Raw genomic sequence first — 57,671 nt, 5'->3', positions numbered from 1 at the left:
ACGCATACGGTCTATATTCTGATACCTGGGCAGCGGCAGCAGAAGCTATTATAAACCTAGCAATATCATTTGTTTTTGGAAAAATTTACGGAATAGCTGGGATAATGCTTGGTACTTTGATTAGTATGTTTCTTATTGTAGTGTTATGGAAGCCTTATTTTTTGTATAAATATGGTTTTAAGAAAAGTGTGTTTCAATATTGGAAAGGCTTACTACCAATAATTTTGGTTTTTAGTGTTTCAGCATTTTCAGTTAATTATCTTTCTAGATTTTTATATCTTGATTTAGAAAATTTAACCTTAATCAGATGGATAATTTATGCTATTCAGATAACATTAGCGGTAACACTCATTTACGGTACTTTACTCTTTTTGTTTATCCCTGGATTTAAGGTTTTCTGTCTACGAATGAAAACTTTAGTCTTAAATAAATTTATTAAATAGCACAACAATATGATACAATCTAAAATAGATTATAAATATTACTTAAAAAGAGATCGTTTAGCACTTAGAGTCAAAACAGATACGTTAATAGCTAAGATTATTAACATATTATTTCCAAATCAAATATGGAAATTTCAGCGAACGATGCGGAAATTAGAGTATCATCATAACTGTAAAAATAAAGGTTTAAATAAATTCCATTATCTATTCCTAAAGTATAAATTTAGAAAGATATCTTTAAAACTTGGTTTCTCTATTCCTATTAATGTTTTCGGACCAGGCTTATCTATTGTGCACTATGGTACAATTGTTATTAATCGAAATACCAATGTAGGCGCCAATTGCAGAATGCATGCTTGTGTAAATATTGGCGCTTCTGGTGGGCAGTCCGAAGCACCACAGCTGGGCGACAATGTATATATTGCCCCTGGAGCAAAGATTTATGGTAACATATCCATACCAAACAATACCGCTATTGGTGCCAATGCCGTTGTAAATAAGTCCTTTATAAAGGATAGTACCATTATTGCAGGAGTTCCAGCAAAAGTGATTGGTGAAGTTGACATAAAAACAATAATTAAGCATATTTAGAATTGATTATAAAAAATATACTGATTTAACAGTCTCTTAGTAAAAACAATAAAACATGAGTAATTTAGATAGTAAAAGTATGAGAAATAGAATTTCTGATTTATACAGAAAATCTGATATAGGCTATACAGTACTAAGACCCTTTTATAAAATATATGAATATGGATTAAAAGCTATACCAGACAAAATATTTATAGAATGGGATTTTAAAAAATATATGGGCTATCCACTTAACCTAGATAATCCGCAAACATTAAATGAAAAAATAAACTGGTTAAAGCTATATGATAGAACCAACTTGCATACTACTGTTGCCGATAAATATAAAGTTAGAGCTTATGTAGCTGATAAAATTGGAGAACAGTACTTGATTCCTCTTCTCTATCATACAAAGAACACTGATAATATAAGACCTGAAAATTTACCGGATACTGAGTTTATTATAAAAGCAAATCATGATAGTTCTGGTGGTGTTATAGTAAAAGACAAAACCAATATTGATTGGAAAACAATTCGAAAACAATTTAAACGACTTTTAAAAGAAAATTTTTATTATGCTACAAGAGAATGGCAGTACAAAAACATTGAACCACGAATTATAGTAGAAAAACTATTAACTACGGAAGATAACAATATTCCTAATGACTATAAACTTCATTGCTTCAACGGAAAATTAGCATTTGTACATATTGATATTAATCGTTATGGTGATCGTAGAAGAAATTTGTATGATGCTAATTGGGATTTTATACCTTGTGTATGGAGATATCAAAACGGAACAATGGAAAAAAAACCTGCTCTATTCGAAAAAATGAAAAGTTTAGCTGAAATTTTAGCTAAGGATTTTGCTTATGCTAGGATTGATTTTTATTTAGTAAAAGGACAAATTTATTTTGGAGAAATCACATTTCATCATCACTCTGGATTTCAGAGATTTAATACACATGAGTGGGACTATAAATTTGGTCAGCAATTAAAATTAGATATAAAAAATGGATAATAAAATAAAAGTATTTTTTATAATACCTACATTATTTGCTGGAGGTGCAGAAAGAGTCATGTCTTTCGTTGCTCAAAATTTAGATAGAAATAAGTTTGATGTTACCTTAATAATTCTTGGTTTTAAAAAAGATAGTAAATATGAGATTTCCGGAATTTCAGTTGAGTACTTGAATAAAGATAGAGTATTAAACGCTATACCAAACTTAATTAGAATAATTAGAAAACAAAAACCTAAAATTGTTGTTAGTGCTATTTCTCATCTCAACTTAACGATGGGATTTATTTCTAAGTTTTTTCCTAAAATTAAGTTCATTGGGAGGCATACTATAGTTACCAAAGCTGCAAAAAAATTCAAAACAAATAAGAAAAACTCAGTGAGTCAAAAACTCATGGGCAAACTTGATTTTGGCTATAAATATTTAGATATTATCCTATGCCAATCTAAGGATATGTACTATGACATGATTAGTAGTTTTAATATACCTGAGCATAAGTTAAGAACTATTAATAACCCTATTACTGATGATTTCACATTAAAATCAATTAATAATAACAAAAAAAAAGTAGTAAAATTTATCACAGTTTCTAGGCTAAAAAAACTAAAAGGACATGAAAGAATACTTAACGCCATTTCAAAATTAAACTACCCATTTCAATACACTATAATTGGGGATGGTCCAGAGAAAGAAAACCTCTTTCAATTAATAAAAAATTTAGGCATTAAAGATAAAGTTGAGCATATTCCCTTCACAAACGAAGTTCCCAAACACCTCTCAAATTCAGATTATTATCTTATGGGTTCCTATGCAGAAGGATTTCCAAATTGTCTAGTAGAGAGTTGTTCTGTTGGTACGCCTGTAGTTGCTTTTAAAGCACCTGGAGGTTTAAATGAAATTATAGAAGATGGAGTTAATGGATTTTTAGTAGGTACTGAGTCTGAATTTGTTAAAAAGCTACATGAGTCCCATGATTGGCAACCAAAGAAAATTAGTGATTCTGTTTACAAAAAACTCAATAAAGAAAAAATTATAGGTGAGTATGAACAATTATTTACAGACATTTTAAATTAGCTTATAGATAGATAGCTATTAAACATAAAATTAAAGCCTATTTAAGCTATTAAACATCAAAAACGTTCAAAAAATCGAAGAAATGTATGTTTAACAGAAGTACCTATTATATTTGACTGCGAAGTAAATAAAAATATTACTTTTTTTTATTCAAAAAATAGACCTGACTATTCTCGAATAATTATTTGTAATAGAATGAATAAATTCATGTCCCCAAACTCGAAACAAAATATTAGCATACTCTGTATCTCATTAGGAAGTGGTGGTGCCGAAAAGGTAATCAGTCTACTTCTTAAAAAATTAAAACACGACTATAACGTAACCTTAGTTATGTTTTATGATGTAGTTCATTTTACTATTCCAGAAGAAATTAATGTAGTGGTCTTATCTGACAAAGGACCAGACAGACCATTTCATCTAAAAATTTTAGATGCTTATAAATTTATAATAAAATATTATCGTTTTATAAAATCAACTAATACTACTATTTCTATTTCTTTCTTAGCGTTTCCCAACCTAATTAATGGAATTATTTCAACCTTTAGTAAAAAGGTAAAAACTATTATTAGTGAAAGAGGGTTTCCTTCAGATAACGTATCCAGTAAGCTTTCACTATATATTTCCAAATTATTTTACCCTATATTTTATAATAGATGTGATGAATTATTTTCTAATTCAGTACATATCAATCGGGATTTAAAAGATAATTTCAGTGTAAAAATCCCAATGGAGGTAATTTATAATCCTATCGAAATCCCTAAAAAAACAATTGATTCGAGCACTTTAAATGCAACAAATAACACTTTAAAAGTTATTACTGCAGGCACTTTAAACAAACGGAAAAATCAAATTATGGTTATAAGGGCTATAAAGGAATCTGCTTTAAAATATGACTTTTCAATTCTTGGAGGTGGTGATTTACATGATTATTTACAAAGTGAAATTAATAAACTCCAACTAGAAGATAGCATAGTACTTAAAGGCAAAGTAAAAAACGTCAATGATTATTTATTAGACAGTGAATGTTTTGTACTTTCCTCTTTTACAGAAGGTTTTCCAAATGCATTAATTGAAGCTATGGCCATTGGTTTACCTAGCATATCTTCAAATTGCTTATCTGGCCCTTTAGAATTATTAAATGAAAACGAAGAAGTAATAATTAAAGAAGGAGATTTTTTTATTGGAAAATATGGCTTACTAGTAAATAATGATGACTATATAGGGTTGAGTAAAGCTCTCGATTATTTTCATAAAAATCCTGATGAAAGAGAAAAATTTAGCATGCTCAGTCTACAACGTTCTAAAGACTATCAACTAGAAAGTATTTACAAGAAATTTAACCACTTTATACAGAATTAATATGTGTGGAATCAACGGTATCATAACCAAAACTAACAGAAATAAAGACGAAGTAACGTCTATCCTTAATACTATGAATAATTTAATTATTCACAGAGGTCCAGATGAAGATGGCTTGTTTTCTGAAGCAAATGACCAATTTACGGTTGGTATGGGTATGCGTCGGTTATCCATAATAGATTTATCTTCTGGTAAGCAACCTATCTTTTCAGACGATCAGCAAATCGTAATTGTATTTAATGGAGAAATTTATAACTACAAAGTTCTTAAAGCTAAATTAGAAGCCGAAGGTGTCAGCTTTAAAACAACGAGTGATACAGAAGTGATATTAAAAGCTTATGAAAAATATGGGGTAGAATCGTTTCAATGGCTAGATGGTATGTATGGGTTTAGTATTTATGACAAAAACATTAATAAGCTATTCATTGCACGTGATTTCTTCGGTGAGAAACCGTTGTATTACACACACACAGACAAAGAATTTATTTGGGCATCAGAATTAAAATCCATTATAAATACTATTGATTTCACACCTAATATTTCAAAAAAAGGCTTGAATCTTTATTTTAGATTAACTTATATTCCTGCACCACATACTATTTACGAAAATATCTATAAGTTGGAAGCTAATCATTTCATGGCATATGATTTAGCTTCACACGACACAACCATTCATAAAATTAACGCTGAACCAAAACCAAAAACTATTAATATTTCTTTTAATGATGCTAAAGCAAAAACAAAAGATTTAGTTTACAATAGTGTCGATAGTCGCTCTATTGCAGATGTTGGCTTAGGTACCTTTTTATCTGGGGGTGTAGATTCTTCTATTATTTCTCTCTGTTTAGCCCAGTCTACGGACAAAAAAATAGACACCTTTTCTATTGGTTTTAAAAAAGCATCTTATGATGAGACAGACAAGTCTAGAGTGGTTGCAGAAATGCTAAACAGTAATCATCATGAATTCATTATCGATGAAGATGACCTTAAAAATAACATTCATGATATTTTAGTCAATTTTGATGAACCTTTTTCAGATACTGCTGCCTTACCCACACACCTACTCTCAGAAAAAACAAGAGAACACGTTACGGTGGCATTAACAGGCGATGGTGGCGATGAAGTATTTGGGGGCTACAATAAATACTACATTGGTAAAATGAATAAAAAGTATTCTAGTATTATACCAAAAGGGCTTCATAAAACTATTTCAGGACTCAGTAATAAATATCTTGTTGAAAAAGATGATTCTAGAGGTAAAAAATTTAAAATAAACAAACTATTGAATGCCATTGATTACGACGGTAATTTCTATTGGGATATTATTTCACTCGCAAATACTAGTCGTCAATTAGCTGAAATTATGGCACCCGATTATTTTGATGCTGATATTTTTCAGGAATACAAAGAGGTTTTAGGCAAACAAAAAATAGAAACTCTTACCGATTTTAGATTGGTAGATAAAGTGTTGAGTTTAGAAGGCGGTATGCTCGCCAAAGTAGATCGAACAAGCATGATGACGTCTTTAGAATGTAGAGCACCTTTCTTAAATAGAGAACTTTGGGAATTTACCAATACCTTACCAGAAAGCTATTTAATGAAAGGCTGGAATAAAAAACATATTTTGAAAGAAGCGTTTAGAGATCAATTCCCTGATGAATTTTTAGAAAAAGGCAAAAGTGGGTTTGGTAGCCCAACAGGCGATTGGTTAAGACAAAGTCTTAGAAAGGAATTAGAAAGTTATATAGAACCCGAATTACTAAAATCGCAAGGTATTTTTAATGCGGAAGTGATTACGAAATTAGTAAAAGACCATCTAGAAAGTAAAAAAGACAGTACCTTTAGAGTCTGGTCGTATTACTGTTTTCAAAAGTGGTACAAATTTAATTTCCTTAAACAAAACTAATCTAAGATGGCTAAAAAAAAAATATTACTTATTGCCTCTTATGATGGCTCACTTATTAGGTTTAGAGGCGATTTTATAAAGTATTTAATAAAAAGTGGTTTTGATGTTTTTGCAACAGCACCTAGTTTTACTGAAAAAAACAGCGAGTTAATTAAAGCTATGGGAGCAACTCCTATTGAGTTTAATTTACAACGCACAGGATTAAATCCACTTAAGGATATTAAATCCATACAGGAATTAAAATCTATAATGAAGTCTAATAAAATAGATTTAGTATTTCCATATACCGTAAAACCTGTTATTTATGGCTCAATGGCTGCTAACAGTTGTAAAATACCTGTAATTTCATTAATCACTGGTTTAGGTTATGCATTTACAGGTCTGACTGCAAAAGCGCGACTATTGCAACGTTTTAATGAAACACTCTACAAACTATCGATAAGAAAAAACAAAGTTATTGTCTTTCAAAATAAAGATGATTATCAATTGTTTTTAGATCGAAAAGTCATTTCAAAACAACAAAAAGTTGACTTTGTAAGTGGCTCCGGAATCAACCTTACCCAGTTTTCATTCAAAGAAAAAAAGGCTTCTGATAAAGTCAGTTTTCTATTGGTCGCGCGTTTAATAAAAGAAAAAGGCATTGCGTTATATATGGATGCGGCCAAAATATTAAAGGCTAAATATCCTAATGCCGAGTTTCACCTTATAGGTGCTCCCGAAACATCACCTTCTGCTATCAGTGAAGACGAGCTTAATCTGCTACATAAAGAAGGGGTTATTATATTTCATGGTAAACAATCTAATATCGAAGACCATTTACATCAAAGAGATATTTTTGTGCTTCCAAGTTACTACAGAGAAGGTTTACCAAGAACCACATTAGAAGCCTGTGCTTGTGGAAATCCTATTATTACAACCGATTCTGTTGGCTGTAGAGAATCTGTAAAAGAAGGCGTCAATGGCTTTTTAATTGAACCTCAAAACCTAGAGGCATTAGTGAAACCTATGGAATACTTTATTACCCATCCTGAAAAAATTAAAGAAATGGGAATTAAGAGTAGAGCCTATGCTGAAGAACGCTTTGATGTTAATATCATTAATAATGACCTTACCAACTTAATTAAAAAAGAACTCCAATAATTACCATACAATTATTTTAATGAAGCTTATTGTTTACATTATTAAAAAACTTCCTATTCTTATTATTGGCCTTTTAATCCTTGGCGTGCTGAGTTCATTTATAGATTTTGGTATCGTATCGGTATTTTTTAGCCTTACCATGCCACTGATTTTTATCCTCAATGTTTTTGTTGCCATTTACGGAATCTTTAGAAAAAAGTATAGCTATTTAATTGGAGTCATAATCTTTTTTATATTTCACAGTTTCTTTTTCCAATTTTCTAGTGTTTCTGAAGTTGAAACTAAAGATTCAATCAGTCTTTTAAGTTATAACGTCAGATCGTTTACACATCGCATAAGGTCTAAAAATCCTGACGATAATGCTTATACCGAAATCGTTAAATTTGTTGAATCAGTAGATCCAGACATTTTAATTCTTCAAGAATCTGCAAGAAAGAGTCAAAAAATTGAAGGCTATCCTTATAACTTTTGGAGCTATAGACCCAACACAGAAAAATCGCTATTGAATATCTTTTCTAAATATCCAATCGTTAACAAAGGGTTTATAGATTTCTCTAACACAATGAATGGCGTTATTTATGCTGATATAAAAATTAATCAAGATACAATAAGAGTGTATAACACACACTTACAATCTTATGTTATTTCTCCTTATATTATAGCCAACAGGTTTGGTAATTTTAACTATTGGGATAACTTAAATAACACTATTTCAAAGCAAGTTAAACAAGCCAAATTAATTAAAGAACATGCAAAAAATTTCGGTGGAAATATAATAATTAGTGGCGATTTTAACGCCACCCCATACAGCCAATCTTATAGAGCTTTGAAGAAAGGTTTTAAAGATTCTTATGTGAGTAAAGGCAATGGTATTGGTAAAACTTATTCTCATAGAAGGTACCCATTACGATTAGATTATTTTCTTAGTAATGAACAGATTGAAGTAGTTAATCATGAAAATTTTAATTTAAATTTGTCTGATCATGAACCAATACGCGTTGAGTTTAAAATTAAACAAAACGATTGAAAACGAATTTATTAGCACAATTAAGTAAGTCCTAATTACACTATTTTTGAATAAAAACAGTTTATTTGCATTATTTATAATTGAGAACAGTTAGAAAATGAAAAAAATATACCCTTTAATAATTAAACGCTTTTTTGATTTTTTTGCAGCATTATTCGGCCTTTTAATTGTTGCGCCTCTATTGTTAACATTAATTATCGTTTTAGCAATTGCTAATAATGGGAAACCGTTTTTCTATCAGACAAGAGCAGGAAAAAATGGAAAACTATTTACTATTATTAAGTTAAAAACCATGAATGATAAAACTGATAAAGATGGTCATCTTTTACCAGTGGTATATCGAATTACTAAGGTGGGTAATTTTTGTAGAAAATTCTCTTTAGATGAAATTCCTCAACTAATAAATATTCTAAAGGGAGACATGAGCTTAGTTGGACCACGTCCACTTTTACCAAAATACTTACCGCTTTACAACAAAGAACAAAATAGAAGACATGAGGTGACTCCAGGGATTACAGGTTGGGCTCAAGTTAATGGAAGAAATGCAATTAGTTGGGAAGAAAAATTTGAATTAGATGTGCATTATGTAGATAATCAGGCTTTCTTATTAGATTTAAAAATCATACTAATGACGATAGAAAAAGTGATTAATAGAAAAGATGTAAATAGCTCTGAAAGCGATGATATGCCCATATTCACAGGCACAAAAGAATAATCAACAAGCCTACATTTACAGAATTACTACACCCTTAAAATTGATAATATAGTCTTCTGGTGAATTTTGAGTGGTCATAAAGTTATGAGATTCAAAATGAATATTTTTTCCATTATCAATTAACGCAACAGTTTTCCAACCTAAAGCATTTGGTGCTATAAAATCTTTCTTCAAGTTATCAGCAAAATAATAGTATTCAGAACCAGATAGTGCATTTTCAATGGCTTTAAAGTTAGCTATATTGGGTTTCTCAGAACCAATTTCTTCAGATATAATTACTTTATCAATATAACTTAAGATTCCTAAACTCTTTAGCTTGGCGCGCTGTGTTAATGATCGGCCATCTGTAATAATAGCTATTTTACCATTTTTAGACTTAATGGCTTCAAAAACATCTAAAACACCTTCAAATAACTGAAGGTCTGGTTGGTGATGTCTATACATATCAACCAGTAATTTAATATCAGTTTTATAAGATTCTGCTAAAAATTCAAAAACATTAATTTTACTTCTATATAAGGAAAACATTTTTGAATATAATGGCTTCCAGTTTTCAGGTTCTAAATGTTTTGAAATCGATTTATAAGCCGATTTTAAATAATCTAATTCGTTATATAATGTATCATCTAAATCAAAAACGATAACGGTTTCTGTATTAACCTTTATATCCATGTACTAAAACTTCATCATCATAACGAATCATTAATAAATCATCTTCCCAAACATCAAATTGCTCTTCTATAGTTTGTCCTAAAATGTATTCTTCAATAATCCATTTAGAAAAATTTGCTCCAGATAAATATGTCAAGGGGTAACCGCCTCCAAATCGAGGATTAATCTCTATGGCGTATATCTTCTGATTATTCGTTTTATGCAAAAAGAACTGCGCTGTGAGACAACCAATAGCACCTTCAATATTTTTTAAATTCTCTTTTATATAAGGGACTAAAACATTATTGACTGTTAATGCTTTATAAACTTCACCATCTCTAATTTCTATACGTTTTCTTGGTACAACACATTTTAACTTATGATTTTTACTATAGTATAAATCGCAGGTGAATTCATCATAATCATCATGATCTAAATATTCTAAAAACATAAATTTATCATTACTAAAATGATAATCCGTTAAATCATCTTTAGACTTAATTACAAACGTGTCTACACTCCTACTGCCATCTGTAGGTTTAATAAAAAGCGGCAATTCATAATTATCCTTATCATATTCTTTAGCTACATTAACTTGGTGAGCTTCAAAAAATTGATGTATCACTCTTTTATCTCTACACTTAGAAACAAAATCTACAGATGAAATTACAACCATTATACCTGCTTGTTCAAACTGTGCTTTATGCTTTGCAAGATCAAGTAATTCTGTATCTATTGTTGGAATTATTAAACCAATGTTATGTGTTTTACATAAACCAATTAAAACACCAATATAATTAGGTTCACTAAGAAAAGGAACTTTAAAAAACCCATCAGCAACATGACAGGCAGCTGAAACTAATGGATCAGCATCTGTAGCAAACACTTTACTTTCAGGGTGTGTTTTTTTTAATTCACTTTGGAATGACCTAACAAGAGAAACCCGACGTCCTGCAGATGTAATTAATATATTCATGCGTTTAGATTTTAATTATATCTAAAGGATAAATATAATATACATAAAGAATCAATACTATTAGTTACGGTATAAAGTCAAAAACTTAGGTATAATAAAAACTAATTTATAAGCTGAAAATCTAATCTGGCGATGCAAGAAATAATTGAAATTATACTTCAAACTTTTTTAACTCTTGATAATTCCTATTTAGACGCTTTAAAAGAATGCCATAAATAAGCTTGTAAAACAGCCAAAACACCAATAAAAATACACCTCCTAACAGAATGGTGAATAAATAGAGTATGAGCATCTCTTTAGAGTTAAAAGCCTCTACCTGATCGTGAAAGACATTATTATTATTAAATTCTAAATACAGAGATACAGGAATTGATATAAAAATCATTATTAAATTAAAGGCAACATAATACTTGACCACTTTACGTGTTCTTAAAATACTTTCCATTAATTTTTTTGCATTATCGGTCGTAGAAATCGCTTTATGTGATTTATAAAGTAAATACACAAAGCCAAAAATTACAATTATACTAAGTGCCGTTAACCCAACAAATATAGGGCTATGGTAACTTTGATCCATGCGTTCTTTATAGCCTGAAGAAAGGAAAAATGGAATTACATTAACTAATATCCAAAACACCAATTCAGCAATACTTATATAAAATAATGTCTTTACAATTGAAGACGACTTTTTATGTAACATAGGTTGAATATCAGAATCTGAATAGTTTTTATATTCAGTTTTATCTTTTTTCCAATCCTTTTTTAATAATTCTAATTCATCCATAATCTTACGGATTTAGTATGGTTCTTAATTTCTTTTTCACGCGATTCATTTTTACTCTTGCATTAACTTCCGTTATACCTAATGTCGCGCTAATTTCCCTGTAATCTTTATCTTCTAAATACAAGAAAACTAGGGCCTTTTCAATATCATTTAACTGATGTACTGCTTGATACAAAAGTTTTAATTGCTGCTCTTCCGTATCATCATATTCTTCTGCTTTAATTTTAAACTCTACAGCATCAAACTCTTGTGTACTTATACGTCTTTTCGATTTTCGGTACAACGTAATTGCCGTGTTCAATCCTACTCTATACATCCACGTACTAAACTTAGCTTCACCTCTAAATTTTGGGTAAGCACGCCATAACTGTATGGTAATTTCTTGAAACAAATCGTTATGAGCATCCGCATTGTTAGTGTATAATCTACACACCTTATGCACAATGTTTTGATGCTTTTGCAACTGTTCTACAAAACTATGTTCTAGTTCTTTATTCAATTAAATATTATTGGTTGGTTACCTAATTAGTAGTTGGAATTTATCTTTTGTTACAAATTTATTCAACTATTCTTTCAAATTAAGGTTTAAGTCTTCATAATTTGTACTTTTGTGGTGTAATTTCAACCATTATTTAATGAATATCCCAAAGTCTAATCTACCCAGAGTCGTTATCATAGGAGGTGGATTTGCTGGAGTAAATCTGGTAAAATCATTAGCGAACAAAAATGTTCAAGTTGTATTAATCGACAAACGTAATTACCATACATTTCAACCGTTGCTATACCAAGTATCTAGTTCGGGTTTAGAGCCAGATTCAATTGCTTATCCTTTACGGAAAATTATAAAAAAACATCGAACTAGCTTTTTTCGTCTGGCAAAAGTAGAGCAGATTCTACCAGAAAATAATGAAATCATCACTTCTATTGGACATCTAACTTACGATTACCTTATAATTGCGACGGGTACAAAAACTAACTATTTTGGTAACAAAGCGATTGAGTCTCATAGTATGCCTATGAAGACTGTTCCTCAAGCGCTCGATATAAGAAGCCTTATCTTAGAAAATTTTGAAAAAGCTGCTATTGCAGATTCTAATGAAGAACGCGAAGCCTATCTTAACTTTGTTATTGTTGGTGCCGGACCAACTGGAGCTGAGCTTGCCGGTGCTATTGCCGAATTAAAAAACAATATATTACCAAGGGATTATCACGACTTAAATCCCGATGATATGCATATTCATTTATTAGAAGGTGCTGATCGTGTTTTACCACCAATGAGTAAAAATGCCTCAGCAAAAGCAGCTAAATTTTTAAGTAAATTAGGTGTAAAAGTACATTGTAAAACTTTTGTAAAACATTATGATGGTAAAACAGTCACCACTAATTCTAAGCTTACCATGCAATCTGAAACCTTAATTTGGGCAGCCGGAGTTACTGGAGCACCAATACAAGGTTTAAAAGCTGAAGCGTTACTAGAAAGACTGAATCGTTATAGCGTTAATCAATTCAACCAAGTTGAAGATTACACCAACATTTTTGCCGTTGGAGATATTGCGTTAATGTCAACTAAAGCTTATCCAAAAGGACACCCGCAAGTCGCTCAGCCAGCCATTCAACAAGGAAAATTATTAGGTAAAAACATCTTACGATTAATAGACAACAAACCTTTAAAACCATTTAAATATAGAGATAAAGGCTCTATGGCTACTATTGGTAGAAATAAAGCCGTTGTAGATTTAAAACATTATAAGTTTGGAGGTTTTTTTGCTTGGTTTATTTGGATGTTTGTCCACTTAATGTCTTTAGTCGGTTTTAGAAACCGTGTAATTGTACTCTTTAATTGGACTTATAATTACATCAATTTTGATAAAGCCGCGCGACTTATCATCAGACCTTATAAAAAACGACTCTAACTAATATTTGGTAATCTAGAAAAGCAATTATTTAAAAATGGTTTGGGCAGAACGTTTATTATACGTCATAATATTTTGAATTGTCATTACTAAAAAACTAGATACCCAAAGATAGTATCCAATACCATAACCAGTTATATTTCCGTATATATTGTTTGTTCCCATCACAACTTTATCAATTAATAAAAACGAAAGACCTAATATTAAAGCTGACAAACTGAAATATAATGAGGTTTTCTTATGTCTAAATAGCCAAGAAAATATTATTAAAATATTGGCGAGCCAAGATATTCCTGAATCAAAAACAGCATAGAAGCCAAAAATTAATACTAAATAACCATAATGCTCTTCTTCCTGATTTAAAATGTATGCATTTTGTGTTAAAGAAATGATATAGAGGACAACACTAGCATAATACAATAGATTTTTGTTTTTTATTTTCATCGTTCAAAAGGTAAGCTATATGTTATTATAAATGCAATGTTGATGTCAGTTATTCGTATGCACTTTCAATATGTAATTTACAGGTAAGACTAGAGACATTTGATTAAATTTCTACATTAATTATTTAGCTAGCCACGTATTTATTTACCAACAACCAAATATATTCAATTCGTCGTTGATAATTAACAGTTCAGAAAAGTAGAATTCTTATTCACTAACATATAGTTCAAGTTTGTACTATCAAAACATCCTGAGTTTAATTCAGGATTTACAATTAATCAAACTATGAACAAACTATTGACCCTTTTTATTTTACTGACCATTTCATTCGGAAACGCCCAAACCATTATTTCAGGAAATATAACGGACTATAAAAGTCAACCCATATTAGGTGCTAATGTTTATTTAAATGGCACTTATGATGGTGCCACAACTGATGACCTTGGGAATTTCTCATTTTCAACAGACGAAAAAGACATACAAACTTTAATCATCTCTTTCCTATCCTTTGAAACTAAAAGTATTACCGACCAAGTTTCTAATCTCAATAAACTTCAAATTAAACTAAGAGAAGATGTAGAGACTTTAGATGCTGTAAATATTAGCGCTGGAACTTTTGAAGCTAGCGACAACAGTAAAGTTTCCGTATTAAAACCCTTAGACGTGGTTACCACCGCAAGTGCCATGGGTGATTTTCTAGGTGCGCTACAAACCTTACCAGGAACTGCTAATGTTTCAGAAGATGGACGGCTATTTGTTAGAGGTGGCAACGCAGACGAAACTCAAATTTTTATCGATGGTATTCGGGTTTTTACACCCTACTCACCAACTGCTAATAATGTACCAACACGAGGGCGTTATTCACCTTTTCTGTTCGACGGTATAACGTTTTCTACAGGTGGTTATGCTTCAGAATATGGGCAAGCTTTATCTAGTGTCTTGCTTTTAAATACCATTAACGAACCGGATCAAAACAAAACAGACATTGGTATTATGAGCGTTGGAGCTACCTTAGGTAATACCCAAAAATGGGAAAATTCGTCATTGAGTTTTAATGTGAACTATACGAATCTTTCTCCTTACATGGGTATTTTTAAAGACCGAAACGAGTGGAAAACACCTTACCAAGGTGCACAAGGCGAAACCGTTTTTAGACAACAATTAAATAATGGCATATTAAAGTTTTATGCGGCTTTTGATGCTGCTAAACTTGAACTTAATCAAGATGATATCAACTATGAAGATGGTATAGATTTTAAATTGAATAACAATAATTTCTATCTCAATACATCTTACAAAGGGGTTATAGGACATAATTGGACTCTAAACTCCGGATTAAGCTACACGTATGCTAAAAATAAAATAGGTGTCAATCGCAGTGATATAAACAATACAGAAAACTCGGCTCATGTTAAATTAAAACTAAAAAAACGCTTTAGCAGCAGATTTAAATTAAGTTTTGGCGTCGAGCAATTTTCAACCAATTTTAATGAGAATTATAAAGAAGCATCTATTGACGAAACGTATGGATTCAACAATAATATAACAGCTGGTTTTACTGAAGCTGATATTATTTTCTCAAAAAAATTAGCATTAAAGCTTGGGTTAAGAGCTGATTACAGTTCAATTTTTAATTCCACAGATTTAGCACCTAGAGCGGCTTTAGCGTATAAAGCATCTAAAAATGGACAATTCTCGTTAGCTTATGGTAACTTTTATCAAAACCCAAATAGTGACGTATTAAAATTTGAAGACGACTTAACAGCACAAAAGACAAGCCATTACATTCTAAATTATCAATATGTAAACAAAGGGAGAATCTTTAGAGCTGAAGCGTACCGAAAAGATTACGATAACTTGGTAAAATTCGATACCGAATTAGAACTCTATGACAGTAATTATAATTCTTCAGGAAGTGGCTACGCTCAAGGTGTCGATTTATTTTGGAGAGATAATACAAGTATTAAAATGATTGATTATTGGGTAAGCTATTCCTATTTAGATACGGAGCGCAATTATAAAAATTTTGAAACAGCTGCGCAACCAAATTACGCCACCAAACATAATTTGTCTATTGTTGGAAAATATTGGATTGATCGCTGGAAAAGTCAGGTTGGTATGTCTTACGCATTTGCTTCTGGTCGTCCCTACACCAACCCAAATACGAATAATTTTCTAAGTGAACGCACCAAATCGTTTCATAGTTTAAGTTTAAATTGGTCTTATTTAATCGACCAACAAAAGATCTTATATTTCGCTGTAAATAATGTTTTAGGATTTAAAAATATTAATGGTTATCAATACGCAGATACGCCAAATTTAGATGGTCAATTTAATAGAAGAGCGCTAACACCAGCAGCTGATCAGTTCTTTTTTGTAGGCTTTTTCTTGACAATTAGTGACAATGGCAATGATAATCAACTAGATAACCTATAGCCCCTAAGTCACTGGTTTTTAGACAAACATGACTTATATCATAATCTACAAAGGTAATATTGAGTAAATTTATACTATAAAATTAAACGTCATGGAACTCAAAAAAAATCCAAAAGCCAATGTAGGTCGAAACAGCAATTTATACTTTGCTGTTGGCTTAAATGTAATGTTACTCCTTACGTATTTAGGGCTAGAACATAAGACTTACAATAAAGAAGGAACAAAGATAGATATCTTAATGGTAGATGACTTTATAGAGGAAGATATTCCTATCACTACTATTGATATGCCACCACCTCCTCCACCTCCTGCACAAAAACAAATAGTTGCTGAAGTAATTAAAATTGTTGAAGATGTTGAAGATGTTGAAGAAACGTTAATTGAAAGCACAGAAGTAGGGCAAGATGATATTATTGACGATCGTGAAATTGGTGTAGAAGATGTAGTTGTTGAAGAAGTAGAAGAAGATTTAGAAGTCCCTTTTGCGGTGATAGAAAAAGTACCACAATTTCCAGGTTGTACTGGTAGTAATGATGAATTAAGAGCTTGTTTTGAACGAAAAATTCAAGAACACCTTAAAAAGCACTTTAGATATCCTTCAGCAGCAGCAGAACTTGATATTCAAGGTAAAGTGTTTGTCTTCTTTTTAATCGATAAGCACGGAAAGGTAACTAAAGTACAAAGTAGAGGTCCGGATAAACTTTTAGAAACCGAAGCTGAACGTATTGTAAACTTATTACCAACTATGGTTCCTGGTAAACAAAGAGATAAAAGTGTTAGTGTGCCTTATAGTATTCCTATAAACTTTCAATTACGCCAAAATTAAATCAATTAACTACCCCTTATTACTAACTAATTTTTGAATACAAAATCCCTGAAAAGGGATTTTGTTTTTTTATAAACTAGGCTTTTTTAAATTATACCAATTGCACAATTCCCCTTTATATTCAAAAGTTTCTATAAACGGCATGCCAATCTTATTTAAAATACTGTTAGAAGCAATATGATTGACATCAGCAGCCGCTCCTATTTCCTGTAATTTTAAGATAGAAAAACCGTAATTCAAAGAAGCAATTGCAGCTTCAGTGGCGTAACCTTTTCCCCAGAATTGTTCTTTAAGTCGGTACCCCAAATCGTAATAACTAAATTCTTTGCGTAAATTTTCTTCATATTTAAGGCCAGACCAACCTATAAACCCATTAGTTACTTTATCTATCAGCACTAAACGCCCCAAACCGTAAGTTTTATATTGTTGCAAAATACTAGCAACCATAGCTTCAGATTCTATTAGGGTTTTTACAGGTTTATTTTCAAGAAAAATATGGACTTTGGGATTTGAGTCTAACTCAAAAAAATCTTGGACATCAGTTTCTAAAACAGGTCTTAAGAAAAGACGTTCGGTTTCTATAATTTTAAAATTCATTCAAGACTATTTAAATTATGATGCTAAAGTTATTCAAATAACTGAAACTAAATTTATCTGAGAAACTTTTAAGCTGATATTATAATTAGAGTAAATAATTCAATAACTTTAAAGCTTAGATTTCAAACCACAATTTATGGAACAAATTATTACATTCGGAGAAGTTTTAATGCGTATTTCGCCAAGAGGAAACAAGAAATTTATGCAATCTAATATTGCTGAATTCTACTTTGGCGGTACAGAATTAAACGTTGGTATTTCTATTGCTAATTTTGGTGGAAAAGTGAAGCACATAAGTGTTGTTTCAGACGATTTTATTGGCGAAACAGCTTTGGCTTACATTAGAAAGTTTGGATTAAGCACCTCTTCAATTGTATATTCTAAACGTCCATTAGGTGTTTACTTTTTAGAAGTCGGCGCCGTTATGCGACCTAGTAAAATTTCCTATAACAGATCTCACTCCTCTTTTTCTGAAGTTGTACCTTCTATGGTCGATTGGGAAAAGGCATTTAGAAAAGGGAATTGGTTTCATTGGACAGGTATTACACCTGGGTTAACGCAAGGTGCTTTCGATACCTTAAAAGAAGGGCTTATTTTAGCTAGAGAGAAAGGCATCACAGTATCTGCAGATCCGACTTACAGAAGTGGCTTATGGAAATATGGCAAAGACGCTAAATCCTCTTTAATTGAATTATTAGAATATTCTAATATTTTTATTGGCGGAATCAATGAAATAAATGAGGTGTTAGGAACTAATTACAGCTATTCTAATGACGATTTTCTAAAAGCAAGCCAACAACTCATGGAAACATTTCCTTCTATTGAAAAGGTATTTGATAAAATTAGAACGGCTTTAAATGCTTCATGGCATAAAATTAGAGCTAGAATGTGGAACGGTGTAGAATTTAAAGAAACTGAAGATTTAGATATTACGCACATCGTTGACAGGATTGGTACAGGAGATGCTTTTGCAGCTGGTTTAATACACGGATTACAACAATACGATGATTTTAAGGCAATGCAGTTTGCAAGTGCTGCCTGTGCTTTAAAACACACATACGAAGGTGATGTAAATTATACCAATGTTAGTGAGGTCGTTGCTATACTCGATGGAAATACTTCAGGACGTTTTGTTCGCTAGAACTTTCTTTAAAAACACAAACATTGAAAGCTTAATACTACTTTTACAAGTTACTAAGATGATGCTTTGCTCTAGTAAACTATATTATTAAAATCTTCTAAAGATTTGCAACATTATTATGTGTTGAATAATAAGGTGTTGTATTAAATAAATCTGAAGACAATGAATAGAAAAAATCAGGATTTAGCACTTGACGTTCCATAAATTTTGATGTATTGTAAACTTCCCAAACTGTTAATTCATTTAGTTTACCAGAAGCGCTATTAAGCTCTTGCTTATGTTTTAAAATCATACGTTCTACAGTTTTTTCATTTACCAAACGCATGGTTTTACTTGAGCCAATCTCATTATTCACTTTAATTACTACCCAAAAGAATTTAAGTTTTTCACTATCACTAGATTCTGTTTTCGATTTTGCTCCTGTTAAAAGAAATGCGATACTATTATGGGGTTTTCGTTTAATCACATTTAAACTTTCGTCCAACATCATACCATTACCTTCAATAACCTCAATATTTTGGCTAGCAGTAGCGGTGTTTGCGACTCCATTATCACGGGTTAATCGCAATAATCCCATAACAATAACTTTGTCTGCTAGTTTAGCTTCAATAACAAGTTTACCTTCTGGTATATCACCTAATGAAATTTGAGCATTATAGCCATCAACTGTTATTATTTTATCATAATCTTCATTAAAGATATCAACTTGAATAATTTTAGTTTTACTTTCTAAAATTAAGCTATCTTTAGTTGAATTTAAACGATGTAATAACTCCTTAGCTTTAGGATTGGTATTTTTTAGTAAAAATATATCTTGACCATAAGTATTAATAGCCGAAAGTAGAACGAGTAACGTGCAGATGATTTTTATCATAACATTCACTTTTTAGATTCGAGGGTGGTTATATCAAATTTAAAAGCTTTATTTCAAATAGTTAAAAATCCAAGATGTGTTGCATTTTTATCAGACTATAAACCCTTGTATACGACATAAGGCAAAAAAACAGGATTTAATTATTACTATTTTTAGCCCTGTAAAATTGTATAATATGTAAATTTGCCTATGAAAAAAATACTATTTGGTGTTATAATCACAATGATTGTGTTATTTACCTTTAAATATTGCGAAGACAAAAAGGGAGATAAGATCATAATTAAGGAACATAGTGCCTTAATTCAAGAACAAATAAATAACGTTGGAAAACTGGTTGTAACCGAAGGTCATTTTTCAGAAGTATTTAGTTACAAAAACTCTAAAGCTATTTTTGGAGATTTAGTATCTGCCGAAAAAAAGGCCCTTGTAATTGTCAATGCAGATGTAACTGTTGCTTATGATTTAAGTAAAATTGAATACAATATAGACGAAACCACAAAAACACTTCAAATAGTCAGTATTCCGAAAGAAGAAATCAAAATTAGTCCAGATTTTGAATATTACGATGTACAGGCCGATTTCCTAAATCAATTTGAAGCCAAAGATTATAATAATATTAAAAATACGGTTAGAAAATCACTGTTGAAAAAAATTGAAGCTTCCGATTTAAAATCTAATGCTAAAAATCGATTGATTAGTGAACTTTCTAAATTCTTTATTCTTACTAATTCTTTAGGTTGGACCTTAAAGTATAATGAAAACCCTATTGAAGATTTTAGTGAACTTATAGATCTTGAAAGGGTATTGCAATAATAACTATTATCCTAATTTTCGCATTAAACTTCCCATTCCGCCACCATTAACGGCATCGATACCGTGAGACTTTAGCATGCTAGTTGCACTTGCAGAACGCATACCACTAGCACAGTACGCTATAACAGGTTGGTTTAATTTTTTAATCTCGTTTAGCCTACTTTTTAATTCTTGAAGTGGAATATGTTTCGCTTTTTCAATATGACCACCTTGATATTCTCCGTGTGATCTAACATCCAATATAACAGCATTTTTCTCAATATATTCAGCCACATTATTTTTTGACTTTCCGAATAAAGCATTTAATAATCCCATAGTAATTTATTTTAAGCAAAATTCCGAAAAGCATTTAAAACCAAACGTAACCAAAGTTACATTTCAATAAATACAATGAAATTAGCCTGATATTTAGCGCCATTTAATACTACAACCCAAACTTGGTTTCTGATTGGGATTAACCGTTTCATTATCAATTAAAGCATTCAAAGCTTCTCTAATATCTTTACCTGTAACAGGTATGTCATTTCCTGGTCTAGAATCATCTAATTGTCCGGTATAAACAAGTTTTAAATCTTCGTTAAACAAGAAAAAATCTGGTGTACAAGCTGCATTATATGCTTTAGCAACATCTTGCGTTTGATCATATAAATAGGGAAAAATATAGTCGTTATCTAAAGCATTTTGCTGCATGAATTTAGGACCATCTTGTGGAAAATTTTCAGTATCATTACTTGATATAGCTATGCATTTAATACCTTTCGCTACGTAATCTTTTGCCAGTTGAGCCAATTCTGAATTAACATGCATTACAAATGGACAATGATTACAGATAAACATTATTAAAGTCGCTGTAGTTCCTTTAAGTTTATCTAACGATTTCATTTTATTATCAGTTGTATCTACCAGTTTAAAGTCAGGAGCTTTTGTGCCTAAAGGCAACATATTTGATTTGGTACGCGCCATTGTTTTTATTTTTTATAATTTTAGATTTTAGTAATCCTAAAAAAGCAATTACTATTAATATGGAAAAGATAATAACTTATAAAGACTTTACAAAGGTAGATATGCGTATAGGTACAATTATTGACGTTAAAGATTTCCCAAAAGCACATCGCCCTGCTTACCAACTGAGTATAGATTTTGGAGAATTGGGGATAAGAAAGTCTTCCGCTCAAATCACAACATTATACAAGAAAGAAGCACTTCTACACCGTCAAATTGTTGCAGTAATCAACTTCCCTAAAAAGCAAATTGCAAACTTTATGAGTGCTTGTCTAGTTGTTGGAGCAGTAAAAGCAAATGATGTTTATTTATTACATCCTGAAACCAAGGTTAAAAACGGAGTAAAGGTTTCTTAGAATACAATTCATACTTTATTATAAAACTACATATCACGTAGCTCTCTGTTTAGGCGCTCTTTTTCTTCGAGAACATCTTGTGGTATTACTTTTAAAAAAGAAGGGTGTTGCTCAATAGCATATTCGATTTTTTCAACAATACTATCTATAGATTCGTTATCGTAATCAATCTCTAACGGCTCCTTAATTTCAAAAGTTTGAAAAATATTTTTCTTTTTAATTCGCAGCCCTTTCTTATCAAAAGAACGTCTAAAACCATCAATGACAATAGGTACTACAACAGGTTTATGTCTTTTAATAATATGAGCTGTTCCTTTTCTAATAGGTTTAAAAGGCGTTGTCGTCCCTTGTGGAAATGTAATTACCCAACCATCATTTAAAGCTGTTTTTATCATGGTAATATCACTCATCTTCACTTGCCTATTGACGTCTTTACCCTGAGAACGCCAAGTACGCTCAATACTAATAGAACCCGTGTAAGCAAATATTTTTGGCAATAAACCAGCTTTCATAGTTTCCTTTGCTGCAACGTAATACATGTTCAGTTTCGGATTCCATAAATACCCCACATTTTTAATATTGTCTAATCGGCCACTTAGACTTGCATTAAAAACATGAAACATTGAAATAACATCAGCAAAATAGGTTTGGTGATTAGATATAAAAAGAACATTGGTATCAGGAAGGTCTTTTATAATTTCAGAACCTTCAATCTGAAGGTCGTTAAATCCTCTAAAGCGTCTATGCGTAAATAAACCTAGAAGTCTAATAAGCCATTTTTTAACCCAAAGTATATGTCCGAAAGGATTTCTTTTGAATAATCCCATAATGTTGTTTACAATTTATATAATTTACAAATGTAAACATAATGTTAATTTATAAGACCTCTTTTAACAAGTCTTTAATTTCACCGAGCATCATGGCTGTTGCTCCCCATACAATATAATTATTAAAATTAAAAGCGGGAACCTCTACTTCAACTCCAAAAGACGTTGGTACACTTGTCATTAATATATTACTGTCATTTAGAAAATCACTTAGCTTCACCTCTATTATGGCCTCTACTTCTTCGTCTTGTTTGGTAAAAATTAAATACTCTTTTGAAATACCTATAAAAGGATGTACCATAAAATTACTTGGTGGAATATATATAGGCGACATGGTTTTTAAAACCTCAATATGAGCTCTAGATACACCTATTTCCTCTTCGGTCTCTCTTATTGCCGTTTGCATTAAGTCATTATTATCCTCGTCTTCATACTTTCCTCCAGGAAACCCAACTTGTGCAGAATGTACACCTCTATAAGTTTTACGAAGAATAAGCACTAAATTAGTTTCATCGTTTGTATCGGGATAAAATAAGGCCATTACTCCTGCTTTTCTAGCTGTTTTAGACTTTGCTTTGTTTTTTTCTGCCAACTCCAAACGATAAGGTGGAGACATTTTAGCATGAGAATCTTCGCCAAAAAGCGCTAGATCTTTTATTTTTACTACAGATTCTAAAAACGTACTAAATAGCATTTATGAGATTTCAATTATGTTTTCCTATGATTATAGGGCTTGGATTATTACTTCTGAATTGTGAAGATAAGCAAAGTTCAAAAAAAACAGATACAACAGTTGTAAAAGATTCTACAACTTTAGAAACTAAAATCCAGCCTAAAAAAGAACCCAAATCAGAATTCCCAATACTCACTGATGATAATGCTATGGAATTCTTTTTAGAATACGAAAAGGAGAATAAAGAAAATAAAGTACGTATTACAACCGATTTCGGTACTATTGATATTCTTTTATATGATAAAACCAAATTCCACAGAGCTAATTTCGTTTACCTAACAAAACGCAATTATTTTGATGGTACACAATTTTACAGAGTCGTTAAAAACTTTGTGATACAAGGCGGAAGTAGTGATGGGACAAATATCTACGAACGCCGTAAAAAGATAGGACATTACCTGCTTCCACCAGATACAAAACGCGGTTACACACATAAACGTGGTGTGATTTCTATGCCAAGTAGTGAGATTGAAAATGCCTATAAACTGGCGTCTCCGTTTCAATTTTTTATTGTCCAAAAACCCGATGGTGCATATCATCTCGATGGTGAATATACTGCATTTGGTGAGGTAATTTCAGGAATGGACGTCGTAGATAAAATCGCCAATGTAAAAACAGATGATGGCGACTGGCCTACAAAGAATGTTTATATTAAGAAAGTGGAATTGATTGAGTGATTTTATTTTCTGTAAACATTAGAGAAAATCAATAAAATAGTTTCTGTCTATTTTTACTCGCAGAGTCACCGAGGCTTAAAAACATTTAAAATCATAGTAGTTTAGAACAGTCAAACGACCACTATCAACAAATTCCTCTATGCATCTCCACAAAAACGCCGTTAACCGCAGTGTAAAACCACACAATCCGTATTATTTTACAACATTAATCAAACACTAATCCTTAATAATTATAGAAAACTTAAGGTCATCAACTATAAATTCAGTAACTTGTTTCCTTGGATTAACACCAAATATTTTACACCTACTAAAACTAATACATTATGATATCTACCCCCCTTAAAACCACACTTATTTGTGGGATTGCTTTATTAATAAGCTGTAAAGAAGACACCAACAAACCTATTGACAAAGATATGAGCGATAACGTACTCACCCAAGAATGGACAGGACCTTATCAAGGTGTTCCTGCTTTCGATAAAATTTCTGTTGAAACCATCAAACCAGCGGTTGAAGAAGCCATGGCAATTAATCTAGCTGAAATTGATACCATCGCTAATAACCCTGAAGCTCCAACCTTTGAGAATACTATTGTTGCTATGGAAAAAGCAGGTAAAACACTTAATCGTGTTTTTACCTATTACGGCGTTATGGGTTCTAATGTATCGTCTCCAGAATTTAGAGCGGTTCAAGTAGAATTAGCACCAAAACTTTCCGATTTTAGGTCAAAAATTTCTCAAAACGAAAAGTTATTCCAACGCATAAAAACCGTTTACGAAGCCTCACAAGAAACACCATTAGAATCACAAGAACAACGCGTAGTAGACTTAACCTATAAGCGGTTTGAAATGAATGGCGCCAATCTAAATACAGAAGACAAAAAACGCTATGCAGAAATAAATAAAGAACTATCAACGCTTTACACTGATTTCGCAAACAACGTACTTCACGACGAAGAAAATTATATTACCTACTTAACCGAAGAACAATTAGGTGGTTTATCAAACGGATTTATAAAATCTGCAGCAAAAATAGCGGTAGATAATGGTGAGGATGGCAAATATGCTATTACTAATACACGTTCTTCTATGGATCCTTTTTTAACGTATTCAACCGAGCGTGAATTACGTCATAAAGTTTGGAAAAACTACTATTCTAGAGGCGATAATGGCGATGAATATGATAATAACGCCATTATAGCTGAAATTTTAAGGTTACGTAAAGAGCGTGTTGGTTTAATGGGTTATGACAATTTTGCTGAATGGCGTTTACAAGACCGTATGGCAAAAACACCCGAGAATGCTATGGATTTAATGATGGCCGTTTGGCCAGCTGCGACTGCAAGAGTAAAAGAAGAAGTCGCTGATATGCAAACTGTAGCTGATGAACTTGGCGATAATATTACGATTGAACCTTGGGATTATAGATATTACGCCGAAAAAGTACGTAAAAAGAAATACGATTTAGACAGTGATGAAGTCAAACAATATTTACAATTAGATAAGTTAACGGAAGCGATGTTTTTTACCGCTGGCGAATTATTCAATTACAAATTCACACCTGTCGAAGAAGGTTCTGTACCTGTGTTTCATGAGGATGTTAAAGTCTGGGAAGTTACCGATAAAGACTCCGGGAAACATATTGGTTTATGGTATTTAGATCCTTACGCTCGCCAAGGTAAACGCTCTGGTGCTTGGGCAACGACCTATAGAAGTTCTGATTCTTTTGAAGGCGAAAAAAATGTTTTAGCCTCTAACAATTCTAACTTTGTAAAACCTGCGCCAGGTGAAGCTGTTCTCGTATCTTGGGATGATGCGACGACGTTTTTTCACGAATTTGGCCATGCTTTACACTTCTTCTCTGCTGATGTAAAATACCCAACGTTGAATGGTGGTGTTAGAGATTATACCGAATTTCAGTCACAATTATTAGAACGTTGGTTATCTACGGATAAAGTCATCAATCAGTTTTTAGTACATTATAAGACTGGAGAGCCTATTCCAGAAACACTTGTTGAAAAAATTAAAAATGCCTCTACTTTTAATCAAGGTTTTGGTACTACTGAATATTTAGCATCTGCTTTAATAGATATGAAATTACATTTAGCAGACCCAACTAACATCGATATCGATAAGTTTGAACGTGAAACGTTAGACGAATTAGGAATGCCAAAAGAATTACCTATGCGCCATAGAACACCGCACTTCGGACATGTCTTTTCTGGTGAAGGCTACGCTACAGCTTACTACGGATATATGTGGGCTGATGTTTTAACTAGTGATGCTTCTGAAGCTTTTAAAGAAGCGGAAGGTGGTTTTTACGATAAAAAAGTCGCAGATAAATTAGTAAAATATTTATTTGCACCACGTAATGCTATGGATCCAGCAGAAGCTTACAGAAAGTTTAGAGGACGCGATGCTAAAATTGAAGCCTTAATGAAAGATCGTGGATTTCCGGTTCCAAAAAATTAAGCTTTCTCAAAAATAGACAAACACCAATTTTATTTAACACCAATCGCTCTAAAACAATAGGGATTGATTGGTGTTTTTATTTTGTAGCACTTATTAATTCTTATCCAAAAATAAACACTGCCAACCCCATTAAGTTTAATTCGTTCCAATAATTGAAATTTACCTAGTATTTAAAAAAAACGGTCTAAATAAAAGCCAATTTCATACCCTATAAAACCTACAAAATAATTAAATTTGTAAAAGCTTTAAATACATTACTACAAATGGAATATAGAATAGAAAAAGACACAATGGGTGAGGTAAAAGTACCTGCCGACAAACTTTGGGGCGCACAAACAGAACGCTCTCGTAATAACTTTAAAATTGGAGCGTCTGCCTCGATGCCTCTAGAGATTGTTTATGGTTTTGCATACCTTAAAAAGGCTGCTGCATTTACAAATTGTGATTTAGACGTTTTATCTAAAGAAAAGCGCGATTTAATTGCAAAGGCTTGTGACGAAATCTTAGAAGGTAAACACGATGATCAGTTTCCATTAGTAATTTGGCAAACAGGTTCGGGGACACAAAGTAACATGAATGCCAATGAGGTAATTGCTAACAGAGCGCATCAAATTGCAGGTAAAACTATTGGTGAAGGCGAAAAAACAGTTCAGCCTAACGATGACGTAAATAAGTCTCAATCATCAAATGATACCTTTCCAACAGGTATGCATATTGCTGCTTATAAAAAAATAGTGGAAACAACGATTCCTGGGGTTATTCAATTACGAAACACCTTACATAAAAAATCACAAGAATTTAAGTCTGTTGTAAAAATCGGACGTACCCATTTAATGGATGCCACACCGTTAACTTTAGGTCAAGAATTTTCAGGCTATGTATCGCAATTAGATCATGGTTTAAAAGCATTAGAACATACCTTAGCACATTTAAGTGAATTAGCTTTAGGTGGAACTGCTGTAGGAACCGGACTTAACACACCACAAGGTTACGATGTTTTAGTTGCTAAATATATTGCTGAATTTACAGGTTTACCATTTGTAACTGCTGAAAACAAATATGAAGCTTTAGCGGCCCACGATGCTATTGTTGAAAGTCATGGTGCCTTAAAACAATTAGCTGTTTCGTTAAACAAAATAGCAAATGATATAAGAATGATGGCTTCTGGTCCGCGTTCAGGAATTGGAGAAATTATTATTCCGGCAAACGAACCAGGAAGTTCTATAATGCCAGGTAAAGTAAATCCTACCCAATGTGAAGCCTTAACTATGGTTTGTGCACAAGTTATAGGTAATGATGTTGCTATTTCAGTAGGTGGTACACAAGGTCATTACGAACTTAATGTATTTAAACCAGTGATGGCAGCTAACTTTTTACATTCTGCACAATTAATTGGAGATGCATGTGTAAGTTTTGAAGAGCATTGTGCAAATGGCATTGAACCTAACCACCAAGTTATTAAGGAATTGTTGAACAACTCATTAATGTTAGTCACGGCTTTAAACACTAAAATTGGTTATTATAAAGCCGCTGAAATTGCAAATACAGCACATAAAAACGGAACGACTTTAAAAGAAGAAGCTGTTAATCTTGGTTATGTTTCTGCAGAAGACTATGACGAATGGGTAAAACCAGAAAATATGGTGGGAAGTTTAAAATAACGACTAAGCGTTTAGAATACTCGCTGAAGTGCGTTAAATTGAATTTAATCACTATATTCGTAGCTCAGAAAACATAAAAAACATGAAACAAAAATTACTTTTGAGCTTCGTTATGCTCAGTTATTTCGCTGTGGCGCAAACCTCATTTTTACCAAAAGTTAGTATTAACACTAGTACAGGTGATGCACCTTATACCATGACATCGGGTTTAATTGATGCTGATGAATTTCCAGATATCATCATAGGAACATATGCTGGAAATACAATTGAATGGTATAAAAACAATGGTGATAATACATTTACTTTGCAACCTTTAATTGCCAACACTTTAGAAGGTATCGGTTTTATGAAACTTGCCGATTTAAATGGTGATGGTTTTTTAGATCTTATTGTATCTGCTTACACTAATGATAGTTTAGCATGGTATCCAAATGATGGTGAAGGAAATTTTGCAACTGAAACTATAATTTCTAGTACTGTTGCTGGTGCATCCGGAATCGCCATAGGTGATATTAATAATGATACCTATTTAGATATTGCTGTTACGGCTTATGATAACAATGAAGTGCTTTGGTTCTCAAATGATGGTACAGGAGTTTTTACTTTAGAAGCCAATAAAATTGATGATACTTTAGCGGCACCTGGTGCTATGGATATGAAAGACATCGATGCTGATGGTGATTTAGATGTTGTTGTAGCAACAGCCTACTACGGTAGTGATGTTGTTGAAATCTTTAGAAATAATTTAACTGAAGATGGCACCGTTTCTTTTACTAAAGATGCTGTGACTGTAGCCACTGGAAAAACAGGAATGTTCCATGTAAGTTTTGAAGATATTGATGGTGATGCTAATTTAGATATTTTAGCAACTGAAGTTTCTTATGGTGGCGGACCAACAGGACATTTATTTTGGTACGAAGCAACTGATTCAGGTTATACTGAAACTGTTTTTTCAACGTCCATAAACAATCCTGCAATGGCAGTATTGAGCGACTTAGATAATGATGGCCTTGATGATATTCTATTAGGTAATGGCGCTTCAGGTTCTGGTAATGATTTGGTATGGTTTAAAAATAATGGTTTAGATGGTTTTGATGAAGAAGTGGTTATTGATGCTACCCAAAGTCAAGCATTCGTATTTGCTGTAGAAGATTATGATGCCGATGGTGATTTAGATATTGCAACTTGTGCTTATAATCAAGATGCATTAAACTATTTTGAAAATCAAAAAATTGTGCTTAGTACGCCAAGTTCTCAACTTCAAAATATCGCTATTTTTCCAAATCCAACAACAGACTATTTAGCTTTTGAAGGTTTTAATACCAACATTAACGTTTCTGTTTTAGACCTTTTAGGCAAACAAGTTTTAGCTAAAAATATAGTTATTGGAGAAACCTTAAATGTTTCAGAGTTAGCTAATGGCGTTTATACCATAAAAATCGACAATAACATTACAGCAAAATTTATAAAAGAATAAAAACGAAAAAGTATATAAATTTAACACATTATGGATTTAAAAACGCTAGTAATTTTCTATTAGCGTTTTTTTAGTTCAGTCAAAAAAACCTACATAAAACACCAATCCTTATGTCCGTACTAATAAAAAATATTAAACAACTTGTTCAAGTTCATGAGCATAATATTACTATTGTAAAAGGAAGTGACATGAAAAATCTTCCTGTTTTAGAAAATGCCTATCTCTATATCGTTCACGATACTATTATTGAATATGGTCCTATGGAAGATTGTGAAGGTTTTGATGCTGAAACAATTATTGATGCTACAGGTAAAATAGTCTTACCATCGTGGTGCGATTCTCATACACATGTGGTATATGCTGGCGATAGAACCTCTGAGTTTGTCGATAGAATAAACGGACTATCATATGCCGAAATAGCAAGTAAGGGAGGAGGAATTTTAAACTCCGCTAAATTACTTCAAGATACAAGTGAAAAAGAAATATATGAACAATCTCTTCAGCGATTAAACGAACTTATCGCTATGGGAACTGGTGCTTTAGAAATAAAAACGGGCTACGGCTTAACATTAGAAGCTGAGTTAAAAATGCTTCGTGTTATAAAGCAACTAAAACAAGAAAGCTTGGCTAATATAGTGCCTACACTTTTAGCTGCACACGCCATCCCTGAAGAATTCAAGTCTAAAAAACAAGACTATATTAATTTTATTACAGAAGAGTTGATTCCGCAAGCTGCTGAATTACACATCGCACATTATGTAGATGCATTCTGCGAGCAAGGTTACTTTGATATAAAAGATACAGAAGCTATTTTAAAAGCTGGAGCAGCTCATAATTTACAACCAAAAATTCACGTCAACCAATTTAATATTTTAGGAGGTATTGCTTTAGGCGTTAAGTATAATGCACTTTCAGTCGATCATTTAGAAGAAATTAACGATGAAGATATTGAAGCTTTAAAAGATAGTGAAACCATGCCAGTAGCTTTACCTGGTTGCTCTTATTTTATAAGTATACCTTATACACAAGCAAGAAAAATAATTGACGCAGGTTTACCACTAGCTATTGCATCGGATTACAATCCTGGAACTGCGCCTAGTGGAAATATGAATTTTATAGTTAGTGCTGCCTGTGTTAAACTAAAAATGACTCCAGAAGAAGCCATTAATGCAGCCACAATTAATGGTGCTTATGCTATGGGAATTAGCAGTATGTATGGTAGTATTACCAGAGGAAAAAAGGCTAATATTATCATTACTAAACCTATGAATCATTATAGTGAAATTCCTTACGCCTTTGCACATAATCCTATAGAGCAAGTACTTATTAACGGACAACTCTTAAATAAGTAAATAAATACTTATTTATTAGCCATAAAAAAAATCCAGAAGTCTAAAAACTTCTGGATTTTTTTATAAGATATAAATTATAATGGCTTACTTCAATTCAAATTCTGAAGACGAAATTAAAGCTTTGTCATTAAAAACATTAATTTGATAACGTCCTGATTCAAACTTAGAATCTTCAGGTGGCGCAACATATTCACAAATATTTAAATTTCTATTCTCATAATTAAATCTACTGATAAGACTGTAGTTTAAGATTTGATCTTCAAATTCAATTTGATCATTAGCACCTAATACATTATTTAAAGGATCTATAACCTGAACATATAATTCTTTATCTCCTGCTTCTGTAAGCATATTTTTAGCGACTGTAAAACAAACCTTAATTTTATCACTTCGTCTTGCTCTTTCCATCGGTACTTGTTTACCACTACTACGTTCTAGCACACCCATACCTACTAAACCAACAGTTTGTAAAGCGGCTGCATCTTTGACAACAGTAGACAACTCTGTATTTTGCACTAAAAGTGAATCGGTAAACATAGTTCGCTCTGCTAATTGTACATTTGTACTATCTAAAGACGTTGCCAAATATTGATTTTCAACTTTTAATCGGTCATTTTCAGTTAATAAAACATCCATTTCCTCTTGTAAAGCCATATATTTCTTTTTGTAACTCCACAAACTACTTACACTGTTTTGAGAAACTTTAAGAGAATCCATTAAACCTTGAATACGCGCTCTAGCGGCAATAACATCTTGGTTTTTAGATTCAGTTTCAGCAATCGCCTTATCATAATCTTTAGCCATATTGCTAAGATCATTCATTACTTGTTGCTTTTCGCTAACTAGTAATTTTTCATTTTCATTCTTTTCATTGTAAAGTTTAGACGTGTAGAATGCAGTACCTAAGAACAATACCGCTAATATTGCTAAGCCAACTTTTAACCCTGTGTTTGATTTTGGTGAACCTTCCATAAATAATTTGGTTTTAATTATTGTTTATTGTTGTTTTTTAATATCGAATTTAAGCCAAAGTAATTAAATAAAAATGTATTTTTAATCTAATATATAACAAATTATTATCCAAATGCAGCATCTCATTTTATTTTCAGAAAAAGAAAAACAACAACTTTTAAAGAAACGAAAAGGGGAAACAAAATTTGGCGAACATATTCAGTTCATACCTAAGCTCACTAGTATATACGATGCTATCGTTGATTTAGATGTTGACTATGTTGTGTTTGGTATTAAAGAAGATATTGGGGTTTACGGAAACTTCGGACAAACAGGAACTTACAGAGCTTGGGAAGCGACCTTAAATATTTTATTAAACATTCAGAATAACACATTTACGAATGCAAAACGTGTTTTAATTTTAGGTCACCTCGACTATTCAAAACAACGTGAAACCCTACTAGCACTAAATACTTCAAAAAAGAAGGAACGAACAAAGGTTCGGAATTTTGTTGAAATCATAGATAAGGATGTTACCAATGTTGTTGGTTCTATCGTTAAAGCTGGAAAAATACCAATCATTATTGGTGGTGGACATAATAATGCCTACGGAAATATTAAAGGGTCTGCATTGGCCAACAACGGAAGAATGAATGTTGTTAACTTTGATGCACATTCTGATTTTAGAGCTGAAGAAGGCAGACACAGTGGCAACGGTTTTAGCTATGCTTATGCTGAAGGGTTCTTGAAAAATTATTTTATTTTCGGTCTGCACGAAAACTATACATCAGACACCTTACTTCAAACTCTAAAAAAGGTAAAATCTATTAAATATAATACCTACGAAGCTATTGATGTAAGAAATGAACTTGATTTTAAATCTGAAATGGCTTATGCGTTAGACCATGTTGCTTCAAAGAAATTTGGGATTGAAATAGATTGTGATGCAATTAAAAACATACCAAGCAGTGCCAAGACCCCGAGTGGTTTTAGTGTAAAAAAAGCACGGCAATTTGTAAATTATTTTGGTCAGCATGAAAATGCATCTTATTTACATATCTGTGAAGCTGCACCTACAAAAAAAACAGCGACAAAAGTAGGAAAGCTAATTACGTATTTAATTACCGATTTTATGAGAGCTCATAAAAATTAAAAGCATTTCTATTAAGCTAGTGTATACGTAAGCTCCTACTCCAACTGATCTAAATCATTGCAATTCTGATTATACTCTAAGCATAGTATTTGTAAGGTTTCTAAAATTAAAACATTCAATTCTTTGTCTTCAGGAAGAATGGCCTGCGCTAATTTAAATTCTGAAGAGGCTGCAGAAATTCGTCCGTTGCTTAATCGCCATTTTCCAGATTTTAATAAGAAGTCAAATGCCTCTTTATCTCTTTTGATAGCCCAAGCCAATTCTTGCTCGTGTCGTAACCTAGCATCCGCTATCCAATGCGGCACTGATAACACAACAATTAAAACCATAATAAAGAACAAAATAATACCAAAATTATAGCTCCCTTTAGTTTTAGAATGTTGAAGTTTAAATTTTCGACTATAGGTTGGAACATCAGTAAATGAGCCTTTGCGTTGCATAGAAAATGGTTGACGCGGTCGCATCGTATAAATCCATTTTTGCAAACCAAACCCCATGTAACCCATAATATCACTTTTACATTATAAGTCGATAAGTAGTTGATTTTGTTACAAATAAACTCATCAGGATAAATAAAAAAAGACCTGTCAGGTTTATAAACTTGACAGGTCTGTATTTATTCTAAAGTAATCAAAACTCTATTGGGCACTAACTGCCTTTAAAGAATCTAACTGACGTTGTAATTCATTAATTATAGCTGAATTATCTTCTACTTTTGGAATACGATTTATAGAGTCCATCTGCTGTTCTATAACATCCTTATCTTTTGGTTGTTCGTTGTAAAAATACCCAATACCCTCACTTGCTCGCCAAGCCTCATTAAGTTGATTATAGACTTCTTCATCCCAAGTGCTTGGATGTTTTACATCAATCCAAATCACATCTTTATATTCGCTGTCTATTAACACTAAATCTGGTGTTGCTGAACCATCAAATTGTTGTGCATTAGTAGAACTGATAGAAGAAACGGTTCCTAAGAAAAACATACGCTTTCTACCAGCAATATCTTTTATATAAGGTCTAAATTCTACTGGTGTACTCGCACTCCAATCGTATTCTTTTCGAGATTCCTTAACTTTTAAAGGCATGGCTGAAACACCTGCATAGCCTTCTTTTTTAGTCGCGTGGTCATAATAATACAAATTATCAGTACCATCAGCTGGCACAAACACACTATAGCTTAAGCTGGTACGCTCATCCCCTACCGGTTCCAAACCAAACCAATGGTATAAACCACTATAAGCATCGGTATTAGAGCCTGAAAAATCAAAATCCGTGACATAAGGTTGTTGATTTTGGTCTTTTGGCATCACAGGAATTTTCACGGCTGTTTCCATATTCCATGGTAAAGGGTCACTAAAACCACCTAAAAACTTCAGTGATTCCGCTTGCAGTTGCGATACTTTTTCTGATAAAGTATTCTGCTTGGTTAAAAATGGATAATTCTTAATTTTATCCGGACTCACAAAGGTGCCTTTACCAATCATAATACGCTCTACATAATCGTTAAAATTATGCGCGCCATTATCAATAATCATCACCCCCCCAAAGGTTGGGTATGGAAACAAAAATCCTTTCCATTTTATTAAGCTCACTACTTCTACCCATTCATCGTTATCATTTTTCATATAGAACGTGTCACTTGGTTCGTAATTGAATAACATCCAAGGATTAAAACGCTGTACTACGGCGTTATAAGTATTTCTACTAAATAATAAGGTTTCACCTATAGAAAATGTAACATCAATTCGATTTTCGTTTGAAAATCTAGGAAAAGGCGTTGTACTACTCACCGAAAATACTTCTTCGGTATTATCGTTCATGCGCTGCATCATGTAGTTTTCACTCGGTTGAATTGCCATTGTCCATTTATTTTGGTCATCAACTCTTACCAAATGTGGCAAAGACACATCTTTAGTTTCGCCTACACTTTCTCTTCCCATAGAATGTACATTTCGAAGCGGTTGAATACGTTCGTTTTGCGTGAATGGTAATTCGTGAATTTCAACCTTGTTTAAATTATTGAACACATTATAAGTCTTCATATAATCGTACATTTTATAATGCCATCCTGCGACATATAACAATCCGAAAAACACAATAAGTAAAGCTAAAATTCCTAAGCGACTACCAACATGTGCAGACTTCCTGAATTTACGCAACCCTAAAAACAGCATGAGGAAACTGATTAATATAATGAAGATATACTTTCGTATAAACAATAAAACAGGTTGGTAATCGTCTCTAAAAAAGAACAATAACACAAGTATTAGTAATGTTACAAAAATGGTAATCCGTTTTTGTTTGCCGCCTTTATTCCAGTAGTTTTTTATCATGGTAATTCTTCCTTTAAAAACAGGAATCTCCTCGTTTAAATTAATAGTTATAATTATTTAAGATTCAAATTGTAAAATGAGATGCTTCATCTGCGCTCAGATTGACATTTTGAGCTACATAAGTCCTTTATCTTTTAAGCGCTCTCTTGCACTTTTTTCGTTCATTTTAACTTCTGGTTCTTTTTCAATTTCCTTTTTAGCTTCTTCAACGGCTTTATTATCCTTGTTTTTTAAATCTTCTAAAAAATCTTTTCCTTTTTCTACAGCGTCTTCAAACCGATCTTCCAAGGATTCACTTTGTGCTTCAATAACATCAGACGACGTAATTATAAAGCCCGCAATATAAGTCCCTAAAAGTGTTCCAACAGCAAAAGAAGCAAAAGCTGAAACTCCGTTATAACTACTAAAAACACTGATTGGTGTTAGAAACTCTACAATTAATGCGGAAACCAAAACCAAGCTTACTACAAATATAATTCGTGGTAAAAGGGATTGTTTATAGACAAATCCTTTGGGGTTATCCGCTCCCATTTGAAGTTCTTTGCTGTTCACTATTTTATTTAAAAAACGATACGCTCCATTTCCATTGGACTCTCTCCAGTAGAGAAAAATTCCAAATAAAATAGCTGCGATGAAGATTACTAGTTCTATGCCCATGGTTATAAAGTTGGAAGTTGGAAGCTTGAAGCATGAAGTTTGACTCTCCTTGCTTTAAAATTTCTCCTACTTAATTAATATTTTTATTTATTTAATTTTATTTCTAAAAGCAATTGTCATGTTCATTAAGTCGAAACAAACTTTATAATATTTTTCAAAATTGATATCATCAATATATTTTCTCCTTTTGGCTTTGTGTAAACAAGTTACAACTTCAGCAATAGAACGAATGGCATAGCCTAGAAATTTTCTAAACTCTGGTCCGGATTGCAAAATTGAACCTTCAGAAATATTCAATGCAACAGAATCCGAAGCCCTTCTTACTTGTGAAGATAAATTATAAATTTCTTTTTTAGGAAAAATATCTGCCAATTTATCCATATCCTCACCTAAATCCATTCCTTTTTGCCATATAATTAAACCTTCAAACTTAAATTTCATAAGTATATCTTTTAATTTAAAAATTATACAACATTCTTCATGTTTCATGCTTCATGCTTCATGCTTCGTGCTTCGTGCTTAATACCCTTATATATTATTACCAATCCTATCAATCACCCAATCCTTAAAGGAATCATCCCAAGTTTCATAATGTTTATAAAACTGCTCTTTATCGTACCAATACAAGAACAAAACATCTTTTGGTGCAATGTTAATCAGTAATTTATGAATTAAATCGCGATGCTCTGAAGACAGTGATGAATGCGGTAAGTGCAAAGCAAAATACAATGATTGATTCACGATATCTTCAAGCTTATAAGCATTACTACGTTCTAATTTTTCAAGATATAACTCAACACTCATCACTTGTTTTCTTGCTTCAATATCTATCTTATTCAGATAACTTCGAAACAACACCTTATCATTCAATATATCTTTTATGGGGTGTGCGGTATCCTTTAAAAATTGAGCGAGTTCATATTTTTTAATACGGTCGTAATTTGGTGTTTTTACAACGTGTTCTAAGTCACATTCAATGATAATATAGTCTTTCAGCTTATCGATTAATTCGGGTTGTGAGATATGATAAATCAACACATCATGAACCGTATCTTTAATGGCTTCTTTGTAAGTATCCTTACTTTTAAAAATCACCATCGGTTTTATAAAATCTCGAAGTAAGTATACACCACCAAACGCTCTTGTATAAAATGAATTGGTAGAAAAATGTAAAGCATGTAAACTTAAATCTCTATCGCGTAAATCGCCATGATTCTTAGCGGAATCTAATAATTGCTGATGAAGATTTTCGTCTATAAAATTGTTATCTCTTTTAAATTTTTCAACGAGATGCAATTGCTCTTTTTGAATCTGTTCTAAGTTATCAATCAACCTAAAATTGATAGTAATATCATCGTATTTTAAGATATCTAAAGGCTCATAAAAAACATCAATATTTTGGTCGAATCCGATACAAATTGCCGAATCTCTTGTAATATCATTAATTTTTGGACCATGTATTTTAAACACCTGATGCATCATATCTTTATCAAACGAATGATAAGGCAAGTAAACCGGTTTACCTTTTTGTAATGGCGAAATTATAATGCCATGTGGGTTGGCCTCACCGTGATTAAGGTATGCCGTATCATTTTTTTCTTTAGCAATTTCAGGACTCCATCCCATACCATCAATAAAAAATGAGGTGAGTTTTGTTTCGGTAAAACCTAAAGTTTTTAAGCATTCATTATAACGCTCTACTAGTTTTCCGCTTATGGGAATAAGTTCACTTCGGTATAAATTGGCTTGTTTTAGTTTTTGCATATTCATTTCCCATGAAAGTGGGAATCTCATCGTTTACTCTGAATTTCGCTGAGTTCCACAGCAATTAGCAGCGTTTATTATTGTATTATTTTTAAAATTTCATCAGACTCCTGTTTTCGCAGGAGTTAATAGATTATGAATCTGAGCATACTGTATTAACATTATCGTTTTTGCGTCAATAATTTCATGGTTTGCAATCATCTCTATGGCATCAGAAAACGATAGCTCCAAAACCTCTAATTCTTCATTCTCACTATCTAAGCCACCACCTTCGTTAACTTTCATGGCATCATTATATGCTGCAACGAATAAAAACATTTTTTCAGTTAAAGCGCCTGGTGAGGTATAGGCGGTTAACACTTCTTGTGCATCAGTAATTTTATAACCGACCTCCTCTTCTGTTTCTCTAATTATTGTCTCTAAAGCATCATCATTATTGTCTATAGCACCTGCACAAACTTCAATAGACATCCCTTCTTCTTTATTAGCTTCATAAATTGGCATCCTAAATTGCTTCGTTAAAATCACGCTACCTTTTTCAGGATTATACAATAAAATAGCCGCGCCATTGCCACGATTATAACTTTCTCTTGATACTGATTTCCATTCGCCATTTTTAAATTGATAATCGTAATCAATTCGGACTAATGTTGCCCACTCTTTTGAGAGCGTGGTTTTGGTTATGTTTTTTAGTTTATTCATGTTTAACAAATCATTCTACTTTATATCATTACGAAACTAACTTTTTTATTCGCTAGGGCAATCTGTTCGCTAGGTTACCCTATAATAAGACTCCTTTTCGGTTATTCCTCACTCTGACAGAAAGACAAAGACTTTTAATTTTTACATTACTTTCCAAACTGCGCTCTAGCTTCTGTTTCAATATTCAATTGATTCACTCTTGCATCCACTTTACGTTTAAAATCGGTATCTGCAATGTTTGCCACGTTATCTAAATACCGAATTACTTCTTGTCGTCTTATATCTGAAAAGTTTAAACCTTTCATATTCGATTTCATTAACTCTTGAAGCATATTAAATTTGGTGTCATAATCCTTTTTAAAATAGGTTTCTGGGTTTTCAAACCAATCTTTCTCTAAATCGAAATCGGTTAAACGTAATGAAATAGCTGATTGAATATTCCGAACATCTCTAGACGAGAAAAACGGAAATATCTTTTGAATCTCTTTATATAAAGCCGCATAAAACATGTGGTCATTGTTTTGATGCAACTTTTCAACTTTATCAAACGTATCATGCACGCGTTCTTCAGTTGGATTTTCAACCAAATTTAAGATTTCGCCCATACTATTGGCTAAACTCTGATCGGACAAATATTTATAAGCCTCAGGATCGTTCATGTTTACAAAATCTGGCATCGTATCTTGTAACTTCTTCCACCAGATATAATCTTGGTCTACAAAATCGTGTTCGGTACGTGCACCATCAATTTTAAATCGACCCTGAACACGAGAAATTACAGCTTTATCTAACATTTCTGGTAAATTGGTAAATAAACCAATGGAACTATTACCATAATTCACTGCATAAGCACCTTCGGTATATCTTAAAAAGACACCAATCACTTCTTTTACACCTGCAGAAACACCTTGCGCTGTACGTTCTTGTAGGTTATTTTCGGCATCATCAATTGGCGCAAAAATCAATTTTGTAGGGTCTTGCATAGGTTTCATCCACTCCACCATTTTTTCTGCAGAACCTCCTTGAAAGGTACTAATCAACGTGTCTGGCATGGGGTGAAACAAAAATGGAATATCTAAATGATCGGCATGTTCTTTTAATCGTGTTGCAATAGCAGCGATGAGCATACTTTTTCCTGTTCCCGGAATACCGTACCCCATAAACACGGGCATAAAACCACCTAATTCTTGAAATGGGTTCTTTTTAGCTTCAAAATCATAGCTCAACATACGTTCTGTTAAACGTCGTGCAAAATGCTTAGCATCTCGGTTACCTACAATTTGTTCAAATTGAATTTTATTAAACTCAATACTCTTTGCTGTCCCTTGAAATACATTATCCCAACCCGAAACAGCAAAATCTGAGTTTTCTAGTTTATACGTTCGGTCTAAAATGGTTTCTGTATATTCTAAAGTGCTTTTTCGAAGTTGAATTTCATCGATTAAAGCTTCAAAATAGACTACTGTAAAATCGATAACATCTTTATCTGACGAAATAATTTCAGGATGCCCTAAATATTTATCGTAATAAAATAACTGACACGAAATTCCCTTTAAAGGCGTCATAAAAGACACTTCAGGAATACCTGCAAACTTCTGTTTCATCACTGATAAATCATCAGATGCATGGGGTTTTAAATCGTGTAGAATCTTATAGGCGGAAGCAAATAACATAAAAGCGGTTGCTGTATGCATTTTACTTTCGTACTCGCGTTTTCCAGACCGATCTAATGCTGATTTATTTTCATTCAAACTCGATAAGCCTGAAGCATCATAATAAGAATCCTTAATCCAGACTCCTAAAGTTAAGCCTTCTTGTACCGCATACAAGGCTTGATTTAAAGCAATAGGAAGCGCTACAGATTCGGGTAACAAACGCTTTTTTAAGGCTAAAATAGTTTTAGACACCGAAATAACATTAACGTTGCTGCCATTGTTGGCTCGAGATAAATACAAGAGTATAGATTCGTCTTTAGCATCGTCATCTTTATGCTTTGCACGCTGTCCTTGCTCCCACTGTATAGACTTGAGATAAGATGTTGCTTCATCGCGAAGCATATCTAATTCATTTTGTTTTATAGGGAAGGTTGAATTGTGTTCCATAGTCTTAAGTTTCAATTTCAACTGTAGTAAATCGTTGCTCTTATAGCCTTGTTTACAGTTCTGAAATCACCTTTAATATTGTTATCTTCTGTTTTTTTTTCGCAATACTGAAAACTATATTGCCATTAAAAACCATTGTGTTTATAATTGAGAAATTTGAATCGGCGGCATGGCCAACTTATTCATAATTTCTGGTGTTTTATTATATAGTAATTGAATAATGCGGTGTGGTGCAAAAACATAACGTTGTTTAAAAACAGGGTCCCAACGTTGAAAGGTTTGTTTACTAAAAAAACCACCTTCTCTAAATTCGCTTCCCGATTTTACTTCATCTAATTTAAAAGAGAATGCGTAAGATTCTAAAGGCACTTCTTTATTTGCTATTCCTTTTAAAATAGCATGCGTCACTTTGTTTTCGTCTTTAGCAAATACGTTGTGTAATGGTCCTAAATCAACACGTTTAATTGTCTTTGGAAACACTTTTGGCAAACGCTTATCGATAGCATAAGCCATCGTATCTAAATTCATATCACGATCGGCTGCATTTTTAAGCACCTTATAAATCTCATCTTTATAGTCCTGAACGTCTTTACCATCATAATTGAAATACATATAGCAAATATATGGTCGGTTATGGGAGACATCGTAAAAACTCCAACTCACCAAATAATCTTCTTCAAAACCTTGTGGCGCTTCTATAATTTTACCTTGTACAAAGCGATTAAAAATATATTCTTTTTTGGCTGATGTATAGTAAACAATAGATGCTGCTTGAAAAAGTTTACGTTTAGAAACTGGTTCTTTCTTTCGCATCAACGTATCAAGAAATTCTTCTTTTAGAACCGTTGTACTGGTCAGTTTTCCTAAATAATCTTCTCGTAAACCTAAATCGTTAAATAAATATCTAAATTCTAAATAATTAGGAAAACCAGAATCTGTAAGGTCTACTTTCATATTTTCTTCTTCATCATACATGTATTTTACACGCATGGCTTCAATAGAATACAATAATAAATCGCAGTATTGCTTAAAAAGTAGGACTTCTTGTTGATTTAAGATTTGTTTTTCTTGTACGGCAACAATCAGTTCTTTTAATGTGAAATCTATCATTTTATGATAGAACACATACTGTTCTTTGGAATCTAATATAGCGGAATCTAAAGGGGTAACTATCATTATTTATAGTCGTTGAATGGTTGTTGTTGGTTGATGGTGTTAAGAAAACAACCAACACTATTAGCCTAAAAGATCATCCTCCGTTGCTTCTGGTTTTGGTGCACCTGCTGGCTCTCCACCTCCATCACCAGAAGGTGCTTCTGCATCTGCTTTGTAATATTCATCAAAAATCTCCTTCATATCAATGCCATAACGGTCAGCAAAGTTTTTCTGAAGTTCTTCATCCTTAGACCGAATTTCTTTTAAAGCTTCAGCATAACTACCATAAACACCTTGCATTACTTTTTCGTGTACAGGTATATTATCCATCATTTCTTGACGTGCTTTAGCACTTGCTGTATGCATAGCAGCTAAAGTTTCTCCAATATGCTCATCAGTTTTAACACCCAAATGTTCTAAAATAGCTGCAAATTCTTGGTCTGTACGTGCTTTTAATGCCACCACATAACCATCGTAATATTTAAGACGCTCATCGGTATCTGATTTTAATTTTGCTCGATGGGTTTGTAAATTACTACGCAACGAAGTTAAAACCTTAATGGTAAGATTATGTTTGTGCACAAAACTATCTTTTGAAGCTGCTAAAGTTGTATAAGCATTTTTTAGGCCTTCTAACTCCTCTACTTGCTGTTCTAATTGTGTTACTTTTTCTAAAGCTTCAGAATATTCAGTTGATTGTTTGTCTGCAACATCTTGTAAAGCTTGGCGTGCTTGTTTTAATAAAGCGTATTGTTCCTCAAGCTTAGCTTCTACTTCTTGTTTCTTTTGAAGTGCTTTAGTGTGGTTGTCACTCGCTTCAACTATTGCCGTTTTAAGACTTTCTTCAACCTCTTTAATTTCAATTTCACGATCCTTTAAACGCTTAACTGCAGCCTGACTCTTAAAGGATAATTCATTGAGTAAGGTTTGTATGTCTGCCGTTTCAATACGTTGTTGAAATAAGGCTTTTGCTTTATTATCTGAAGCATCGCGTTCTTTTTGCGCATTTTGAAGTTCTTGCTCAGCTTCTTTTATCTTACTTTTTCTTCCCCAAAGATTGTTCCACCACGTATCGGGTTTGTTTTTAGCATCTTCAAGTTCAACTTTAGCACGCTCTAATCGTTTTACCGCATCGTCTATAATTTTTTGCTCTGATGCGTTTAAAGCCGAAAAACCCTCGAACATTATACCAACTTCGTCTTGGTAATCTGTTAAGTCTTTAATAGCATCTAATAGCGTCGTTCTGTCTTTTTCTGCCATATCTACAACATTATCTAATGTTGCATTTAGAATTTTCTGACGACTCTCAGGATCATCCTCTTGGGCCAATTTAGACTTCATTTGGTCTATGGCTTTTCCCCAATTGACATCAACTTTTTCAGTTTTCTCATTGGAACTTGTTTCTAATAAATCAAAATCATCAGACATAATTGTGCATTTGTTTTTTGGTTGAACGAATTTCTGAATAGCAATTTCGGTTTTTTTTACGACTATAAAAACTTTACTTACTAAAATATCAGTAGCTACTTAAATGAAATAGTTACACTTTTTTAATCTATTTTTTTATCAAATTAACATTTTATAAAGTTGAAAATTAAAAACAGAATACGATTTCAAAGCTTTTTAATGTTAAATATAAAGCTAAGTAGTGTTAAATAATTAATCTTTTTCTAAAGCTACAAATGCTGAATTCACCCCCGAAAACACTACTATTCGTCTGATTAATTTAACGTTTAATCGATAAAAATTACATTTAAAACTGATAAATAATTTACTATTAGCTATTTAACATTAAGTTATTTTTCTATATTAGCAGTCTAGAACCCAATTCTAAATTCATAACTTATGCTTAACAACATAATTCAATCTAAGGCTCTAATTGTGACTACTACTCAACTTACGATGATTTTAATTGCTGTGGCATCTGTTTTTCTTGTTTTTATACTCATTGCTATTATTAAAATGTATCGATTAAAAGCTGAAAACAAAAAATTAATGCAAACCAATGCTTATAAAGATTATGAGGAGTCCATAAATATAGAAGATATGCCTGGTGGGCATCTTTATGGCGACAATTAATAAATGGTTATGAGTTATTTATTATTAATTCCTTTTTTTATTTTTTTTTTCAATATTTATACTATTTAGTAAAGTTGATTTATACGCACACCAGCATGACGCTTCTAAAAATAGAGAAATAGAAAGTTTTAAATCTAATTTTGAAGACTTACAAAACTTAAATATTGAAAACAATTATTGTACAAATAATAATCACATCTATAGTGATCAATAAAAAAAGCCAGCAAATTGCTGGCTTTTTATCGTTTTAAATTGAGTTGATGTTATCGCACTAATTTTTTATACTTAATTCGTTTAGGCATTAAGTCACCACCTAAACGCTTCTTCTTATTCTCTTCATATTCACTAAAGCCACCTTCAAAGAAATAGACTTGCGAATCGCCTTCAAAAGCTAAAATATGTGTACATATACGATCTAAAAACCATCTATCGTGACTAATAACAACAGCACACCCTGCGAAGTTTTCTAAGCCTTCTTCTAAAGCTCTTAATGTATTAACATCCAGGTCGTTTGTTGGCTCATCTAAAAGTAATACATTACCTTCTTCTTTAAGCGTCATTGCTAAGTGTAAACGGTTACGCTCACCACCAGAAAGCAGTTTTACTTTTTTATTTTGTTCGCTTCCAGAGAAGTTAAATCGACTTAGATAAGCTCGTGAATTTACTTGTCGTCCGCCCATCATTACTAACTCTTGCTCATCACTAAAGTTTTGCCAAATTGATTTTTCAGGGTCAATATTAGCGTGTTTCTGATCCACATAGGCAATCTTAGCTGTTTCACCAACTTTAAACTCACCTTTATCAGGATTCTCCTCACCCATTACCATTCTAAAAATAGTGGTTTTACCAGCACCATTTGGTCCAATAACACCTACAATTCCAGCTTGTGGTAGATTAAAGTTTAAATCATCATATAACAATTTATCACCATAAGCTTTTGCAACACCAGAAGCTTCAATAACATTGGTTCCTAATCTTGGACCGTTTGGAATATAGATTTCTAACTTTTCGTCAAGTTGCTTTTGATCCTGACTCATTAATTTATCATAATTCTTTAGACGCGCTTTCTGTTTGGTCTGTCTTCCTTTTGCTCCTTGACGTACCCAGTCGAGCTCACGTTCTAAAGTTTTTTGACGTTTAGAAGCCGATTTGCTTTCTTGTGCCAATCGTTTAGATTTTTGATCTAACCAAGATGAATAATTTCCTTTCCAAGGAATGCCTTCACCTCTATCGAGCTCTAAAATCCAACCTGCTACATTATCTAAAAAATATCTATCGTGCGTTACTGCAATTACAGTTCCTTTGTATTGCGCTAAATGATGCTCTAACCAATGTACAGATTCGGCATCTAAGTGGTTAGTTGGCTCATCTAATAATAACACATCTGGCTCTTGTAATAACAAACGACATAATGCTACACGACGCCGTTCTCCACCAGACAATACTCCGATTTTTTTGTCGCCATCTGGAGTACGTAGGGCATCCATAGCAATTTCTAATTTGGTGTCTAATTCCCATGCATTAGAAGCATCTATCTGATCTTGAAGCTCAGCTTGACGGTTCATTAGCTTCTCCATCTTATCAGGATCGCTATACACTTCCTCTAAACCAAATTGATCATTAATACTGTTGTATTCATCAAGAATGGCAACGGTTTCAGCGGCACCTTCGCGCACAATCTCCATGACTGTTTTTTCATCATCTAATTGTGGCTCTTGCTCTAAATAACCAACCGAGTAACCTGGTTGAAAAACAACATCACCTTGATAATTTTTATCAACACCTGCTATAATTTTTAATAATGTAGATTTTCCAGAACCATTAAGACCAAGAATTCCAATCTTAGCACCATAAAAGAAACTTAAATATATATTTTTTAAAACAGGTGTATTAGCTGCCGGGAAAGTCTTGGTTAGACCAGACATTGCGAAAATTACTTTTTTATCGTCAGACATATTTTATTACGATTTTTTAATTTACGATTTATTTTTTTAGATAGACTTAAAGCTGTTTAAGCTTTTTAATGCTATCTTATATTAGATATTTTAGAATTTCTAAAACTACTTTTTACTTGTTTTACACTCTTCCTTTTAAGGCGTTAAACACCCAAGAAATACAGAAAAATCCACCACCAACTGCTGCGAATCCCCAACCTGCAACTTCATCGTACCTAAATGCGCCAAGAGCAATTAACCCTAAGCCCACAAATATCATTATCCATGTTGCCCAAGCTAATACCGTATTTTTATTCATTGCCATAATCAATTATAATTTTAATCTGTTAGTTTGTTTATTAGTTAGTGAAGCTGTTTAACTTGCCTATTTGCACGACTTCATATTTAGTTAACTTTAGTATCTAACTTAGAGTTATACTTCAAAAAGAAGACATTTCAAGCTAATAAAAATTTTAGCGATTGAGTCATAAGTTAAAATCACTCCAACTACAAATATCGTTAAATAAACCAAAATAGCCTTCTAAAGTTTACATGCTTTTAAAAGACTTTAGTATAAACGACTGTATTTCAACTTATTTAACCAAATGGATTATTTATTTCAAACACAAACGGTTTAACGCATTTTATCTAACAAAAAACTTAATTGTTTGGCTTCTTCTTCATCTAAATTCATCATTAATTTATTATTAAAATCATTCGGAATAGAAGTTAATAGCGCTTTTCCTTTTTCAGTAATAGAGATTTTAACCACGCGCCTATCTTCAACAGATGCTAAACGTTCTATATAGTTTTTAGCACATAGCTTATCCATTAATCGTGTGGCATTTGGTGAGCGTTCAATCATGCGTTGTTTTATGGTTTGAACCTTTAAGGGTTGTTCCGCACCGTTTAAAATTCTGAGTATATTATATTGTTGTGGCGAAATATTGAAGGGTTTAAAGAATTCGTTTTGAGTACGCGTTATCCAATTAGCCGTATATAATATATTAAGCATTGCTTTGACACGGTTATTTTCAAAAGTTGAATTGATATCTTTTTCTATGTTTCCCATTTTTTAAGAATACTTCGTGTTTTGAAACGCTATATGTTAAAGACTATTTTCTAATGCTTTAACTTGCACTAATAATTCTTTATTAAGTTCTTCATTTGTAATCTTTCCTTCCGAAAAATTATCATCAAACGACGGTAAAGAAAACTTACCTACAATGTTGGCATCATGACGCGGAAAGCGATCTACAGCCATTTGTAAAACAGACTGCCCTCCTCTTGCTCCTGGTGATGTTGCCATTAATAACATTGGCTTACCTAACCAATTTTTCTGTTCTGCTCTAGAAAGCCAATCGAATAAATTTTTAAATACCGCAGAATAGGCGCCATTATTTTCTGCTAAAGAAAGAATAAAACCATCGCCTTTTTTCAAAATTTTTAAAAATTGAAATGCATTTTCTGGAATACCTTCTTTTGCTTCCAAATCGGAACTATAAATCGGTAAATCAAAATCATTAAGATCTAAAATTGTAGTTTTAGTATTCTCGAGTAAAGAAGCAGTATAAGTTGCCAATTGTTTATTAATTGAATTAGAGCTGTTACTTCCTGCGAAGGCTATTATGTGTTTCATTTTAAATATTTTTTTGTGAATTAAAAGTACAATAAAGCTATTTGTATTCCAAGGAATATATTTCCATGTATTATTTTTTAACAAAATATTCACTTTCCCCACATGGTTTCATTTTGTAAATTCGTGCAAAACAAATCTGTATTACATGGATATTAAATTCAACCAAAACGAAGATCACAATAAGCTTTTAGTTTCTGACTTAAAAAAACGCTTAACTAAAGTAAAATTAGGTGGCGGAGAAAAAAGTATAGAAAAGCATCATGGTAAAGGCAAATTGACCGCTCGAGAGCGTATCAATTACCTTTTAGACCCTAAAGCCAAATCCATTGAGATTGGTGCTTTTGCTGGTGAAGGCATGTATGAGCAATATGGTGGTTGTCCGTCTGGTGGTGTTGTTGTTAAAATGGGGTATGTTAAAGGAAAGCAGTGTATTGTTGTTGCTAATGATGCAACCGTAAAAGCTGGTGCTTGGTTTCCTATTACTGGAAAAAAGAATTTGCGAGCTCAAGAATTAGCGATTGAAAATCGTTTACCAATTATTTATTTGGTTGATAGCGCAGGCGTTTTTCTTCCTATGCAAGATGAAATATTCCCAGACAAAGAACATTTTGGGCGCATTTTTAGAAATAATGCCGTGATGAGCAGTATGGGGATTACTCAGATAGCTGCTGTGATGGGAAGTTGTGTAGCTGGTGGAGCTTACTTACCAATTATGAGTGATGAAGCAATAATTGTAGACAAAACAGCTAGTATTTTCTTAGCAGGAAGTTATCTAGTAAAAGCTGCTATTGGAGAATCAATAGATAATGAAACTTTAGGAGGCGCAACAACGCATTGTGAAATTTCAGGTGTTACAGATTACAAAGCAAAGGATGATAAAGACGCTTTAGATAAAATAAAATCTTTAGTCGATAAAATCGGTGAGTTTGACAAAGCAGGTTTTAACAGAGTTGAGACTAAAAAACCGAAAGAGACCCCTGAAGATATTTATGGTATTTTACCTAAAAGCCGTGCTGATCAATATGACATGAAAGAAATCATCAAAAGATTGGTTGATGATTCTGAGTTTGATGAATATAAAGAAGACTATGGAAAAACCATAATCACAGCTTATGCTAGAATTGAAGGTTGGGCTGTTGGTATTGTTGCTAATCAACGGAAATTAGTAAAAACAGCCAATGGCGAAATGCAATTTGGAGGTGTTATTTATAATGACTCCGCAGATAAAGCCACCCGTTTTATTGCTAACTGTAATCAGAAAAAAATACCCTTAGTATTTTTACAAGACGTTACCGGTTTTATGGTAGGAAGTAAATCTGAACACAGCGGTATTATTAAAGATGGTGCAAAAATGGTAAATGCAGTGAGTAATTCTGTTGTTCCAAAATTCACGATTGTACTAGGTAATAGTTATGGTGCCGGAAATTATGCCATGTGTGGCAAAGCCTACGATCCTAGATTAATTGCGGCTTGGCCAAGTGCAGAATTAGCGGTAATGAGTGGAAATTCTGCTGCAAAGGTTTTACTACAGATTGAAACAGCTTCACTTAAGAAGAAAGGTGAAAAAATAACTAAAGAAAAAGAAACTGAATTATTTAATAAGATAAAGGACCGCTATGATGACCAAGTATCTCCTTATTACGCGGCTTCTAGAATTTGGACAGATGCAGTTATTGACCCATTAGATACTAGAACGTGGATTTCTATGGGAATTGAAGCGGCCAACCATGCGCCAATTGAAAAGTCTTTCAATATGGGGGTTTTACAAGTTTAATATGCTTCAACAAGAAAATAAAAGGCAGCCTTTGTATGTAATACTATTATTGATACTAGCAGCAGAGGCTGTCTTCATTTTACCTTTTGTATTACAGCGCATTTTTAGAACCACATTTCTAGAATCTTTTTCTATTACCGATACTGAACTAGGAAGTTGTTTTGCGGCTTACGGTTCTGTTGCATTAGTTTCCTATCTTCTTGGCGGACCATTGGCTGACAAATTTAAACCTCATATTTTAATGTCAGCGGCGCTTGTTTTAACCGCTTTCGGCGGATTCTATTTAGCCACATATCCAAATCTATATATGCTACATGTACTTTATGGATTTTGGGGTTTTACCACTATTTTCCTTTTTTGGGCTGCAATGATAAAAGCTACCAGAATTTGGGGTGGAACAAATAAACAAGGCATCGCTTTTGGGTTTTTAGATGGTGGTCGTGGTTTGGTCGCTGCGCTTTTTGGATCTGTTGGTGTCATTATATTCTCATTATTTATTACCAAAGAGGTTGAATTAACCTCCATTGCAGAACGTCGTTTAGCATTTAAAGAAGTGATAACCTACACCTCTATTGCCGTAATGTGCATTGGCTTTATGGTCTTTTTCCTTTTAAAATTCTCAGAAACAGCACTCATAGAAACTGAAAAACCTTCTAAATTATTGACCATAGAGAATTTTAAAATAGTCATGAAATATAGAGCCGTTTGGCTGCTCATGATTATTATCCTTTGTGCTTATTACGGCTATAAAATGACTGACCTCTTTAGTAAATATGCCGAACAAGTGATGGGTTATAATAAAATTGAAGCTGCCAAAGTAGGAACTACCCTCTTGTATATACGACCTATTGTTGGCGTTGTTATTGGCTTGCTTGCAGATAGAACTAAAGCTTCGTTATGGATTGTTATTGGTTTTTTTCTCATGACGATAACAAGTCTCATTTTCTACCTTGGAATTATTGACAACTCTACAACACTTCTATTTGTACTATCCATTGGAACCATGGCTTTAGGTGTATATTCAGCAAGGGTTTTATATTTCGCAACACTTGAAGAAGCCAAAATTCCATTGACTGTTACAGGAACTGCTGTTGGTTTTATTTCAGTTGTTGGTTATACTCCAGATATTTTTGCAGGACTCGTAATGGGTTATTTTTTAGATGCCAATAAAGGTGCTATTGGTCTACAACATGCTTTTGGGGTAATGGGTTTATTTACTTTGGTTGGATTGGTTGCGTCATTATTGCTTTATAAACATTCAAAAAATAAAGCATAAAAAAAAGAGCGCAAATTGCGCTCTTTTTCTTTTAAAATTTATTTACTATAACTAAAGCGTTAAACCTTCACGCTTAGCTTTCTTTTCTTCTTTAATCTCTTTTAAACGTTCTATTATAGATCCAAAAAGCCAATAAGGTACCACAAAGGTTAAAAGGAAAATCATTAACCAAAATCCTATCGTTAAGATGGTTAAAAATGCTAAAAATCCTAAATATTGATCAAAGTCGAACATAGTTATTATTTCGTTTACGTTTGTTTAGTGCAAAGATATAACCAAAATCTAAGTTTCGCAATACCTTGTCCTAGTTTTATTAACAGGTTATTAAAAATTACAGCGCTTTAATTAGTAATTCTGCAGTTGCCGGATTCGTTGCTAATGGCACATTGTGTACATCACAAAGTCGCATAAGCATTAAAATATCTGGCTCATGAGGATGACGATCTAAAGGGTCTCTAAAAAACAATACCATATGGCATTTGCCTTCTGCAACTCTAGCTGCTATTTGTGCATCTCCACCTAAAGGTCCAGATAGTAAAGCTTCAACTTTAAGTCCTGCTTTACTTACTTTTAGTCCTGTAGTACCTGTAGAAACCAAGGTAATATTCTTCTTTTGAAGAATGTCATTATTTTGGTTTAAAAACTGAACCATTTCGGCTTTTTTACCATCATGTGCTATAATAGCAATTTCCATATTAGAGATTTTTTATGTGATAATTAACCAAGCCTTCAATTGGACGTCTAACAAAATTTCCAACATTAAACCCGAGGTCTTTAGCGACTAATTTAATTTCTTCTTGTGCAAAATAAGCTATCGAACCTGCAAAATGTACTGGAATTCCACCGTCTAATTCTTCTTTGTATTGAAGAATCATATTATCTGCAAATAAACGAATACCTTTTGTAATGATATTACTGATGTATTCTGAATCTTTATTAATAAACATAAATTCAGCATGATCGGCTAAATAAGCACTTGGGTTAGCTTGTTTGTACAAGTTATACTTTATATAATCTGAATCTAGATTATGCTTATGCGCAAAAGCAACACTTATGGTATCTGGCATCTTATTAAAGTAAAAATCTCTTATTAATTGCTTACCAAAATAGTTACCACTAGCATCATCCATTAAAATAAATCCAAGACTATCCACACGCTGATGTAAATCTTTACCATCAAAATAGCTACAGTTAGATCCCGTTCCGAGTATACAAACTACAGCGGGCTCGTCATTAGTATTTATACAAGCTCTTACGGCAGCATAAGTATCTTCTCTTACTTCTATCTGAGCATTTACAAAATTAGTCTCTAGTATATACTTTAATAAAAGTCTTGGCTTTTCTGTACCACAACCTGCACCGTAAAAATAAACATGAGTAATTTTATCGGCAATAGCCATTAACTCATCACTTTTACGAATTATTTTTTTGATTTTTTTCTCTGCAACAATTGCAGGATTTAAACCTTTGGTTCTTATTTTATCAACGGCCTGATTACCATTTTTATCAATTGCAATCCAATCGCACTTTGTAGAACCTCCATCTGTTATTAAAATCATATGATTAAAATTAAAAAATTCCGTAGGAATGAATATTTCATAATCCTACGGAATTTCAGAATTAATACTATACTTATTAACTATAAATCTATACGGATTATAAGCTATTAACTTTTTGAGCTAAATCAATCATCTTGTTAGAGTATCCAAACTCGTTATCGTACCAAGAAATTAATTTAAAGAATTTAGAATTCAACTCAATTGAAGCATCAGCATCAAAAACACTTGTTCTAACTTCGCTAACAAAATCTTGAGAAACAACAGCATCTTCAGTGTAACCTAAAACACCTGCCATTTCACCTTCTGCTGATTTTTTCATAGCAGCCTTAATATCTTCTAAAGACGTTTCTTTAGTTGTTTTAACTGTTAAATCTACTACAGAAACATCTACAGTTGGTACTCTAAATGCCATACCTGTAAGTTTTCCATCTAACTCAGGAATTACTTTTCCTACTGCTTTTGCAGCTCCTGTTGATGAAGGAATGATGTTATTTAATGCAGAACGACCTAAACGGTAATTTTTACGTGAAGGTGCGTCTACTGTAAATTGAGTAGACGTTGATGCGTGAATTGTTGTCATTAACGCTTCTTCAATTCCAAAGTTATCTTCAATTACTTTAGCTATAGGCGCTAAACAGTTAGTTGTACAAGATGCATTAGATACAATTGTATTACTTGCAGTAAGTGTATTATCGTTAACACCCATTACAAACATAGGGGCATCTTTACTTGGAGCAGAAATTACTACTTTTTTAGCACCACCATCAATATGATATTGAGCTGTTTCTAAAGTTGTAAAAATACCAGTACATTCAGCAACAACATCAGCACCTACTTCATCCCACTTAAGGTTTTTTGGATCTTTTTCTGCAGTAATACGAATTGTTTTTCCGTCTACAACTAAGTGACCATCTTTTACCTCAACGGTTCCATCAAATCTACCGTGAACAGAATCGTACTTTAATAAATATGCTAAATGCTCTACATCTAACAAATCATTAATAGCAACAACATCTACGTCGTTACGCTTTACAGTTGCTCTAAAAACAATTCTTCCTATTCTACCGAATCCATTGATTCCTAATTTCAAATTTGCCATATCTCTATTTATTTTGGTTTTTATTATGTTATTTATATTGACATTATATCAGAAACTCTTAAAAGCTCCTTGTTTATTTTTGATTTTCCTTTAACAGCTTGGTCAAATGGCGTTAAGTCCATAACGTCATGTTTCATACCTACCATATAGTTACTTTTGCCTGTAATTAAACTTTCAACAGCTTTTACACCCATTCTACTCGCTAAAACACGGTCAAAACACGATGGTGGTCCGCCACGTTGCATGTGTCCTAGAACAGAAACTCTTACTTCGTATTCTGTCATGTTTTCTTCTACGTAGTCTTTAAGTTCAAAAACATTTTTACCTATTTTATCACCTTCAGCAACGACAACAACACTCGATGATTTACCTGATTGTTTACTACGTCTTAACGACTCTAATAAACGATCTAAACCTAAATTTTCTTCAGGTATTAAAACCTCTTCTGCTCCAGCTCCAATACCTACATTTAAGGCAATATGACCAGCATCTCTTCCCATAACCTCTACAAAAAATAAGCGGTTATGTGAACTTGCTGTATCTCTAATTTTATCAATTACATCTACAACCGTATTTAATGCGGTATCATAACCCAAGGTATGAGTGGTTCCAAAAATATCGTTATCTATAGTACCAGGAATTCCCATCACCGGAAAATCGAACTCTTTATTAAAGACCATAGCTCCAGTAAAACTACCATCACCACCAATAACAACAAAAGCATCAATTCCTGCTTTTTTTAATTGCTCGTATGCGGTAACTCTTCCTTCTTTTGTTCTAAATTTATTTGATCGTGCCGATTTTAACACGGTTCCGCCTTTGTTGATTATTCCTTTAACACTTCGTGCATTCATTTCAACAAAATCGCCATCTATCATTCCCTCGTACCCTCTATAAATACCATAACATTTAATATCATGAAAAGCACAAGTTCTTACTACAGATCTAATTGCGGCATTCATTCCTGGAGCATCTCCTCCGGAAGTTAAAACACCTATTTTTTTAATTGTTTGCAGCATCATTTTATTTATTTTACAGTAAAATTAAGAAAGAAAATATATAAAAAAGTGACTATTGTCATAAAAATAATATACAAGAAACAATTCAAACGTTTTCGTTGATAAATTATTTAATAATCCATAAATTTTACAAAAAATTAAGACTTTGAGTTGGATTTTTTCTTTTTCATCGACATATAAGCTGGCATCATAATATCGGTATCTGGCTGTTCTTTTTCTTCTTCTTTTTCTTTTTTATCTTTTCTGTTTTTACCCGAAAAGATAATCTGAAGTAATTCTTTGAAAGAATCAAATTCTACATTATATGATAAACCAACCCCTTGGGTAAAACCAATTTCTTCACCAAAGTTTCGAATACTATTTTCTCTATTAAACACTTTTGCTCTAAGTGTTCCATCATCGTTTAGCAATAAATCTATTTGAACATCGCCACTAATTACGGTTTGACTTGCACTACCAAACGGTACACCAACCTTTCCGTTAACTAATATCTTATCACTTATTTTAGTTTGAAGTGTAAAACCTACCTTATTATTGGTTTGTAGTTCGGGGGTGTCTTGACCAATTTCAAAATCGAAACCAACATCTAAGTTATCATTACCTGAACCAAAAAGGTTATTTACAATCCCTGAAAGTCGTTCAGAAATAGTCCCTGTAAAATTAGCGCCTGTTACACCACTTGAAAACCCGCCGGACATTAAAAATATTAGAGCTTGATTATCGCGTTCTTCTTTGGAAGACAAGCGGTACTCTAACTCAGATTTCACTGTAGAATTAACATTAGGGAATCTAAAGGCAAATTCTGGATCGGGTTGTTCTAATCGACCTGTTAAATGAATTTCAACTTCTACATCTATACTTTGACTGATGGGATTGTCTAATAAAACGGAAGGGTTAGCACTAGCTTCATACAAAGCTTTCAAATTTAATTCGGCATCCATTGGATCCCCTTCCCAAACAATACTTCCCCCCTGCTCAACTTTAAAACGCTTTTCTACAAAGCCGCCGTATTTAAAGTTATAAAAACCATCATAGACCACAAAATCTCCCCACATATTAAATGTACCGTTGGTGTTGATTAAAAAGTTTAAACCACCTACACCTCTACCTTTTATAGTGCTTCCTGCTTCCTTGTCTATTACAATTTCAATTACGGCGTTTTCATTAACATTAAGGTCAAAATCTAATTCTAAGCCCTTAACTTCAATAATCTCTGTGAGTTCTCCGTTTAGTCTGGCAGCTTTTTCATCTGGACTTAAAAAATGAATAAAGGAGTTATCTCCAAAACTTTCGGAATCATTTAAAGGTATAAAAAATTCGGTTCCTGCTTCGGTTCTTCCATTAATGACTTTAATAACGAGCTGATCTGTTGGTCCTTTAATTTCGGCTTTTCCTGAAATAAACCCTGTACCGTAGTATAATTCGTCTTCAGACTCTTTGGTATTAAGCACTAAAAGTCGATCGGTATCTAGCTCTAGGCCTAATTTCCAATCCGAAAAATTATCGTGTGCTATAAAACCATTTAAACTTCCTTTAGAAAAGTATTTAGAATCTGTCATTGCAACATCATTAAAAATAAATTGTTGCCCTCTTAAAGATACTTTAGAGTCAAAATCAAAACCATAATCTACATTGAGATACGGAATAGATAGTCCTGCTCTATCGAGTAATAATTCGCCATAAATAGCCGGTTTATTTAAACTACCGGTAACCTTAGCATCACCAGAAACCAATCCTCTAATATTACTAATAACACCTTCTCCTAAAGGATTGAGCGGATCGAGTAAAAATTCTTCAAAATTAACATCTAAATCTATCCTTGGATTACTTTCTGCAATATCAATAGTTCCTTTGGCATCAAACGATTTTAAATTGTCATTGATTAAAGTCACATCAACATTATAATTGGTAATAGAATTATTACCTTCTATTTTAGCATTTAAATTTCCTAAGTCGTAGTCGTTGACGAACAACCCACTGACTTCCACATTAGATTTCGGTAAGTAAACGCCATTATTTTGATGAATATCAAGATCACCATTAACAACACCTTTTAAAGCTAAACTATCTATACGAGGCGTTATTTTTACTAATTGAACGTCTTTAAAATCGACCTTAAAATCTTTATTTAATGAGTCCACTACTTTACCAGAAACCAAAATTTCTTCATCACCTTGAGTGATTTTAATTGGCAACACATCAAAGGTTTCAAATTTCCTATCAAAACGTGCTTTGTTTAAGCTGTCGTTTTCTGCATTTAAAAACCACTCATAACCTTTAAATAATACATCTGATCTTCTAATGCCTACAACGGATTGATTAGATTCATCTATAGTATAAAATAGATTGAGATTAAAATCATCGGTATTATTTGTGCCTCCTTTAAATTCCGACCTAATTAATAATGTATCGCGCTTGGTAACATTAATAAGACTAAATTGAGACATATTATAAACCCCTGCACTTATGCTGTCAATTTCTACATAAGTATTATATAGCGGATTACTGTTATTTATATTTACATTAATGCTATTAGCGAAATAATCTTTAAATTTAATTTCGGGAGAGTTAAAAGTCAACTCAAAACCTTTTTCATCGGTTTCTATTCGGCCTTCTATAAACGTATTCTTTCCTAGTATTAAATCTTTAAAAAAGACTGTCGCTATTTTTGAATAAATATTAAAATTGAAGTCGATATACTGACCTTCTTCAACCTCATTTGCGATATAATTTGTATAAATACTTCCTACTGAATTTTCAACTAAACCTAAAATGTCCTTGGTTTTAAACTGACCTTTAATATAGCCATCAATAATATCTGGTGAGTTAATATCAATAGTACGCTCATTCCCTTCAAAAGAAGACACAATATCAAAATCTTGAAATACATAACTTTCATCTTGATTTTTATATGTGGTATTCTTAATATTAATTGCGCCTACGGCATTATCAATGGTAGAGCCTTTGGCAGACATCGTCACCAAACCTCTAAATTCAGAAATACTATCTCTAGTTACAAAGTTTAATTTATTAAGATTTGCGTAACCAACCTGAGCTTTAAAATCAAAAGTCTTAATGTCTTCAGAAAAATCGGCCAAGCCATTAAAATCGAGTTGTAAATTTAGGTCTTCTGCTTTTACTATTCCATTAAATATTTTATTTCCAAGATCACCAGCAAGTGAAATATCGCGATACGTATAGCCATTAT

General features: G+C 32.6%; 55 protein-coding genes (2 of these 55 cut by a window edge). 24 read left to right on the top strand and 31 right to left on the bottom strand.

Going from position 1 to position 57,671, the window contains the following annotated elements:
- From HM982_RS16560 to HM982_RS16520, 9 genes are all read left to right on the top strand, one after another.
- A protein-coding gene (locus tag HM982_RS16560) for a polysaccharide biosynthesis protein (protein WP_179354446.1) crosses the window boundary here: on the top strand, positions 1-443 show its end. The gene continues 1,102 nt to the left of window position 1, outside the view; 443 of the gene's 1,545 nt are visible here — the last part of the coding sequence; its start codon lies beyond the left edge, outside the window; its stop codon occupies positions 441-443.
- Positions 444-452: 9 nt separating this feature from the next.
- Positions 453-1,034 carry a serine O-acetyltransferase gene (locus HM982_RS16555; RefSeq protein WP_179354445.1) on the top strand — a complete coding sequence of 194 codons (582 nt, stop codon included), beginning with the start codon at positions 453-455 and terminating at the stop codon, positions 1,032-1,034.
- 55 nt (positions 1,035-1,089) lie between these two features.
- The gene (locus HM982_RS16550; RefSeq protein ID WP_179354444.1) at positions 1,090-2,034 is read left to right on the top strand and encodes an ATP-grasp fold amidoligase family protein; all 945 of its coding nucleotides are present in this window, start codon (positions 1,090-1,092) and stop codon (positions 2,032-2,034) included.
- Positions 2,027-3,106, top strand: coding sequence for a glycosyltransferase (locus tag HM982_RS16545; RefSeq protein ID WP_179354443.1), 1,080 nt, complete (start codon positions 2,027-2,029; stop codon positions 3,104-3,106). Before HM982_RS16550 ends, HM982_RS16545 begins: the two co-directional genes overlap by 8 nt.
- Positions 3,107-3,313: 207 nt before the next feature.
- Complete coding sequence (locus tag HM982_RS16540; RefSeq protein WP_179354442.1) at positions 3,314-4,465, top strand: glycosyltransferase; 1,152 nt, start codon at positions 3,314-3,316, stop codon at positions 4,463-4,465.
- 1 nt (position 4,466) lies between these two features.
- Positions 4,467-6,371, top strand: coding sequence for an asparagine synthase (glutamine-hydrolyzing) (gene asnB / locus HM982_RS16535; protein WP_179354441.1), 1,905 nt, complete (start codon positions 4,467-4,469; stop codon positions 6,369-6,371).
- A gap of 6 nt (positions 6,372-6,377) precedes the next feature.
- Entirely contained in the window at positions 6,378-7,511 is a 1,134-nt protein-coding gene (locus HM982_RS16530) for a glycosyltransferase family 4 protein (protein WP_179354440.1), read from the top strand.
- Between the two features lie 19 nt (positions 7,512-7,530).
- Positions 7,531-8,538 carry an endonuclease/exonuclease/phosphatase family protein gene (locus HM982_RS16525; RefSeq protein WP_179354439.1) on the top strand — a complete coding sequence of 336 codons (1,008 nt, stop codon included), beginning with the start codon at positions 7,531-7,533 and terminating at the stop codon, positions 8,536-8,538.
- 106 nt (positions 8,539-8,644) lie between these two features.
- A complete protein-coding gene (locus HM982_RS16520) occupies positions 8,645-9,253 on the top strand; it encodes a sugar transferase (RefSeq protein ID WP_394354364.1) in 609 nt (202 codons plus the stop codon).
- Positions 9,254-9,268: 15 nt separating this feature from the next.
- Here the strand turns inward: HM982_RS16520 and HM982_RS16515 are convergent, their stop codons facing one another.
- The 4 genes from HM982_RS16515 to HM982_RS16500 form a co-directional block, all read right to left on the bottom strand.
- Positions 9,269-9,925: an HAD family hydrolase gene (locus tag HM982_RS16515; RefSeq protein WP_179354437.1), complete on the bottom strand. Its 657-nt coding sequence runs from the start codon at positions 9,923-9,925 to the stop codon at positions 9,269-9,271.
- Positions 9,909-10,880, bottom strand: coding sequence for an ATP-grasp domain-containing protein (locus HM982_RS16510; protein ID WP_179354436.1), 972 nt, complete (start codon positions 10,878-10,880; stop codon positions 9,909-9,911). The genes HM982_RS16515 and HM982_RS16510 overlap by 17 nt, the downstream gene beginning before the upstream one ends.
- 151 nt (positions 10,881-11,031) lie before the next feature.
- Complete coding sequence (locus HM982_RS16505) at positions 11,032-11,664, bottom strand: hypothetical protein (protein ID WP_179354435.1); 633 nt, start codon at positions 11,662-11,664, stop codon at positions 11,032-11,034.
- A 4-nt stretch (positions 11,665-11,668) separates the two neighbouring features.
- Positions 11,669-12,163 carry an RNA polymerase sigma factor gene (locus tag HM982_RS16500; protein ID WP_179354434.1) on the bottom strand — a complete coding sequence of 165 codons (495 nt, stop codon included), beginning with the start codon at positions 12,161-12,163 and terminating at the stop codon, positions 11,669-11,671.
- 136 nt (positions 12,164-12,299) lie between these two features.
- On the opposite strand from HM982_RS16500, the gene HM982_RS16495 reads away from it, so the two are divergent.
- A complete protein-coding gene (locus HM982_RS16495) occupies positions 12,300-13,577 on the top strand; it encodes an NAD(P)/FAD-dependent oxidoreductase (protein WP_179354433.1) in 1,278 nt (425 codons plus the stop codon).
- A 27-nt stretch (positions 13,578-13,604) separates the two neighbouring features.
- Here HM982_RS16495 and HM982_RS16490 read toward each other — a convergent pair whose 3' ends face one another.
- Positions 13,605-14,021 (bottom strand): hypothetical protein, encoded by a 417-nt coding sequence (locus HM982_RS16490; protein ID WP_179354432.1) that lies wholly within the window; start codon positions 14,019-14,021, stop codon positions 13,605-13,607.
- 285 nt (positions 14,022-14,306) lie between these two features.
- Between HM982_RS16490 and HM982_RS16485 the strand changes: the two genes are divergently transcribed.
- Positions 14,307-16,457: a TonB-dependent receptor gene (locus HM982_RS16485; RefSeq protein WP_179354431.1), complete on the top strand. Its 2,151-nt coding sequence runs from the start codon at positions 14,307-14,309 to the stop codon at positions 16,455-16,457.
- Between the two features lie 91 nt (positions 16,458-16,548).
- Entirely contained in the window at positions 16,549-17,283 is a 735-nt protein-coding gene (locus HM982_RS16480) for an energy transducer TonB (protein WP_179354430.1), read from the top strand.
- Positions 17,284-17,352: 69 nt separating this feature from the next.
- Here the strand turns inward: HM982_RS16480 and HM982_RS16475 are convergent, their stop codons facing one another.
- On the bottom strand, positions 17,353-17,880 hold the full coding sequence (locus HM982_RS16475; protein ID WP_179354429.1) for a GNAT family N-acetyltransferase: 528 nt from the start codon (positions 17,878-17,880) through the stop codon (positions 17,353-17,355).
- 136 nt (positions 17,881-18,016) lie between these two features.
- Here HM982_RS16475 and HM982_RS16470 point away from each other — a divergent pair, with 136 nt between their 5' ends.
- A complete protein-coding gene (locus HM982_RS16470; protein ID WP_179354428.1) occupies positions 18,017-19,021 on the top strand; it encodes a sugar kinase in 1,005 nt (334 codons plus the stop codon).
- Between the two features lie 97 nt (positions 19,022-19,118).
- Here HM982_RS16470 and HM982_RS16465 read toward each other — a convergent pair whose 3' ends face one another.
- Positions 19,119-19,895, bottom strand: coding sequence for a hypothetical protein (locus HM982_RS16465; protein WP_179354427.1), 777 nt, complete (start codon positions 19,893-19,895; stop codon positions 19,119-19,121).
- Positions 19,896-20,084: 189 nt separating this feature from the next.
- On the opposite strand from HM982_RS16465, the gene HM982_RS16460 reads away from it, so the two are divergent.
- On the top strand, positions 20,085-20,708 hold the full coding sequence (locus tag HM982_RS16460) for a DUF4230 domain-containing protein (protein ID WP_179354426.1): 624 nt from the start codon (positions 20,085-20,087) through the stop codon (positions 20,706-20,708).
- A 6-nt stretch (positions 20,709-20,714) separates the two neighbouring features.
- On the opposite strand, the gene HM982_RS16455 is transcribed toward HM982_RS16460, so the two are convergent.
- Positions 20,715-21,023 carry a rhodanese-like domain-containing protein gene (locus tag HM982_RS16455; protein ID WP_179354425.1) on the bottom strand — a complete coding sequence of 103 codons (309 nt, stop codon included), beginning with the start codon at positions 21,021-21,023 and terminating at the stop codon, positions 20,715-20,717.
- Between the two features lie 93 nt (positions 21,024-21,116).
- Entirely contained in the window at positions 21,117-21,671 is a 555-nt protein-coding gene (locus HM982_RS16450) for a thioredoxin family protein (protein WP_179354424.1), read from the bottom strand.
- A gap of 59 nt (positions 21,672-21,730) precedes the next feature.
- On the opposite strand from HM982_RS16450, the gene HM982_RS16445 reads away from it, so the two are divergent.
- A complete protein-coding gene (locus HM982_RS16445) occupies positions 21,731-22,066 on the top strand; it encodes a tRNA-binding protein (protein WP_179354423.1) in 336 nt (111 codons plus the stop codon).
- Positions 22,067-22,092: 26 nt separating this feature from the next.
- Here HM982_RS16445 and HM982_RS16440 read toward each other — a convergent pair whose 3' ends face one another.
- Complete coding sequence (locus tag HM982_RS16440; protein WP_179354422.1) at positions 22,093-22,893, bottom strand: lysophospholipid acyltransferase family protein; 801 nt, start codon at positions 22,891-22,893, stop codon at positions 22,093-22,095.
- 49 nt (positions 22,894-22,942) lie between these two features.
- On the bottom strand, positions 22,943-23,587 hold the full coding sequence (locus HM982_RS16435; protein ID WP_179354421.1) for an NUDIX hydrolase: 645 nt from the start codon (positions 23,585-23,587) through the stop codon (positions 22,943-22,945).
- A gap of 2 nt (positions 23,588-23,589) precedes the next feature.
- Here HM982_RS16435 and HM982_RS16430 point away from each other — a divergent pair, with 2 nt between their 5' ends.
- The 5 genes from HM982_RS16430 (at position 23,590) to hutI (ending at position 31,264) form a co-directional block, all read left to right on the top strand.
- The gene (locus HM982_RS16430; protein WP_179354420.1) at positions 23,590-24,303 is read left to right on the top strand and encodes a peptidylprolyl isomerase; all 714 of its coding nucleotides are present in this window, start codon (positions 23,590-23,592) and stop codon (positions 24,301-24,303) included.
- Positions 24,304-24,626: 323 nt separating this feature from the next.
- Entirely contained in the window at positions 24,627-26,774 is a 2,148-nt protein-coding gene (locus HM982_RS16425) for a M3 family metallopeptidase (RefSeq protein WP_179354419.1), read from the top strand.
- 263 nt (positions 26,775-27,037) lie between these two features.
- On the top strand, positions 27,038-28,435 hold the full coding sequence (fumC, locus tag HM982_RS16420; protein WP_179354418.1) for a class II fumarate hydratase: 1,398 nt from the start codon (positions 27,038-27,040) through the stop codon (positions 28,433-28,435).
- Between the two features lie 82 nt (positions 28,436-28,517).
- Positions 28,518-29,912, top strand: a complete 1,395-nt coding sequence (locus HM982_RS16415) for a T9SS type A sorting domain-containing protein (RefSeq protein WP_179354417.1) — start codon at positions 28,518-28,520, stop codon at positions 29,910-29,912.
- Between the two features lie 110 nt (positions 29,913-30,022).
- The gene (hutI, locus tag HM982_RS16410; protein ID WP_179354416.1) at positions 30,023-31,264 is read left to right on the top strand and encodes an imidazolonepropionase; all 1,242 of its coding nucleotides are present in this window, start codon (positions 30,023-30,025) and stop codon (positions 31,262-31,264) included.
- A gap of 84 nt (positions 31,265-31,348) precedes the next feature.
- Here hutI and HM982_RS16405 read toward each other — a convergent pair whose 3' ends face one another.
- Complete coding sequence (locus tag HM982_RS16405) at positions 31,349-32,236, bottom strand: chromosome partitioning protein ParA (RefSeq protein ID WP_179354415.1); 888 nt, start codon at positions 32,234-32,236, stop codon at positions 31,349-31,351.
- Between the two features lie 112 nt (positions 32,237-32,348).
- Between HM982_RS16405 and HM982_RS16400 the strand changes: the two genes are divergently transcribed.
- Positions 32,349-33,368 (top strand): formimidoylglutamase, encoded by a 1,020-nt coding sequence (locus HM982_RS16400; RefSeq protein ID WP_179354414.1) that lies wholly within the window; start codon positions 32,349-32,351, stop codon positions 33,366-33,368.
- A gap of 35 nt (positions 33,369-33,403) precedes the next feature.
- On the opposite strand, the gene HM982_RS16395 is transcribed toward HM982_RS16400, so the two are convergent.
- The 9 genes from HM982_RS16395 to HM982_RS16355 all read right to left on the bottom strand — a co-directional run bounded on the left by HM982_RS16395 (position 33,404) and on the right by HM982_RS16355 (position 43,512).
- On the bottom strand, positions 33,404-33,874 hold the full coding sequence (locus tag HM982_RS16395) for a hypothetical protein (RefSeq protein WP_179354413.1): 471 nt from the start codon (positions 33,872-33,874) through the stop codon (positions 33,404-33,406).
- Positions 33,875-34,006: 132 nt separating this feature from the next.
- The gene (locus tag HM982_RS16390; RefSeq protein WP_179354412.1) at positions 34,007-35,704 is read right to left on the bottom strand and encodes a hypothetical protein; all 1,698 of its coding nucleotides are present in this window, start codon (positions 35,702-35,704) and stop codon (positions 34,007-34,009) included.
- A 114-nt stretch (positions 35,705-35,818) separates the two neighbouring features.
- Positions 35,819-36,361, bottom strand: a complete 543-nt coding sequence (locus HM982_RS16385) for a hypothetical protein (protein WP_179354411.1) — start codon at positions 36,359-36,361, stop codon at positions 35,819-35,821.
- Between the two features lie 87 nt (positions 36,362-36,448).
- Positions 36,449-36,802 (bottom strand): four helix bundle protein, encoded by a 354-nt coding sequence (locus HM982_RS16380; RefSeq protein WP_179354410.1) that lies wholly within the window; start codon positions 36,800-36,802, stop codon positions 36,449-36,451.
- An 87-nt stretch (positions 36,803-36,889) separates the two neighbouring features.
- On the bottom strand, positions 36,890-38,155 hold the full coding sequence (locus HM982_RS16375; RefSeq protein ID WP_246296895.1) for a DUF6638 family protein: 1,266 nt from the start codon (positions 38,153-38,155) through the stop codon (positions 36,890-36,892).
- Between the two features lie 72 nt (positions 38,156-38,227).
- Complete coding sequence (locus HM982_RS16370) at positions 38,228-38,827, bottom strand: NUDIX domain-containing protein (RefSeq protein ID WP_179354409.1); 600 nt, start codon at positions 38,825-38,827, stop codon at positions 38,228-38,230.
- Positions 38,828-38,973: 146 nt separating this feature from the next.
- On the bottom strand, positions 38,974-40,929 hold the full coding sequence (locus HM982_RS16365) for an AAA family ATPase (protein WP_179354408.1): 1,956 nt from the start codon (positions 40,927-40,929) through the stop codon (positions 38,974-38,976).
- Between the two features lie 141 nt (positions 40,930-41,070).
- Positions 41,071-42,105: a hypothetical protein gene (locus HM982_RS16360; RefSeq protein ID WP_179354407.1), complete on the bottom strand. Its 1,035-nt coding sequence runs from the start codon at positions 42,103-42,105 to the stop codon at positions 41,071-41,073.
- 60 nt (positions 42,106-42,165) lie between these two features.
- Positions 42,166-43,512 carry a microtubule-binding protein gene (locus HM982_RS16355; RefSeq protein ID WP_179354406.1) on the bottom strand — a complete coding sequence of 449 codons (1,347 nt, stop codon included), beginning with the start codon at positions 43,510-43,512 and terminating at the stop codon, positions 42,166-42,168.
- 417 nt (positions 43,513-43,929) lie between these two features.
- Here HM982_RS16355 and HM982_RS16350 point away from each other — a divergent pair, with 417 nt between their 5' ends.
- The gene (locus HM982_RS16350) at positions 43,930-44,163 is read left to right on the top strand and encodes a hypothetical protein (protein ID WP_179354405.1); all 234 of its coding nucleotides are present in this window, start codon (positions 43,930-43,932) and stop codon (positions 44,161-44,163) included.
- A 263-nt stretch (positions 44,164-44,426) separates the two neighbouring features.
- Here the strand turns inward: HM982_RS16350 and ettA are convergent, their stop codons facing one another.
- The 4 genes from ettA to HM982_RS16330 form a co-directional block, all read right to left on the bottom strand.
- Positions 44,427-46,118, bottom strand: a complete 1,692-nt coding sequence (gene ettA / locus HM982_RS16345; RefSeq protein WP_179354404.1) for an energy-dependent translational throttle protein EttA — start codon at positions 46,116-46,118, stop codon at positions 44,427-44,429.
- Between the two features lie 121 nt (positions 46,119-46,239).
- Positions 46,240-46,422: a CAL67264 family membrane protein gene (locus HM982_RS16340; RefSeq protein WP_179354403.1), complete on the bottom strand. Its 183-nt coding sequence runs from the start codon at positions 46,420-46,422 to the stop codon at positions 46,240-46,242.
- Between the two features lie 309 nt (positions 46,423-46,731).
- The gene (locus HM982_RS16335) at positions 46,732-47,169 is read right to left on the bottom strand and encodes a MarR family winged helix-turn-helix transcriptional regulator (RefSeq protein ID WP_179354402.1); all 438 of its coding nucleotides are present in this window, start codon (positions 47,167-47,169) and stop codon (positions 46,732-46,734) included.
- A 36-nt stretch (positions 47,170-47,205) separates the two neighbouring features.
- The gene (locus HM982_RS16330) at positions 47,206-47,736 is read right to left on the bottom strand and encodes an NADPH-dependent FMN reductase (RefSeq protein ID WP_179354401.1); all 531 of its coding nucleotides are present in this window, start codon (positions 47,734-47,736) and stop codon (positions 47,206-47,208) included.
- A 145-nt stretch (positions 47,737-47,881) separates the two neighbouring features.
- Here HM982_RS16330 and HM982_RS16325 point away from each other — a divergent pair, with 145 nt between their 5' ends.
- Together HM982_RS16325 and HM982_RS16320 are read left to right on the top strand one after the other, a co-directional pair.
- Positions 47,882-49,510, top strand: a complete 1,629-nt coding sequence (locus tag HM982_RS16325; RefSeq protein WP_179354400.1) for an acyl-CoA carboxylase subunit beta — start codon at positions 47,882-47,884, stop codon at positions 49,508-49,510.
- 1 nt (position 49,511) lies between these two features.
- Positions 49,512-50,786 carry an MFS transporter gene (locus HM982_RS16320; protein ID WP_179354399.1) on the top strand — a complete coding sequence of 425 codons (1,275 nt, stop codon included), beginning with the start codon at positions 49,512-49,514 and terminating at the stop codon, positions 50,784-50,786.
- A gap of 51 nt (positions 50,787-50,837) precedes the next feature.
- Here the strand turns inward: HM982_RS16320 and HM982_RS16315 are convergent, their stop codons facing one another.
- The 6 genes from HM982_RS16315 to HM982_RS16290 all read right to left on the bottom strand — a co-directional run.
- Positions 50,838-51,020 (bottom strand): hypothetical protein, encoded by a 183-nt coding sequence (locus HM982_RS16315; RefSeq protein ID WP_179354398.1) that lies wholly within the window; start codon positions 51,018-51,020, stop codon positions 50,838-50,840.
- Between the two features lie 97 nt (positions 51,021-51,117).
- Entirely contained in the window at positions 51,118-51,480 is a 363-nt protein-coding gene (locus HM982_RS16310) for a methylglyoxal synthase (protein ID WP_179354397.1), read from the bottom strand.
- Between the two features lies 1 nt (position 51,481).
- Positions 51,482-52,345, bottom strand: a complete 864-nt coding sequence (locus tag HM982_RS16305) for an N-acetylglucosamine kinase (protein ID WP_179354396.1) — start codon at positions 52,343-52,345, stop codon at positions 51,482-51,484.
- Between the two features lie 97 nt (positions 52,346-52,442).
- Positions 52,443-53,444 carry a type I glyceraldehyde-3-phosphate dehydrogenase gene (gene gap / locus HM982_RS16300; protein ID WP_179354395.1) on the bottom strand — a complete coding sequence of 334 codons (1,002 nt, stop codon included), beginning with the start codon at positions 53,442-53,444 and terminating at the stop codon, positions 52,443-52,445.
- Between the two features lie 32 nt (positions 53,445-53,476).
- The gene (gene pfkA, locus HM982_RS16295) at positions 53,477-54,463 is read right to left on the bottom strand and encodes a 6-phosphofructokinase (protein ID WP_179354469.1); all 987 of its coding nucleotides are present in this window, start codon (positions 54,461-54,463) and stop codon (positions 53,477-53,479) included.
- A 137-nt stretch (positions 54,464-54,600) separates the two neighbouring features.
- Positions 54,601-57,671: the 3' portion of a translocation/assembly module TamB domain-containing protein gene (locus HM982_RS16290; RefSeq protein WP_246296893.1), read on the bottom strand. 1,333 nt of this gene lie beyond the right edge of the window; 3,071 of the gene's 4,404 nt are visible here — the last part of the coding sequence; the start codon falls outside the window, past its right edge; its stop codon occupies positions 54,601-54,603.

This window comes from Winogradskyella vidalii, assembly GCF_013403955.1.
Lineage (GTDB): Bacteria > Bacteroidota > Bacteroidia > Flavobacteriales > Flavobacteriaceae > Winogradskyella > Winogradskyella vidalii.
The sequence above is the reverse complement of the archived record's forward strand: the minus strand, read 5'-3'. Positions and strand labels throughout refer to the sequence as shown.

What these genes read in the sequence shown, in the direction of transcription:
- HM982_RS16555 (WP_179354445.1), top strand. Translation starts at nt 453, where the DNA reads ATGATACAATCTAAAATAGATTATAAATATTACTTAAAAAGAGATCGT.
- HM982_RS16550 (WP_179354444.1), top strand. Translation starts at nt 1,090, where the DNA reads ATGAGTAATTTAGATAGTAAAAGTATGAGAAATAGAATTTCTGATTTA.
- HM982_RS16545 (WP_179354443.1), top strand. Translation starts at nt 2,027, where the DNA reads ATGGATAATAAAATAAAAGTATTTTTTATAATACCTACATTATTTGCT.
- HM982_RS16540 (WP_179354442.1), top strand. Translation starts at nt 3,314, where the DNA reads ATGTCCCCAAACTCGAAACAAAATATTAGCATACTCTGTATCTCATTA.
- asnB (WP_179354441.1), top strand. Translation starts at nt 4,467, where the DNA reads ATGTGTGGAATCAACGGTATCATAACCAAAACTAACAGAAATAAAGAC.
- HM982_RS16530 (WP_179354440.1), top strand. Translation starts at nt 6,378, where the DNA reads ATGGCTAAAAAAAAAATATTACTTATTGCCTCTTATGATGGCTCACTT.
- HM982_RS16525 (WP_179354439.1), top strand. Translation starts at nt 7,531, where the DNA reads ATGAAGCTTATTGTTTACATTATTAAAAAACTTCCTATTCTTATTATT.
- HM982_RS16515 (WP_179354437.1), bottom strand. Translation starts at nt 9,925, where the DNA reads ATGGATATAAAGGTTAATACAGAAACCGTTATCGTTTTTGATTTAGAT.
- HM982_RS16510 (WP_179354436.1), bottom strand. Translation starts at nt 10,880, where the DNA reads ATGAATATATTAATTACATCTGCAGGACGTCGGGTTTCTCTTGTTAGG.
- HM982_RS16505 (WP_179354435.1), bottom strand. Translation starts at nt 11,664, where the DNA reads ATGGATGAATTAGAATTATTAAAAAAGGATTGGAAAAAAGATAAAACT.
- HM982_RS16495 (WP_179354433.1), top strand. Translation starts at nt 12,300, where the DNA reads ATGAATATCCCAAAGTCTAATCTACCCAGAGTCGTTATCATAGGAGGT.
- HM982_RS16490 (WP_179354432.1), bottom strand. Translation starts at nt 14,021, where the DNA reads ATGAAAATAAAAAACAAAAATCTATTGTATTATGCTAGTGTTGTCCTC.
- HM982_RS16485 (WP_179354431.1), top strand. Translation starts at nt 14,307, where the DNA reads ATGAACAAACTATTGACCCTTTTTATTTTACTGACCATTTCATTCGGA.
- HM982_RS16480 (WP_179354430.1), top strand. Translation starts at nt 16,549, where the DNA reads ATGGAACTCAAAAAAAATCCAAAAGCCAATGTAGGTCGAAACAGCAAT.
- HM982_RS16475 (WP_179354429.1), bottom strand. Translation starts at nt 17,880, where the DNA reads ATGAATTTTAAAATTATAGAAACCGAACGTCTTTTCTTAAGACCTGTT.
- HM982_RS16470 (WP_179354428.1), top strand. Translation starts at nt 18,017, where the DNA reads ATGGAACAAATTATTACATTCGGAGAAGTTTTAATGCGTATTTCGCCA.
- HM982_RS16465 (WP_179354427.1), bottom strand. Translation starts at nt 19,895, where the DNA reads ATGATAAAAATCATCTGCACGTTACTCGTTCTACTTTCGGCTATTAAT.
- HM982_RS16460 (WP_179354426.1), top strand. Translation starts at nt 20,085, where the DNA reads ATGAAAAAAATACTATTTGGTGTTATAATCACAATGATTGTGTTATTT.
- HM982_RS16455 (WP_179354425.1), bottom strand. Translation starts at nt 21,023, where the DNA reads ATGGGATTATTAAATGCTTTATTCGGAAAGTCAAAAAATAATGTGGCT.
- HM982_RS16450 (WP_179354424.1), bottom strand. Translation starts at nt 21,671, where the DNA reads ATGGCGCGTACCAAATCAAATATGTTGCCTTTAGGCACAAAAGCTCCT.
- HM982_RS16445 (WP_179354423.1), top strand. Translation starts at nt 21,731, where the DNA reads ATGGAAAAGATAATAACTTATAAAGACTTTACAAAGGTAGATATGCGT.
- HM982_RS16440 (WP_179354422.1), bottom strand. Translation starts at nt 22,893, where the DNA reads ATGGGATTATTCAAAAGAAATCCTTTCGGACATATACTTTGGGTTAAA.
- HM982_RS16435 (WP_179354421.1), bottom strand. Translation starts at nt 23,587, where the DNA reads ATGCTATTTAGTACGTTTTTAGAATCTGTAGTAAAAATAAAAGATCTA.
- HM982_RS16430 (WP_179354420.1), top strand. Translation starts at nt 23,590, where the DNA reads ATGAGATTTCAATTATGTTTTCCTATGATTATAGGGCTTGGATTATTA.
- HM982_RS16425 (WP_179354419.1), top strand. Translation starts at nt 24,627, where the DNA reads ATGATATCTACCCCCCTTAAAACCACACTTATTTGTGGGATTGCTTTA.
- fumC (WP_179354418.1), top strand. Translation starts at nt 27,038, where the DNA reads ATGGAATATAGAATAGAAAAAGACACAATGGGTGAGGTAAAAGTACCT.
- HM982_RS16415 (WP_179354417.1), top strand. Translation starts at nt 28,518, where the DNA reads ATGAAACAAAAATTACTTTTGAGCTTCGTTATGCTCAGTTATTTCGCT.
- hutI (WP_179354416.1), top strand. Translation starts at nt 30,023, where the DNA reads ATGTCCGTACTAATAAAAAATATTAAACAACTTGTTCAAGTTCATGAG.
- HM982_RS16405 (WP_179354415.1), bottom strand. Translation starts at nt 32,236, where the DNA reads ATGGAAGGTTCACCAAAATCAAACACAGGGTTAAAAGTTGGCTTAGCA.
- HM982_RS16400 (WP_179354414.1), top strand. Translation starts at nt 32,349, where the DNA reads ATGCAGCATCTCATTTTATTTTCAGAAAAAGAAAAACAACAACTTTTA.
- HM982_RS16395 (WP_179354413.1), bottom strand. Translation starts at nt 33,874, where the DNA reads ATGGGTTACATGGGGTTTGGTTTGCAAAAATGGATTTATACGATGCGA.
- HM982_RS16390 (WP_179354412.1), bottom strand. Translation starts at nt 35,704, where the DNA reads ATGATAAAAAACTACTGGAATAAAGGCGGCAAACAAAAACGGATTACC.
- HM982_RS16385 (WP_179354411.1), bottom strand. Translation starts at nt 36,361, where the DNA reads ATGGGCATAGAACTAGTAATCTTCATCGCAGCTATTTTATTTGGAATT.
- HM982_RS16380 (WP_179354410.1), bottom strand. Translation starts at nt 36,802, where the DNA reads ATGAAATTTAAGTTTGAAGGTTTAATTATATGGCAAAAAGGAATGGAT.
- HM982_RS16375 (WP_246296895.1), bottom strand. Translation starts at nt 38,155, where the DNA reads ATGAGATTCCCACTTTCATGGGAAATGAATATGCAAAAACTAAAACAA.
- HM982_RS16370 (WP_179354409.1), bottom strand. Translation starts at nt 38,827, where the DNA reads ATGAATAAACTAAAAAACATAACCAAAACCACGCTCTCAAAAGAGTGG.
- HM982_RS16365 (WP_179354408.1), bottom strand. Translation starts at nt 40,929, where the DNA reads ATGGAACACAATTCAACCTTCCCTATAAAACAAAATGAATTAGATATG.
- HM982_RS16360 (WP_179354407.1), bottom strand. Translation starts at nt 42,105, where the DNA reads ATGATAGTTACCCCTTTAGATTCCGCTATATTAGATTCCAAAGAACAG.
- HM982_RS16355 (WP_179354406.1), bottom strand. Translation starts at nt 43,512, where the DNA reads ATGTCTGATGATTTTGATTTATTAGAAACAAGTTCCAATGAGAAAACT.
- HM982_RS16350 (WP_179354405.1), top strand. Translation starts at nt 43,930, where the DNA reads ATGCTTAACAACATAATTCAATCTAAGGCTCTAATTGTGACTACTACT.
- ettA (WP_179354404.1), bottom strand. Translation starts at nt 46,118, where the DNA reads ATGTCTGACGATAAAAAAGTAATTTTCGCAATGTCTGGTCTAACCAAG.
- HM982_RS16340 (WP_179354403.1), bottom strand. Translation starts at nt 46,422, where the DNA reads ATGGCAATGAATAAAAATACGGTATTAGCTTGGGCAACATGGATAATG.
- HM982_RS16335 (WP_179354402.1), bottom strand. Translation starts at nt 47,169, where the DNA reads ATGGGAAACATAGAAAAAGATATCAATTCAACTTTTGAAAATAACCGT.
- HM982_RS16330 (WP_179354401.1), bottom strand. Translation starts at nt 47,736, where the DNA reads ATGAAACACATAATAGCCTTCGCAGGAAGTAACAGCTCTAATTCAATT.
- HM982_RS16325 (WP_179354400.1), top strand. Translation starts at nt 47,882, where the DNA reads ATGGATATTAAATTCAACCAAAACGAAGATCACAATAAGCTTTTAGTT.
- HM982_RS16320 (WP_179354399.1), top strand. Translation starts at nt 49,512, where the DNA reads ATGCTTCAACAAGAAAATAAAAGGCAGCCTTTGTATGTAATACTATTA.
- HM982_RS16315 (WP_179354398.1), bottom strand. Translation starts at nt 51,020, where the DNA reads ATGTTCGACTTTGATCAATATTTAGGATTTTTAGCATTTTTAACCATC.
- HM982_RS16310 (WP_179354397.1), bottom strand. Translation starts at nt 51,480, where the DNA reads ATGGAAATTGCTATTATAGCACATGATGGTAAAAAAGCCGAAATGGTT.
- HM982_RS16305 (WP_179354396.1), bottom strand. Translation starts at nt 52,345, where the DNA reads ATGATTTTAATAACAGATGGAGGTTCTACAAAGTGCGATTGGATTGCA.
- gap (WP_179354395.1), bottom strand. Translation starts at nt 53,444, where the DNA reads ATGGCAAATTTGAAATTAGGAATCAATGGATTCGGTAGAATAGGAAGA.
- pfkA (WP_179354469.1), bottom strand. Translation starts at nt 54,463, where the DNA reads ATGCTGCAAACAATTAAAAAAATAGGTGTTTTAACTTCCGGAGGAGAT.